The sequence below is a fragment of the Pseudomonas sp. 86_A genome (assembly GCF_017491705.1).
In the GTDB taxonomy this organism is placed as follows: Bacteria; Pseudomonadota; Gammaproteobacteria; order Pseudomonadales; family Pseudomonadaceae; genus Aquipseudomonas; species Aquipseudomonas koreensis.
Genome location: NZ_JAFGYS010000014.1, coordinates 1 through 57,671 on the forward strand (window position 1 = coordinate 1; position 57,671 = coordinate 57,671).

The window sequence follows — 57,671 nt, forward strand, 5'->3', positions numbered from 1 at the left end:
GTGGCGCTGATCAGCGCCACACGCGGGTCATCGACCAGCGCTTCACCAGCGTCACGGCCACCGATGATCACTTGGCACAGGTTTGCCGGGGCATCAGTGAAATTCTTCACCACGCGGTCGAACAGCGCCTGACAGGCCAGCGCCGTCAGCGGGGTTTTCTCCGACGGTTTCCATACCACCGGGTTGCCGCAGACCAATGCCAGCGTGGTGTTCCACGCCCACACGGCGACCGGGAAGTTGAAGGCACTGATCACGCCGACCACGCCCAGCGGATGCCAGGTTTCACGCATGTGGTGACCCGGGCGCTCGGAGGCGATGGTCAAACCGTACAACTGACGGGACAGGCCGACGGCGAAGTCGCAGATGTCGATCATCTCCTGCACTTCGCCCAAACCTTCCTGGGTGATCTTGCCCGCTTCCCACGACACCAGCTCGCCGAGGTCAGCCTTGTATTCGCGCAACACTTCGCCGAACTGGCGCACCAGCTCACCACGACGCGGGGCCGGCACCTTGCGCCATTGCTCGAACGCATGATCTGCGCGACTGATGTGCTGCTCGACTTCGGCCGGGCCTTCCCAGTTCACCGCGGCGATGCGGCTGCCATCGATGGGCGAATGCACCGGCACTTTGCCGTTCTGGTACAGGGCCGGGTTCACACCAAGACGATCAAGCAATGCGGCAACCATGGGTCACTCCTCAAGCGAAAAACTGAATGTGTGCGGCCGAATGTTCACGACCGGGCAGGCCTTTAGTTGTAGCGTCAGTAGGGCGAGGCAACAAACGACCTTTACGCGAGATATCATTCCGTTTATTCATGCTGCGCAGAGAAAGACAAGAAAAAGGGATCACCCATGCTGAATAAACGCCACCTGCCATCGATCACCGCGTTGCAGTGCTTCGAGGCCGTCACCCGGCACCTGAGTTTTACCCGGGCCGCCGAGGAACTGAACCTGACCCAGAGCGCTGTCAGCAAGCAAGTGGCGCAGCTTGAGGAATTGTTGCAGCACTTGTTGTTCCGCCGGGTGCGTCGACGCTTGCAGATGACCCCGGCCGGGGATTTGTACCTGGTGGAAGTCCGAAAAATTCTGACGCAGGTGGAAATGTCGACGCATTACCTGCGTTCCTACGGCGGCGAGACCGAGGTCCTGCGCGTTTCTACGCCCTCGACCTTCGGCGCCCGCTGGCTGGTGCCGCGCCTGAAGGGTTGGCGTCTGCGCCATCCATCGATCCATCTCGACTTGTGCAACGAGCAGGAGGCGGACGACTTGCTGCAAGGGCGCAGCGATCTGGCGTTCTATTTCGGCCAGGGTTCACGCCCTGGTACCGAATGCCTGAAGCTGTTCGGCGAAGAGCTGGTGCCGGTGTGCGCGCCGGGCAGCCTGCCGGATCAGCCATTCACCGACCCGACGCAACTGACCGATCTGGTGCTGCTGCAAAACGCCTCGCGCCCGCAGGCCTGGCACGACTGGTTCGACAGTCAGGGCTACCACACCGAACACAGCTACCACGGGCCGCGTTTCGAAACCTTTTATATGTGTATTCGTGCGGCACAAGTCGGCTGCGGCGTGGCGCTGCTGCCCCGGTTTCTGGTGGAAGAGGAATTGGCCGACGGCAAACTGGTCATTCCCTGGCAGCATGCAATGCCCAGTTCCGACGCTTATTACCTGGCCTACCCGGAACATGCGGCGGAAGTGCCGAAGGTCCGTGATTTTGTGAAATGGATGCTGGAGCAGATTGATAACCCTGCTGCGTAACCAAGGCACGGTTGTTATCTCTGTGGCGAGGGAGCTTGCTCCCGCCCGGCGGCGCAGCCGTCGTAAGGCCACAGACGCGTTGTAACTGCCATTACCCGGATATCGACATCGGGGCGTCTTCGCCACCCAGCGGGAGCAAGCACCCTCGCCACGGTTGCCTTCATTCAGCGCAAAAATCGCTGGCAATCCCCACCGCTGATATGCGCCACTAGCACCATTGTTTGATACCGCGCCGCGCGCGGTGCACCTGGAGACCCCGTTTATGAGCGAGAGTGTGTTTGCCGATCGCATCGTGCAGAACCTGCTCGACACCGACTTCTACAAACTGACGATGATGCAGGCGGTGCTGCACAACTACCCCAACGTCGAAGTCGAATGGGAGTTTCGTTGCCGTAACAGCGAGGATCTGCGGCCGTATCTGGCCGAGATCCGCTATCAGATCGAGCGCCTGGCCGAACTGAGCCTGAGCGCCGACCAGTTGAGTTTTCTCGAACGAATCAGTTTTCTGAAACCGGATTTCCTGCGCTTTCTCGGGCTGTTCCGCTTCAACCTGCGCTATCTGCACACCGGGATCGAAAACGGCGAGCTGTTCATCCGCCTGCGCGGTCCGTGGCTGCATGTGATTCTGTATGAAGTGCCGCTGCTGGCGATCGTCAGCGAAGTGCGCAACCGCTATCGCTGCCGGGAAATCGAGCTGGTCCAGGCGCGTGAACAGCTGTATCGCAAGTTCGACTGGCTCAGCGCCAATGCCTCGGCCGACGAACTGGCGCAGTTGCAGGTCGCCGATTTCGGCACCCGCCGGCGCTTCTCCTACCGCGTGCAGGAAGAAGTGGTGAACGTGCTCAAGCACGATTTCCCCGGGCGCTTCGTCGGCACCAGCAACGTGCACCTGTCCCGGGAACTGGACATGAAACCGCTGGGCACCATGGCCCACGAATGGATCATGGCCCACCAGCAACTCGGCCCACGGCTGATCGACAGCCAGATCGCCGCGCTCGATTGCTGGGTGCGCGAGTACCGCGGCTTGCTGGGGATCGCCCTCACCGACTGCATCACCACCGACGCGTTCCTCGGCGACTTCGATCTGTTCTTCGCCAAGCTCTTCGATGGTCTGCGCCACGACTCCGGGGATCCGGTGCAGTGGGGCGAAAAATGCATCGCCCACTATCACAAGCTCGGCATCGACCCGATGAGCAAGACCCTGGTGTTCTCCGACAGCCTGACCCTGCCCAAGTCGCTGGAGATCTTCCGCGCACTGCACGGGCGGATCAACGTCAGCTTTGGCATCGGCACCAACCTGACCTGTGACATTCCGGGTGTCGAACCGATGAGCATCGTGCTTAAAATGACCGCCTGCAACGGCCAGCCGGTGGCGAAGATCTCCGACGAGCCAGGCAAGACCCACTGCAAAGACCCGAATTTCGTCGCCTATTTGCGACACGTTTTCCAGGTTCCTGCCGATTCCAGTCTATCTAGCAAGGAGTGAATTCATGCAAGCCGTACAGCGTGAGATTGCTGAACAGCTCAAGGTCCAACCGCCGTTCGCTGACCACAAGGCTCTGCAAGCCGAAGTCGCCCGGCGCATTACCTTCATTCAGGATTGCCTGGTCAATTCCGGGCTCAAGACCCTGGTGCTGGGCATCAGCGGCGGCGTCGACTCGCTGACCGCCGGCCTGTTGGCCCAGCGCGCCATGCGTGAACTGCGCGAGCGTACCGGCGACGACAGCTACAAGTTCATCGCCGTACGCCTGCCGTACGAAACCCAGTTCGATGAGCACGACGCGCAGGCCTCGGTGGACTTCATCGCTCCGGACGAGCGCCACACCGTCAACATCGGCCCGGCGGTGAAGTCGCTGGCCAGTGAAGTCGCGGCGTTCGAAGGCAAGCACGCGGTGTCGGTGGATTTCGTACTGGGTAACACCAAGGCGCGGATGCGCATGGTCGCCCAGTACACCATCGCCGGCGCGGCCCACGGTCTGGTGATCGGCACCGACCACGCGGCGGAAGCGGTCATGGGTTTCTTCACCAAGTTTGGTGACGGCGCCTGCGACCTCGCCCCGCTCAGCGGTCTGGTGAAAAACCAGGTCCGGGCGATTGCCCGCAGCTTCGGCGCGCCGGAGTCGCTGGTGGAGAAAGTGCCAACGGCGGATCTGGAAGACCTCTCGCCGGGCAAACCGGACGAAGCGTCCCACGGCGTGACCTACGCCGAAATCGATGCCTTCCTGCACGGCGAACCGGTGCGTCAGGAAGCGTTCGACATCATCGTCAACACGTACAACAAGACCCATCACAAGCGCGTCATGCCGTTCGCGCCGTAAGTTGTGCTGGAACCTGTGGGAGCTGTCGAGTGAAACGAGGCTGCGCCTGCAGAAACGAAAAAAGCGTCCCGAGGGACGCTTTTTTTGTGCCTGAAACAATTACTTCACAGCAATGGTGCCTTTCATCATCGAGATGTGGCCCGGGAACGAGCAGAAGAAGCCGTAGTCAGTCCCGGCGGCCAGCTTCGATACGTCGATGGTCAGCGTGTCTTTCTCGCCGGCACCGATGATCTTGGTGTGAGCGATAACGCGCTCGTCGCCGTCTTTCAGGTAGTTCTTGTCGATGCCAGCGGCCAGGCCGTCAGTGGCGATCGGCTGCATGTCTGCGGTTTTGCTGACGACCAGGTTATGGCCCATGACGTTCTTCGGCAGGCTGCCGGAGTGGGTCAGCTCGACGGTGAAAGTCTTGCAGCTCTTGTCGATCACGATCTCCTTGGTGTTGAAGGACATCTGGTCGGTGGAATCAACGGTGGTTTTGCACTCGGCAGCCATCAATTGGCTGCTGGCCAGCGCCAGCAGGGATACCGCAACAACTTTGGAAAACATGGTGAATCTCCAAGGCAGGGTTAACAAAACACGAATGGTTGGAAGACTGCCTGAAATCTTCGCAAGTTCCTATGACTTGAGTCAAAAATTGTATACAACTTTCAGGCTATGACACTCATCGAAACAATCTACCGGCCAGATTCCACGGCCGGCCCTATGATCAGGCCATCTCACTGAACTGAAACGGAGTGCCTGTCATGATCTTTAACGGCCTGTTGTGCAGCTTGCTCGCCGCCTACGCCTGCGGTGCCAGCGGCACCTGCGAAACACCGAAACGCGAAGTCTAGCCCTTGGATCGAGGCCTGCCAGCCATTACCCTGTGACGGATTGACCCAGGAGGAAGGCATGTCTCTCAAATCCGTTTGTGTGTTTTGCGGCGCCAACGCCGGTACTGATCCGGCTTACACCGAAGCCGCCAAAGCCCTTGGCCGCGCCTTGGCCGAGCGCCAGTTGACCCTGGTCTACGGCGGTGGCGCCGTGGGTTTGATGGGGCTGGTCGCCGACGCCGCACTGGCCGCCGGCGGTGAAGTGATCGGGATCATTCCCCAAAGCCTGATGGACAAGGAAATCGGCCACAAAAGCCTGACCCGCCTCGAAGTGGTCGACGGCATGCACGCCCGCAAGGCGCGCATGGCCGAATTGAGCGACGCGTTCATCGCATTGCCCGGTGGCCTCGGTACGCTGGAAGAGTTGTTCGAAGTCTGGACCTGGGGCCAGCTCGGCTACCACGGCAAGCCGCTGGGCCTGCTGGAAGTGAACGGTTTTTACAACAAACTCACCGCTTTTCTCGACCATATCGTCGGCGAAGGCTTCGTTCGCGCGCCACACCGTGACATGCTGCAAGTGAGCGAATCGCCACAAACCCTGCTCGACGCCCTCGATCAGTGGAAGCCGACCGTCACCCCCAAGTGGGTCGACCAAAAACCCGGTTAACCCCCGGGCACCGATACAGGGCAGAATACGCGCCGCTCAACCTCACCTTCGACCCCAGAGGATCGCCCATGGCCAAACCCAATTACTCCTTCGCCAAACGTCAACGAGACCTGGAAAAGGAAAAGAAGAAAGAGGAAAAGCTTCAGCGCAAGAAACAGATGGCTGAAGAAGCGGCACTGAACCCTGACGGTGAAGTGGCGACTGACAACGATGATGATGTTGAAGCACCGAAAGATCAGGCGCCCGACGCCTGAGCTGATTGCTGATTCGCTCCCTGAGGGAGCGATCTGTGGCGAGGGAGCTTGCTCCCGCTGGGTTGCGCAGCGACCCCAAATAGTTTTGCGACTGCTTCGCAGCCGAGCGGGAGCAAGCTCCCTCGCCACAAAAGCTCCTCACGCTCGAGTTGTCTTCAGTCCAGTGGCATGACGGTGACCCGTACTTCCGGATCGTGAGAACCGCCCCCCAGAATCACCCCCCGCAACGGCGACACATCGGAAAAGTCCCGGCCCCAGGCCAGGGTGATGTGCTCCAGTGCCGGCTGCACATTGTTCGTCGGATCAAAATCCACCCAGCCCAATACCGGGCAAAACACCGAAACCCAGGCATGCGACGCATCGGCGCCGATCAACCGTGGCTGTCCCGGCGGTGGCTGGGTCAGCAGATAGCCGCTGACATAGCGCGCCGCCAGTCCCCGCGAACGTACGCAGGCGAGCATCAGGTGGGCGAAGTCCTGACACACACCGCGCCGGCGCTCCAGCACTTCCACCAGTGGCGTCGCCACCTGCGTGGCCTCGGCATCGAAGGTGAACTCGCTGAAAATCTTCTGCATCAGCGCTTGCACGCCGAGCATCAGCGGCTGCCCTGGCGGGAAGCAGCTTTCCGAGAACTCGACGAAGCTGCGTTTCAGATGCACGTAGGGTGACTGAAAGCGATATCGACAGGCTTCGAGCATCTGGGCAGTCAACGGCTGGCTGCTGTAAGTCAGCGCATTGCGCGTCTGCTCCCACGCCGGGGACAGATTGAAGTCAGCCAGCGGTCGCGCCAGCACCTCAACCGTGAGCCGGGCGTTGACCTGCAACTCGTCGTGCGGTCGCTCGAAGGCCAGGCGAGTCAGCGGGTTGCCGAAGACATCGAGTTCATCACGCCGGCTCGTCGGCTCCGGACTGATCAGCAATTGCTGTTCGGTGCAGCGCTGCCATATGCACTCACGAGGCCACAGGTGCGCCAATTGCTGCGCCAGCGACACCGGACTGTCGTAGTGATAACAGGTGTCGTGGAAAATCTGGTAATGCGCGCTCATCAGACGGACACCGTACGCTGGCTGAAATCATCGACATGGGCAAAGTGGCGCAGCGCCAGGCGATCCGAGACTTGCCCGCTGGCCTCGGCAATCTCTTGCAGCAAGTCAGCCAAACCATCGAGTGCCGCACGCACGCTGGATTCGCCGAACAGCGAGTTTTCCAGACAGCCCAGATCAAAACGTGCCAGACGCTCGACCAGTTGCTGCAGTCCGGCCTCGCGGGGCACGCCGAAATCATCGTTCAGGCGCTTCAGCGTGCGGGTCACCAGTTTCAGCTGGAACAACACCGCATGCGGGTTCTGTTCGTCGAGCAGCAGCAAGTCGAGCACCGGAATCAACTGCGCCACCGCCAGATAACGCGACCGGTAAGTGATGCTGCTGTTGCCCAGCTCCAGCAGCCACTCCAGCCCCGCCTGATCGAACGCGGCGCTACCGCGCAGGAACGCGGCGAGGCTGCTGCTGAGAAACTGCAGACGCTCGATGCGCCGGCCAATCATCAAGAAGCGCCAGCCTTCGTCGCGCGTCATGTCATCCAGGGCGAACCCGGACAGCGCCGCCAGCGACATCACCAGACGGTTGAGAAAATCCAGCAGCTCGCCGAAGTCCGGCGCGTCGGTGTCCAGCTCCATGGCTTCGCGCTGTAACTCGACCAAGGCCTGCCAGTTCTCCCGCGAGAGTTTGCCGCGCACCTGCGAAGCGGCCCACTGCAAGCGCTGCAGGTTGGAACGCAGGCTGAACGACCAGTCCTCGCCGAGCAGCGCCGCCAGCAGACGCTCCGGCAGCTCGCCCTCCTCCGGCAGCAGCATCAGGCGTTCGCCCAGCTCGACCGCCGCCTGCAAGGCTTGCGGATCGTCACCGTCGACATAACGCGCAAGCATGATTCGCAGCAATCGCGCACTGTCGTCGCAACGCTCGCAATAACGACCGAACCAGAACAGGTTCTCCACTACCCGCGACGGCAAGTAGGGATCACGACGCACCAGATCGTGCACGCCGACGTTGCGCTGAGTCTTCCACTGTTCGCCGCTGGGCGGACGATCCCCCAGCACCCAAGTGTCTTTGCTCGCTCCGCCACGTTGCATCGACACCACTTCGGCATCGGCATCGGCGGCGACCCGGGTCAGGCCACCGGGCAGCACGCGATAACCCTCCCGGCTCGCCACGGCGTACACGCGCATGCCGATGGCCCGCGGTTGCAACTGGCCGTCCTCGGCCTGCCAGATCGGCGCCTGAGACAGCTGCGCCAGTTCCTGCGCCACGTAGGCATAGGGCCGGGCCTGCATACGCTCGGCGAGCGCCTGACGCTGTTGTTCGCTCAGATCCCGGCCGAACACCGGGGCAAAACTTTGTGAGGGGAACGCCGGCTTGATCAGCAGCTCCGGCAACTTCTCCAGCGCCTGCGCCAGCACCGGCGCCTCGCCGCACCACCAGGTGGCGATGGACGGCAGGATCAGCTCTTCGCCGAACAGGTATTGATTGATCTTTGGCAGGAACCCGAGCAATCCGGGCGACTCCAGCACGCCGCTGCCCAGGGCGTTGGCCACCAGCACCCGGCCCTGCCGCACCGCCTCCAGCAAGCCGGGCACACCAAGTGCCGAATCGGTGCGCAGCTCCAGCGGATCGCAGAAGTCATCGTCGAGCCGGCGCATGATCGCGTGCACCCGGCGCAGGCCGCTGAGGGTTTTCAGGTACACCGTGGCATCGCGCACCGTCAGGTCGCCGCCCTCCACCAGTGGATAACCGAGCTGACGCGCCAGATACAGGTGTTCGAAATAGCTTTCGTTGAAACGCCCTGGCGTGAGCAGCACCACCAGCGGCGCGTCGTCATCACAGGGTGCTTGGCGCGCGAGGGTTTCCTGCAGGGTGCGGAAGAATCCGGCCAGATGCTGCACCTTCAGATCACGGTACAACTCGGGAAACGCCCGCGAAACAATGGTGCGGTTTTCCAGCGCATAACCCGCGCCCGACGGCGCCTGAGTACGATCCGCCGTGACCCACCAGCGCCCGTCCGGGGTGCGTGCCAGATCCACGGCGTACAGATGCAGAAAGGCCCCTTCAGGCGGTGCAATGCCCTGACAGGGCCAGAGAAAATTGTTGTGGCCGAACACCAGTTCCGCCGGCAACAGCCCTTCGCTGATCAACCGCTGCGGGCCGTACAGATCCGCCAGCACCGCATTGAGCAGGCGTGCACGCTGGGCGATCCCGGCTGACAACTGCTGCCACTCATCGGCGGCAATCACATGCGGCAGCAGATCCAGCTCCCACGGCCGGTCAGCGCCCTTGGGGTCGGCATAGACGTTATAGGTGACGCCGTTTTCCTGAATCTGCCGCGCCAGCAATGCCTGACGCTGCACCAGTTGCGTCGGGCTGCTGCGCTGTAACTGATCGAACAGTCGCCGCCAGTGCGCGCGCACTTCCCCACTGTCATCCAGCAGTTCGTGATAAGTGCCCGCGGTGCGCGGGTAGCGGTCTAGCAGGTCAGGCATGGAAAGCTCGGCAGACAGCAAGGAACGGTCAGACTAACGCAGGCACATGACGTGCGGATATACGAAAAATCCGCATGTCGTGCAGGACTTAGAAACGTCGCAAATCGAGCGTCATCGGCAGCTCGTCGGAGATTGTCAGGTCAGGTATCGGAAGTTTCCCCGGCGTGTGTCCGATGCGGAAAAACCGCGCCATGCGCCGGCTCTCCGCTTCGTTGGCATTGACCGGCAACGTCTCGTAGTTGCGCCCGCCCGGGTGCGCCACGTGGTACTGACAGCCGCCCAGGGAGCGCTGCATCCAGGTGTCGAGCAGGTCAAACACCAGCGGCGCGTGCACCGGGATGGTCGGTTGCAGGCAGTTGGCCGGTTGCCAGGCCCGAAAGCGCACGCCGGCCACAAACTCGCCGATGCGCCCGGTCGGCTGCAGCGGCACCGGAATGCCGTTGCAAGTCAGCAGATAACGCTGCGGCGGCAGCCCACTGAGCTTGATCTGCAGCCGTTCCAGCGACGAATCGACATAACGCACCGTGCCACCCGCCGTACCCTCCTCGCCCAACACATGCCAAGGCTCCAGCGCCTGACGCAGTTCCAGCTCGATGCCGTTGACCGCGTAATCGCCGACCTTGGGAAAGCGGAATTCCAGATGCGCGGCGAACCACTCGGCGCGCACTGGATAACCGGCATTGTTGAGTTCGACGATGACGTCGGCGAAGTCCTGCTCGATGAAATGCGGCAGCATGAAGCGGTCGTGCAGTTCAGTCCCCCAGCGCGCCAGTTTCGGCGGCGCATACGGCTCGCGCCAGAATCGCGCAACCAGTGCGCGCAGCAACAGCTGCTGGGCCAGACTCATGCGCGCGTGGGGCGGCATTTCAAAGGCGCGCAGCTCGAGCAGACCAAGGCGCCCGGTGGGGCCGTCCGGCGAATACAGTTTGTCGATGCAGAATTCGGCGCGGTGAGTGTTACCGGTGACGTCGATCAGCAGATTGCGCAGCAGTCGATCCACCAGCCACGGCGGGCATTCTTCGCCCGCGTCCGGCATCTGCGCGAAAGCGATTTCCAGTTCGTACAAGGCGTCGTTGCGCGCTTCGTCGACCCGTGGCGCCTGCGAGGTCGGGCCGATGAACAAGCCGGAAAACAGATAGGACAACGACGGATGGTTGTGCCAGTAGCTGATCAGGCTGCGCAGCAGATCCGGGCGGCGCAGGAACGGCGAATCCGCCGGGGTCGCGCCGCCGAGGACGAAATGGTTGCCGCCGCCGGTGCCAGTGTGGCGCCCGTCGATCATGAATTTTTCCGTGGTCAGGCGGGTTTGCCGCGCCTCTTCATAGAGAAACTCGGTGCGCTCGACCAATTCGTCCCAAGTTGCCGATGGCTGCACGTTGACCTCGATCACGCCCGGATCCGGGGTGATGCGGAAGTTGCTCAGGCGCGGATCACTCGGCGGTTCATAACCTTCCAGCAGCACCGGGCAATGCAGTTCTTCGGCAGTGGCTTCGATGGCGGCCACCAGTTCCAGATAATCCTCGACCCGCTCCAGCGGTGGCATGAACAGATACAGACGCCCCTCGCGCGCCTCGGCGCAGAACGCGGTGCGGGTCAGCCAGTCGGCGGACTCGTCGATTTTCGGTGGGCGTTCGTCGGCAGATGCTGACTGGCCATGGCTGTTGAGCTGCGTCGCGTCCGGCAGCGGCGGGAACTCCTGATTCGGATCGTTGGGATGAATGAACGGGTACTCGGCGGCCTTCACCCACGGTTGTGAACCGAGCGGCAAGCGATAGCCCAGCGGCGAATCCCCCGGCACCAGCCGGCAATGCTCGTCGCGTAGATACCAGCGCCCGCTCTGCCACTGATCGCCCTTGGCGGTGCGCGCCAGCGGCAGCACCTGACCAATCATTTTATCCAGGCCCTGACTGAAGACTTTGCGCAGACGCGCGCGCTCCAGCGGCTCCTCCAGCCGGGAGTCTTCGGCGCTGACGTTGCTCGGCAGCGCCCCCTCACGCCAGAGGTAGTAGAAATTGTCTTCGTAGGCCGGAAACACAAAGCGCGCAGGCACTTTCAGCCGCTCGGCGACACTCGCCAGAAAGCGCCCGGCCAGCGCACCGTCGGCGCCGTAATCCTGCTGTTCGTCGGCGATCAACGCGTTGTTGTGCCAGATCGGCACGCCGTCGCGACGCCAATAGCAGTTGAGCGACCAGCGCGGCAACTGCTCGCCCGGGTACCACTTGCCCTGACCGAAATGCACCAGGCCTTTCGGCGCGTAGTGTTTGCGCATGCGCTGGAACAGTTCGGCAGACAGCCGGCGTTTGTCCGGGCCCAGCGCCGCCGTGTTCCACTCGGCGCCGTCCGGGTCGTCGATGGAGACGAAAGTCGGCTCGCCGCCCATGGTCAGGCGCACATCGTCTTTCAGCAGATCGGCGTCGATCTGCCGGCCCAGCGCTTGAATCGCCAGCCACTGCTCGTCGGTGTAGGGCTTGGTAACCCGTGGCGCTTCCCAGATCCGTTCCACCGACATTTCGTGGCTGAACTGGCACTCGCACGGTTCGACCAAGCCACTGATCGGTGCTGCCGAGGACGGATCGGGGCTGCAGGCCAGCGGGATATGCCCTTCACCGGCGAACAAGCCGGAGGTGGCGTCCAGGCCGATCCAGCCTGCGCCGGGCAAGTACACCTCGCACCAGGCATGCAGGTCGGTGAAATCGACGTCAGTGCCGGACGGGCCGTCGAGGCTTTTCACGTCGGCAGTGAGTTGAATCAGGTAACCGGAAACAAACCGCGCGGCCAGCCCGAGGTTACGCAGCAGCTGCACCAGCAGCCATGCCGAGTCGCGGCAGGAACCGCACGCGTGCTCGAGGGTGTGCTCCGGGGTTTGCACGCCCGGCTCCATGCGGATCAGGTAGCGGATGTCTTCACTGAGACGCTGGTTGAGCATCACCAGGAAATCCACTGCCGGCAGCGGCGTGCGGTCGATGGCGTCCAGATAAGCTTTGAAGACCGGCGTCAGCGGCAGGGTTTCGAGGTACGGCGCCAGCTCCTTGCGCTCATCGGCGGCGTAGGCGAAGGGGATTTTTTCGGCGTAGGGCTCGAGGAAGAAGTCGAACGGGTTGAACACGGCCATCTCGGCCAGCAGATCGACCTCGATGCGCAACTCGTCGGTCTTCTCGGGGAACACCAGCCGCGCAAGGTAGTTACCCTGGGGATCCTGCTGCCAGTTGATGAAATGCTGCTCGGGCGAGACCTTCAGCGCATACGAGAGAATCCGCGTGCGGCTGTGGGCGGCCGGGCGCAGGCGAACGATCTGCGGGCCGAGTTCGACAGCGCGGTCGTAGCGGTAATGCGTGACGTGATGCAATGCGACATGAATCGACACGGCGTGCCTCCTGCGAGCCTAAGCGTATTCGAAAGCGCGCAAGACTTATGCCATGCAGAGGCTTGGGCGCTTTCCCCGAATGCTCAGGGCAGTACAGCACCAAAATCGGGCGTTGCGGGGAAATGAATTGAGGAAGTTGCGCCTAAATGTGGCGAAGGAATTCTTGTGTGGCGAGGGAGCTTGCTCCCGCTGGGGCGCAAAGCGGTCCTGAAATCACCAACCGGATGTTTCAGGAGGATCGAGGGAGCCGACTTTACGACGGCTTCGCCGCCGAGCGGGAGCAAGCTCCCTCGCCACATGAATTTCAGCGATTTTGAAATGCAAAACGCCAACCCGAAGGTTGGCGTTCTGTTGGGCTAAACGCTCCTTAGCGTGGCACCACCGGCTTGCGAGCCGGCTTCGGCCCCTTGCCCTTGGCCGCTTCCTTGCGCTCCTTGGCCGCCTGCTGGTTGCGGGCGAATGCCGCCGCCTTGGCCTGTTCACGCTTGTCCCAAGGATTGCCACCGTCGCTGGCACGCGGCGGCAGGCCGGTGTGCTGGGTGAGGATCTTGGTGGTCTTCTCTTTGCCTTCTTTCGCCACTTTATGGCTGCCGGCCGGCGTCGAGTTCTTGCGACGGGCGCTCTGGTAGCTGTCGGTGGCCGGCTGGTGCAGCGGGATCAGTTGGTTCTTGCCCGGACCGATCAGGTCGGCGCGGCCCATGCGGGTCAGCGCTTCACGCAGCATCGGCCAGCCTTTCGGGTCGTGATAACGCAAGAACGCCTTGTGCAGACGACGCTGCTCCTCGCTCTTGACGATGGTCACGCCGTCGCTCTTGTAGGTCACCTTGCGCAGCGGGTTCTTGCCCGAGTGGTACATCGCGGTGGCGGTGGCCATCGGCGACGGGTAGAACGCCTGCACCTGGTCGGCACGGAAACCGTTGCCCTTGAGCCACAGCGCCAGGTTCATCATGTCTTCGTCGGTGGTGCCCGGGTGCGCGGCGATGAAGTACGGTATCAGGTACTGCTCTTTGCCGGCTTCCTTGGTGTACTTCTCGAACATGCGCTTGAAGCGGTCGTAAGTCCCGATTCCCGGTTTCATCATCTGGTTGAGCGGACCTTCCTCGGTGTGTTCCGGGGCGATCTTCAGGTAGCCACCGACGTGGTGGGTCACCAGCTCCTTCACGTACTCCGGCGACTCGACCGCGAGGTCGTAACGCAGGCCGGAGGCGATCAGAATCTTCTTCACACCCGGCAAGGCACGGGCGCTGCGGTACAGCTGAATCAACGACGAGTGGTCGGTGTTCAGGTTCGGGCAGATCCCCGGGAACACGCACGACGGCTTGCGGCACGCGGATTCGATTTCCGGGCTCTTGCAGGCAATGCGGTACATGTTCGCGGTCGGGCCGCCGAGGTCGGAAATGACGCCGGTGAAACCTGGCACCTTGTCGCGGATCTCTTCGATTTCGCGAATGATCGACTCTTCGGAACGGTTCTGGATGATCCGGCCTTCGTGCTCGGTGATCGAGCAGAAGGTACAGCCGCCGAAGCAGCCACGCATGATGTTCACCGAGAAACGGATCATGTCGTAGGCCGGGATCTTCTCCTTGCCGTACGCCGGGTGCGGAACCCGTGCGTAAGGCATGCCGAACACGTAGTCCATTTCTTCAGTGGTCATCGGAATCGGTGGCGGGTTGAACCACACGTCGATCTCGCCGTGCTTCTGCACCAGCGCGCGGGCGTTGCCCGGGTTGGTTTCCAGGTGCAGCACGCGGTTGGCGTGGGCGTACAGGACCGGGTCGTTACGCACCTTTTCCATCGACGGCAGGCGGATCACGGTCTTGTCGCGAGTCATCCTCGGGCTGGCCAGGATCTGTACGACCTTGGCTTCTTCGGGATCGTCCACCGGGCCCTTTTCTTGCTCGATGGCGCAGGCCTGAGTGTCCTGGGTGTTGACGTACGGGTTGATGATCTTGTCGATCTTGCCCGGACGGTCGATGCGCGTGGAGTCGACTTCGTACCAGCCTTGCGGCGTGTCACGACGGATGAACGCGGTGCCGCGCACGTCGGTGATGTCTTCGATCTTGTGCCCGTAGGACAGACGCTGGGCCACTTCGACAATGGCGCGCTCGGCGTTGCCGTACAGCAGGATGTCGGCGCTGGCGTCGATCAGGATCGAGTTGCGCACGCGATCCTGCCAGTAGTCGTAGTGCGCGATGCGACGCAGCGAGGCTTCGATGCCGCCGAGTACGATCGGCACGTGCTTGTATGCTTCCTTGCAGCGCTGGCTGTAGACCAGGCTCGCGCGATCCGGACGTTTGCCGGCCATGCCACCCGGGGTATAGGCGTCGTCGGAACGGATTTTCTTGTCCGCGGTGTAGCGGTTGATCATCGAGTCCATGTTGCCGGCCGCGACGCCGAAGAACAGGTTCGGCTCGCCGAGCTTCATGAAGTCGTCTTTGGACTGCCAGTTCGGCTGGGCAATGATCCCGACGCGGAAGCCCTGGGACTCCAGCAGCCGGCCGATGATCGCCATGCCGAACGACGGGTGATCGACGTAGGCATCACCGGTGACGATGATGATGTCGCAGGAGTCCCAGCCGAGCTGATCCATCTCCTCCCTGCTCATGGGCAGGAATGGCGCTGGCCCGAAGCATTCGGCCCAGTACTTTGGATAGTCAAATAACGGCTTGGCTGCTTGCATGTCGATAACCGGTGTTGGCTTTCATTGAATTTCGCGGGCGCGGAATATAGCACAAATTTTGACCAATTCCGACGGCTGTGGTCGGAAATTGTGCTTTACCTGTGGCGAGGGAGCTTGTTCCCGCTCGGCTGCGCAGCAGTCGAATTTTGGGGGCTGCTGCGCAACCCAGCGGGAGCAAGCTCCCTCGCCACAAGTGCTCGACGTTATTCGTCGTCGTCGAAGTTGTAACTGCCCGGCGCCAGGTTTTCGAAGCGGGTGTATTTGCCGATAAAGGCCAGGCGAATAAAGCCGATCGGGCCGTTCCGCTGTTTGCCGATAATGATTTCGGCGATGCCTTTGTGCTCGGTTTCCGGGTGATACACCTCGTCCCGGTACACGAACATGATGACGTCGGCGTCCTGCTCGATCGCTCCGGATTCCCGCAAGTCGGAGTTCACCGGGCGCTTGTTGGGACGTTGTTCCAGGGAACGGTTGAGCTGCGACAACGCCACTACCGGGCAGTTGAATTCCTTGGCCAGGGCTTTGAGGGAACGCGAAATTTCGGAAATCTCGTTAGTCCGGTTGTCACCGCTGGAGCCCGGGATCTGCATCAGCTGCAGGTAGTCGATCATGATCAGGCCGACGTCGCCGTGCTCGCGCACCAGACGCCGGGTCCGCGCACGCATTTCCGACGGGCTGATGCCGGCGGTGTCATCGATGAACAGCTTGCGGTCGTTGAGCAGATTGACCGCCGAGGTCAGGCGCGGCCAATCGTCGTCTTCCAGTTGGCCGGAACGCACCTTGGTCTGGTCGATCCGCCCCAGGGACGACAGCATACGCATGATCAGCGATTCGCCTGGCATCTCGAGGGAGTACACCAGCACCGCCTTGTCGCTGCGCAGTACGGCGTTTTCCACCAGGTTCATCGCGAAGGTGGTCTTACCCATCGACGGACGGCCGGCGACGATGATCAGGTCGGACGGCTGCAGGCCGCTGGTCTTCTCGTCGAGGTCGGTGTAACCGGTGGACAGGCCAGTGATCGCGTCGGCGGTGTTGAACAGGGTGTCGATGCGGTCGATGGCCTTGGTCAACAGTTCGTTGACGCCCACCGGGCCGCCAGTCTTCGGCCGTGCTTCGGCGATCTGAAAGATCTGCCGTTCGGCTTCGTCGAGGATCTCTTCGGCGGTACGGCCTTCAGGGTTGAACGCGGCGTCGGCGATTTCGGTGCTGATGCCGATCAACTGGCGCAACGTCGCCCGCTGGCGAACGATCTGCGCATAGGCCTTGATGTTGGCGACAGATGGCGTGTTTTTCGCCAGCTCGCCGAGGTAACCGAGGCCGCCAACCTGGGACGTCTGACCTTCCTTGTCCAGTTGCTCGGCAAGGGTCACGACGTCGATCGGCATGTTCTGATCGGCCAGCTTGGCGATCGCACGGAAGATCAAACGGTGGTCATGCCGGTAGAAATCGCCGTCGGAGACTTGATCGAGCACGCGCTCCCAGGCGTTGTTGTCCAGCATCAGACCACCGAGTACAGCCTGTTCGGCCTCGATGGAATGCGGCGGCACTTTCAGCGCGGCGGTTTGCAGATCGTATTGCTCGGGAGCGGAGATTTCGTTCATGGCCACTTGGAGTCAGGGTTGAAAACGGGAGTACCAGAAAGACAAAGGGCACGACCTGTAAACAGGATCGTGCCCGATGTTACCGGCAAGCACCCGAGGGTGCCAGCCGACAAGTGTTGCTTAAGCTGCTACCACGACAACGCGTACGGTGGCTTCAACTTCGGCGTGCAGGTGCACAGCCACGTCGAATTCACCCACGTTGCGGATGGTGCCGTTCGGCAGACGAACTTCGCTTTTCGCAACTTCAACGCCGGAAGCGGTCAGTGCGTCAGCGATGTCGTGAGTACCGATCGAACCGAACAGCTTGCCTTCGTCGCCAGCGGTGGCAGTGATGGTCACTTCCAGCTCGGCCAGTTGGGCAGCACGGCTTTCAGCCGATGCTTTACGGTCTGCGGCGGCTTTTTCCAGCTCAGCGCGACGCTCTTCGAACGCAGCCAGGTTGGCAGCGGTCGCAGCGGTAGCTTTGCCGAAAGGCAGCAGGTAGTTACGACCGTAACCGGCCTTAACGTTTACTTTGTCGCCCAGGTTGCCCAGGTTGGCGATTTTTTCCAGAAGGATCAGTTGCATGTGGAAATCCTCTTAACTTTTAACCTTCACCGTTCGCGTTATCGGTGTCTTTCGACACGTGACGACCGCGAAAATCAATCAGGCTGTCGACAATGGCCAGAACCACGAGCAACGGATAGATCAGCTGCATGAACAACAGCAGCGTGACGTACAACCCCACCAGCCAGAAACCGGCCAGTCGCTTCTGCCCGACCAGCCCGTGAATCAGGGCGAGTCCGGCGAACACCAGCGGTACACTGCACAACGGCGTCAACATGGCCATCTGTGCACCGAGATTCGGGCCCAGAAGCATCAACGCCAGCAGCAACATCGCCGGCCCCAGCGGGATCCGGATGGCGCGAAACTCGCGACCAAAACCACCCGGGTTGTACAACAACGCCTGCCAATGCCGCCCGACAATCAGGCTCAGCACGCTGACGATCTGCAACAACGCCGCAATCAGTCCGGTCAGGACCGGTGCAATCAGGGACGCGAACCGCGCTTGCTCATCCACCGACAATTGCTTGTAGGTATCACCAAGAAGCGCCGGCATGACCTTTATCAAGGCCTGCGCGAGCATCTCGATCTGGGCTGCAAACGCCGCCCCGAGCACCACTGAAAACACCACTCCAATCACTACGCTGACCAGCAGCGTGCGAACCCAGGACTCGCTTGCGCGCAAAACCAACGCAAGCCCCGAAGATCCCAGCAGCACCAGAAGTGCCCGTGGATCATCGGCATACAGCCACCAGATCAATGCTGGCAGCAGCCCCAGAGACAGAACACCCAGGGCGTCCGTCAGTCCGCGCCGCAGCAGCACAAGGCTCCCGGCGGCAGCGCCCAACCAATACAACAACGGCAATGTTGCACATCCGGCCACCACGAGAGTGGCCTGCATACGGCCTCGCATGATGAACTCAGCTAAGGCACGCATGCATTCAATCCTTTGCTACTTGTCGACTGCCCGGTCTCAGCGGCCGTGGCTGTCGGTGTAGGCCAGCAGGGCCAGGAAGCGGGCGCGCTTGATAGCGGTGGCCAGCTGACGCTGATAACGAGCTTTGGTACCGGTGATGCGGCTTGGAACGATTTTGCCGGTCTCGGATACGTAGGCTTTCAGAGTGTTGAGATCTTTGTAATCGATCTCTTTCACGTCTTCAGCGGTGAAGCGGCAGAATTTACGACGACGGAAGAAACGTGCCATTTGATAGGCTCCTTAAAAGGTCCGTGGATTACTCGTCAGCGTTATCGCTGTTGTCGCTGTCATCACTATCAGCGCTATCAGCGCCTTCGTGCTCAGGACGGTCGCGACGCTCACGGCGCTCACTGCGGTTTTCTTCAGCCTTGAGCATCTCGGACTGGCCGGTAACGGCTTCGTCGCGACGGATGACCAGGTTACGGATCACAGCATCGTTGTAGCGGAAGTTGTCTTCCAGCTCGGCCAGGGCCTTGCCAGTGCACTCAACGTTCAGCATCACGTAGTGAGCCTTGTGAACATTGTTGATTGCGTAGGCCAGTTGACGACGGCCCCAATCTTCCAGACGGTGGATTTTGCCGCCGTCTTCTTCGATCAGCTTGGTGTAACGCTCAACCATGCCGCCGACTTGCTCGCTCTGGTCAGGGTGGACCAGAAAGATGATTTCGTAATGACGCATGAATGCTCCTTACGGGTTGTAGCCTGCCGCTCAAAAACGGTCAGACAAGGAGTGAATGACACTTATGGACTTGCTGGCGCGGGGCACATGCGTGCCTGCCGTCACAGCAAGGGGCGCAATTGTAGAGAAGGGACAGAGGAGGTGCAAGGCAATTGGTGATTATTTGAACAATCACCGACAGACAACTGTAGGCGCTGCCGAAGGCTGCGATTTTTTGACTTTGTTTTTTTCAAAACAAGATCAAAAGATCGCAGCCTCGTTTCACCCGGCAGCTCCTACAGTTTCTGCAAAGGCTTATTTCTTGGCAGCAGCCTTGGCTTTTGCACCGCGCTGACGCTGCGCTTCGAACAGGCACACACCGGTCGCCACGGACACGTTGAGGCTGCTGACGCTACCGGCCATTGGCAGGTTGACCAGATAGTCGCAGTGCTCGCGCGTCAGGCGACGCATGCCTTTGCCTTCGGCGCCCATGATCAGGATGGTCGGGCCGGTCAGGTCCTGGTCATAAATGCTGACCTCGGCCTCACCCGCCGTACCGACAACCCACAGACCGCGCTGCTGAAGTTTTTCCAGGGTGCGCGCCAGGTTGGTCACCGCCACCAGCGGAATCACTTCCGCTGCGCCGCAGGCGACTTTACGCACCACCGGCGTCAGGGTTGCCGACTTGTCCTTGGGCACGATCACCGCCAGCGCGCCGGCAGCATCGGCCGAACGCAGGCAGGCGCCGAGGTTGTGCGGATCGGTCACGCCATCGAGTACCAACAACAGCGGTGCGCCTTCGGTGCGATCGAGCAGTTCGTCGAGCATCGCCTCGCCCCAGACCTGGCTCGGACTCACGTCCGCAACCACGCCCTGGTGCACGCCTTCAACCCAGGCGTCCATTTCGCGGCGCTCAGCCTGACCGACCTGCACACGATTTTCGCTGGCCAGTTCGATCAGGGTCTGCACGCGCGGATCGTTGCGGCTTTCAGCCAGCCAGATCTGCTTGACGCGTTTGGGGTGGTGACGCAGCAACGCTTCTACCGCGTGAACGCCGTAGATTTTTTCCAACTGACTCATGACTTCGCCTTCGGTTTACGCGCCCCGCCACTTTTGGCTGGAGCCGAACCCGCTTTTGGCGGGCCTTTACGGTGTTTGCTCGGTTTGGCTGGCTTGCCGCCGGCAGCCTTGTCAGGCGCCGACCGTCCGGTCTTTCCCCCAGACGCCGCTTTACCACCGCTTTTGGCTTCGGCCAGCAAGGCCTTCTTCAGTTCACGGCTTTTGCGCAGCTCGGCGTTTTTCGCCACGGCATCGCTCGGGCGATAGGCCTCGGGGGCTTTTTCCTTGGCCGGACGACGGCTGGCGGTTTTTGCCGGGGCCTTGTCTTCCACAACCTTGGCCGCAGGTGCTGCGGTGTCGGTGCCACGCTTCTTGCGACCAATCGGCGCACTGATGGTTTTTTCTGCCATCTCGAAGTCGATCTTGCGTTCGTCGAGATCGACGCGCATGACACGCACTTCAACGGTGTCACCGAGACGGAAGCTGCGACCGGTGCGCTCGCCCGCCAGACGGTGATGCACAGGATCGAAGTGGTAGTAGTCGCCCGGCAGCGCGGTGACGTGCACCAGACCTTCGACGTAAATGTCGGTCAGCTCGACGAACAGACCGAAACCGGTCACAGCGGTGATCACGCCCGGGAACGATTCGCCCACGCGATCCTTCATGAACTCGCACTTGAGCCAGTTCACCACGTCGCGGGTCGCTTCGTCGGCGCGGCGTTCGCTCATCGAGCACTGCTCGCCGAGTTGCTCCAGCGCCGCTTCGTCGTACGGATAGATACGCGCCTTCGGAATGGTCATCGCCCCGGCACGGCGAACGTGCGGAGTGTCCTGTTTCGAATGGATCACACTGCGGATGGCGCGGTGTGTGAGCAGGTCCGGGTAACGCCGGATCGGCGAGGTGAAGTGGGTATAGGCTTCGTAGTTCAGACCGAAGTGGCCATCGTTTTCAGCGCTGTACACCGCCTGACTCAACGAACGCAGCATCACGGTCTGGATCAGATGGAAGTCCGGACGATCCTTGATGCTCGCCAGCAGGGCCTGATAATCCTTCGGCGACGGACCATCCTTGCCTTTGTGCAGGGACAGGCCGAGCTCGCCAAGGAAGGCGCGCAGTTTTTCCAGACGCTCCGGCGGCGGCCCCGCGTGAACGCGATACAACGCAGGGATTTCGTGCTTCTTGAGGAACTCGGCAGTGGCCACGTTGGCCGCCAGCATGCATTCCTCGATCAGCTTGTGCGCATCGTTACGGACGGTCGGGCGGATTTCGGCAATCTTGCGCTCGGAACCGAAGATGATCCGGGTTTCCTGCGTTTCGAAATCGATCGCACCACGCACGTGACGAGCGGCCAGCAGCACTTTGTACAGCGAATAAAGCTGCTTGAGATGCGGCACGACGTCGGTGTACTCGCCACGCAATTTGCGTGCTTCGGCGACCTTCGGCGTTTCCAGCATCGCACTGACCTTGTTGTAGGTCAGACGGGCATGGGAATGGATCACCGCTTCGTAGAAGCAGTAGTCGGTCATTTCGCCGGACTTGGAGATGGTCATCTCGCAAACCATGGCCAGACGATCGACGTGCGGGTTCAGCGAGCACAGGCCGTTGGACAACTGCTCAGGCAGCATCGGCACCACGCGCTCGGGGAAGTACACCGAGTTGCCGCGCACCTGGGCTTCGTTGTCCAGCGCCGAACCGATCTTTACGTAGCTGGAAACGTCGGCAATCGCCACGTACAACTTCCAGCCGCCGGAGAACAGGCGCAGCTTGCCCGGTTTGGCTTCGCAGTAGACCGCGTCGTCGAAGTCGCGGGCATCTTCGCCGTCGATGGTGACGAACGGCAGATGGCGCAGGTCGACACGCTTCTCTTTGTCTTTGTCTTCGACTTCAGGCTTGAGCTTGGCGGCTTCTTTGAGCACCGCTTCAGGCCAGACGTGAGGGATATCGTAGGTACGCAGCGCGACATCGATTTCCATGCCCGGCGCCATGTAGTTGCCGACGACTTCGATCACATCACCTTGCGGCTGGAAGCGCGGAGTCGGCCAGTGGGTGATTTTCACCTCGACGAACTGACCGATCTGGGCGTTGGCGTTGCGGCCCGGGGTGACCAGCACTTCCTGCTGGATCTTCGGGTTGTCGGCAACGACGAAACCGATGCCGCCTTCTTCGAAGTAACGACCGACGATGCTCTCGTGAGCTCGGGATACCACTTCGACGATCACGCCTTCGCGGCGACCGCGACGGTCGAGACCGGAAACGCGCGCCAGAGCACGGTCACCGTCGAACACCAGACGCATTTGCGCCGGGCTCATGAACAGGTCATCGCTGCCATCGTCCGGCACCAGGAAGCCGAAACCGTCACGGTGACCGCTGATGCGGCCGAGGATCAGGTCGAGCTTGTCCACCGGCGCATAGGTGCCACGGCGGGTGTAGATCAATTGAGCATCGCGCTCCATGGCGCGCAGGCGGCGGCGCAGGGCTTCGATCTGGTCTTCTGTGGTCAGACCAAACTCTTCGACCAGTTGCTCGCGGGCAGCGGGCGAACCCCGATCAGCAAGGTGCTGAAGGATCAGTTCGCGGCTGGGAATAGGGTTATCATATTTTTCCGCTTCACGAGCGGCCTCGGGATCGAGGGACTGCCAATCGGCCATTAGAGAGTTTTCACCTTGTCTATATACGGGTTAGTTTGGCATAGGCGCCATCAAACGGGAAATTTCCCACTCCATAAGGCTGTTCTAAAGCCTTGTATCGACGCCTGAACACCCTTTTGAACACCGCCGGTAAAAAAAATCATTTTTTTTGCTGGCAGGGGTTTACAGTTAAAAAGGCGCTCCGTATAGTGCGCGCCATCGACGACGTACACACGTTGACGAGATGCCCAGGTGGTGAAATTGGTAGACACGCCAGCTTCAGGTGCTGGTGACCTTACGGTCGTGGAAGTTCGAGTCTTCTCCTGGGCACCAATTTCGAGTTTGAGACTAGATCAGTTTCAAGACTCACACAAAACCCGCGAAAGCGGGTTTTTTGCATTCTAAGGAACGGATTTGTTAAAACCGATTAATTAAAATTAAATCAGGGGTTTACAGATCAAAAAGCGCTCCGTATAGTGCGCCACATCAACAGCGGCAACGCTTGCGATGAATGCCCAGATGGTGAAATTGGTAGACACGCCAGCTTCAGGTGCTGGTGACCTTACGGTCGTGGAAGTTCGAGTCTTCTTCTGGGCACCAATTCAAATTCAAGGTTACGACCTTGAGTTTCCCAAAAACCCGCGAAAGCGGGTTTTTGCGTTTCTGCCCTTTGGAAAACCACCAAACCTTTTGTGGCGAGGGAGCTTGCTCCCGATGGGATGCGAAGCAGCCCTCGCTTTCATTCAATTAATCCTCTCTCACAAATCTAACGACTGCTGTGCAGCCGAGCGGGAGCAAGCTCCCTCGCCACAATGGTTTTTCCAGCCATCTAGCAAACTCGCCTCTCCATCGCAAGGCGCACTTGAGAAACAATATCGTTTATCATTGTTGCAAGTTTTTGCAATGCGACAGTGAGGAACCCTGCGAATGATGTTTCGAAATACCCTGCGCCGCGGCTTGACCTTCACCCTGCTCGGCCTGGCACTCGCCACTCCCCTCACCCAGGCAGCCGACGCGGTTTCCCTGACGCTCTACAACGGTCAACACAAGGAAGTCGGCGATGCCATCGCCAAAGCCTTCGAGGCCAAGACCGGGATTCACGTCAATGTGCGCAAAGGCAGCAGCAACCAGCTCGCCAGCCAGGTCATCGAAGAAGGCGACCGCTCTCCCGCCGATGTGATCTACACCGAAGAATCCCCACCGCTGAACAATCTTGGCGAACAGGGTCTGCTGGCCAAAACCGATGACGCCACGCTGGCCGTGCTGCCGAAAGAATATGTCGCCGGCAACGGCACCTGGATCGGCGTCACCGCGCGGGTTCGCGTGGTTGCCTATAACCCGAAGCTGATCGACGAAAAGGATCTGCCGAAATCGGTACTCGGCTTCTCCGATCCGAAATGGCAAGGCAAGGTCGGTTTCGTGCCAACCAGCGGCGCGTTCCAGGAACAGGCCGTAGCAATCATCAAGCTGCACGGTCGCGACGCCGCCGAAGAATGGCTGACCGGCCTGCGCGCCTTCGGCAAGACCTACAGCAACAACATGGTCGCGCTCAAAGCCGTGGAAAACGGTGAAGTCGCCACCGTGCTGGTGAACAACTACTACTGGTTCGCCCTGCAGCGCGAGAAAGGCAAACTCGACTCGAAACTGCATTACTTCACCGGCGGCGACGTCGGCGGGCTGATCACCGTGTCCAGCGCGGCAGTCCTGAAATCCAGCAAACACCCGAAAGAAGCCCAGCAATTCCTGGCCTACATGGCCAGCGAAGAAGGTCAGCGCGTGATCACTCAGACCACCGCCGAATACCCGCTGCACAAAGGCATGGAGTCGGATCGCGGCCTCAAGCCATTCAGCGAGCTGCAAGCGCCGAATGTCACCCCGGCCGACCTGGGCAACGCCGAAGAAGCGCTGGAACTGGAACGTGAAGTTGGCCTGAACTGATGGCCGCATCGTTATCCGCCCCCGCCGCGCGCGGGGGTTACGTGCCACGGCGCAAGCGGCCATCGATCTGGCTGGTACTGCCGGTTTTATTACTGGTGGTGCTGAGCCTGTTGCCGCTGGCCTACGTCGGCCTGAAGGCCTGGCAGGCCGGCTGGGCCGAGGCGCTGCACTTGCTGTGGCGCCCTTACGTGTTCGGCCTGCTGCGCAACACTTTGGCGCTGATGGTCGGCGTGACGCTCACCTGCGGCGTGATCGGCCTGACACTGGCGTGGCTGCTGGAGCGCAGCAATCTGCCGGGGCGGCGCCTGTGGGGCGTGATCTTGTGTCTGCCATTCGCCGTGCCGGCGTTTGTCAGCAGCTTCACCTGGGTCTCGTTAAGCGCACAGTTCGAAGGCCTCGGCGGGGCGATCCTGGTGATGAGCCTGTCGAAATACCCGCTGATCTTCCTGCCGGTCGCGGCCACCCTGCGCAATCTCGATCCATCCCTTGAAGAGTCAGCCCGCACCCTGGGGCAGAATCGCTGGGGCGTGTTTTTCCGCGTCACCCTGCCGCTGCTCTGGCCGTCGCTGCTGGCCGGCTCGCTGCTGATTGCCCTGCACATGCTGGTGGAGTTCGGCGCCCTGTCGATCATCGGCCTGCAAACCTTCACCACGGCGATCTATCAGCAATTCGAACTGGAGTTCAGCAACGCCAACGCGGCGATGCTCTCCGCGGTATTGCTCGCATTATGTCTGGCACTGCTGTGGCTGGAGTTGCGCGTACGCGGCAAGGGCCGGCATGTGCGCACAGGCCAAGGCGCGGCGCGTCAGGCCGAACAGGTGCGTCTCGGTCCATGGGCCATCGTCGGTCAGCTGTATTGTCTACTGCTGGCGATTGTCGGCAGCGGGATTCCGCTGGGCATGCTCGCGTATTGGCTGGCGGTCGGTTCGTCGGCAGCCTTCCCGGTCGCAGCGATCACGCAAGCGCTGCTGTCGTCGTTGGCGTTGTCGCTGGGCGGCGCGGCGTTGTGCCTGCTGCTGGCAGTGCCGGTCGGGCTGCTGGTGGTTCGTTACAAAGGCCAACTGGCGATCTGGGCCGAGCGCCTGCCGTATCTGCTGCACGCGCTGCCGGGTCTGGTGATTGCGCTGACGCTGGTGTATTTCGCCCTGCATTACGTGCCGGCGCTGTATCAGACGTCGGCGTTGCTGCTGATTGCCTATGCACTCCTGTTTTTGCCACTGGCGCAGGCGCCGATCCGTACGGCATTGAACAAGGCCGCACCGCAACTGGAAGAGGCTGCGCGTACGTTGGGCGCATCTTCGTTCACGGCATTTTGCCGGGTGACCCTGCCGATCATCTTCCCGGCATTGGGCGCGGCGTTTGCGCTGGTGTTTCTGGATGCGATGAAGGAATTGACGGCGACGCTGTTGCTCAGTCCGACCGGGCTCAACACGCTGGCGACCGAGGTCTGGGCACACACGGCGAATGTCGAGTTTGCGGCGGCAGCGCCTTATGCGGCGTTGTTGATTTTGGTCTCGGGGTTGCCGGTGTATCTGCTGACGACGCGGATGTATCTGAGCCGCTGAAAAATAAAAAGATCGCAGCCTGCGGCAGCGCCTACAGGGGAATTTGCGTTTCCTGTAGGCGCTGTCGCAGTCTGCGATCTTTTGATTTAAGCCCTGAACTGCCCCAGACTCGCCTTCAACTGCGCCGCCAGGCCATCCAGTACCTTGCCACTCGCCGTGGTCTCCACCACCGCCTGCGCTGCTTTCTCGGCCTGGGCATGAATCGTTTCCACCCGCCCGCGCACCGCTTGCGCGCCCTGCGCCTGATGCGCCGCTGCCTGCGTCGCCAGCCCGATCGCCGCGTGCACCTGCTCGACCGAGGCCTGAACCGACTGCTGCAGCCGCGCACTGTCGCGCAACACCAGCAAACCTTCGCTGGCCTGACGCCCGGCCTGACCGATCGCTTCTACCGCCTCACGCGCACCTTGCTGCAAGGCGACGATGTGCGCCTGAATGTCGCCGGTCGAGCTTTGCGTCTTGCTGGCCAGCGCACGCACTTCGTCCGCCACCACCGCAAAACCACGCCCGGTCTCGCCGGCCCGTGCTGCTTCGATGGCCGCGTTGAGCGCCAGCAGGTTGGTCTGTTCTGCGATCCCGTGGATCACCGTCAGCACCACTTCAATCTGTTCGCTCTGCTGCGCCAGTCGCTCAATGACTTTTGCCCCGGTGTCGACCTGCCCGGCCAGCGCCTCGATCAGGCTGCCGACTTTGGCTGAAGTGCGGGTGTTTTCGTCAGTGGCTTGGCGAATATCCACCACCTGCTTCAACGCCGCCTGCATCGCATGGCTTTCCGATTGCGCCTCGTCAGCCATCTGCGACAGCGCCCGCAGGCTTTCCGCCACTTCATCACGCTGCATCCCGGCTGCCGCATCGGCGCCGGCATTGCGCAAGGTCATGGCACCGATTTCCACGCCGGTACGCTGGGCCACGTCGCCCGCCTCGCGCACGATCGGCTGCAACTTATCCACAAAGCGATTGACCGCCGACGCCATGTCGCCGATCTCGTCCTTGCTGTTGATCTGCACGCGCTTGGTCAGGTCGCCCTCGCCCGCCGCCAGATCGTCCATTGCCGCGTTGAGCATCTTCAAACGATTGACCACCCGATGCCCGAGCACCACCGCCAGCAACAACAGCACGCCACAGCCGACCAGCGCCAGGCCCAGGCCGATGCGCCAGCGCAAGGTCGCCGCGGCGTCCTGCACGGTGCTGGTGGTATTGGCTTTCATCTCGGCAGCGGTGGATTGCGCCGACTGCAAGCGCGCCTGCATGGCGGCAGCGCTGTCAGCGGCGGCGCCCTTGAGGCTGTCGCCGACCAGTTGATCGCTGCTGGCGATCAACGCCGAGAAGCGCTGGTCGAGGGCGGCCAGATCGGTTTCCACCGAGGCCGTCGAGACGCCCATCAGCACCTTGCCGATTTCCACGCCGTTGGGGTTGATCGAGGCTTCAAGGTAGTAGACCGACGGATCGTTTTTCGCTGCGTCCAGCACCTTGTCCAGCGCGCGCTCGCCCTGGCCTTTTTCCAGCAGGGCCTTGTTGATCGGGTTTTCGCGGTTGAGGTAGCGGGTCAGGTGCTGGCCGGTGGCGTCGTCGTAGACCACGAACAACACGTTGGGATTGCGCTGGGCCCGGCGGGCGAATTCGGAAAGGGTCGGCACGTCGCTGTCCCACATGGCGCGCGGAGCCACCGAGGCGAGCAACTGGGCCATGTCATTGGCCGAATCCTTCAAGTCTTTTTCCAGGGTCGTACGCAGTTGCGCCTGTTCGTCCTTCAGACGAGAAGACAGGCCGGCGGTCAAACGCTGGCGGGTACTTGAGGACAGGTTATCGAGACTCGACGTGACTTCACGCCCGGCCTGCTCCAGCTCGCCCGAGAGCTTCTGGCTGTCAGCGCCCAGGCGAACGCCAAGGTCGGCTTCCAGCGCCGTGACCGTGCTTCGTGTGAGGGCGACGGCCACCAGCACTTGCACCAAAAGGGCGATACCAAGGGTAACGAACACGGGCCGCAACAAACGGCTTTGTAACAGTGAGAGAACGGCCGACACTGTGAATCCCTCTACTTCTGACGCCATTAATTTGATGGCACTCTTGTAGACAGATTTACAGCAAAGGTCATGCCGTCCAACCGGCATAAACGACAAAGGCCCCGATTAAGGGGCCTTTGTTTTTTACATCAACGACTTATCAAGCAAACGGATGACGCAGAACGATGGTTTCGTTGCGATCCGGGCCCGTCGAAATAATGTCGATCGGCGCGCCGATCAATTCTTCAACGCGCTTGATGTAAGCACGAGCGTTGGCCGGCAGCTCTTCCAGGGTCTTGGCGCCCACGGTCGATTCGGTCCAGCCCGGCACTTCTTCGTACACAGGCTGAAGGCCCACGTAGCTGTCAGCGTCAGTCGGCGCAACGGCGTTGCCTTGCGCATCTTTGTAGCCGGTGCAGATGTTGATGGTTTCCAGGCCGTCGAGTACGTCCAGCTTGGTCAGGCAGATGCCCGAGATGCTGTTCACATCGATAGCGCGACGCAGGATAACGGCGTCGAACCAACCGCAACGACGGGCACGGCCGGTGGTAGCGCCGAACTCGTGACCTTGCTTGGCCAGGTGCGCACCCACTTCGTCGAACAGCTCAGTCGGGAATGGACCCGAACCGACGCGAGTGGTGTAAGCCTTGGTGATGCCCAGGATGTAGTCCAGGAACATCGGGCCAACGCCCGAACCGGTCGCCACGCCACCGGCGGTGGTGTTGGAGCTGGTCACATACGGGTAGGTACCGTGGTCGATGTCGAGCAACGAACCCTGGGCGCCTTCGAACATGATGTCTTTACCGGCGCGACGCAGGTCGTGCAGCTCAGCCGTCACGTCCAGCATCAGCGGCTTGAGCAGCTCAGCGTATTCCTTGCACTCGGCCAGGGTTTTTTCGAACTCGATGGCCGGCTCTTTGTAGTAACCGACCAGCATGAAGTTGTGGTAATCCACCAGTTCACGCAGCTTGTCTTCGAAGCGCGGCATGTTGAGCAGGTCGCCAACGCGCAGACCGCGACGAGCAACCTTGTCTTCGTACGCCGGGCCGATGCCGCGACCGGTGGTACCGATCTTCAGCTCGCCACGGGCCTTTTCACGGGCCTGGTCCAGCGCCACGTGGAAGGACAGGATCAGCGGGCAGGACGGGCTGATACGCAGGCGCTCGCGCACCGGTACGCCTTTCTCTTCCAGCTTGGTGATCTCGCGTAGCAAGGCGTCAGGTGCAACCACCACGCCGTTGCCGATCAGGCACTGCACGCCTTCGCGCAGCACGCCCGACGGGATCAGGTGCAAGACGGTTTTTTCGCCGTCGATCACCAGGGTGTGGCCAGCGTTGTGGCCACCTTGGTAGCGCACTACGGCGGCAGCATGTTCGGTCAGCAGATCAACGATCTTGCCTTTGCCCTCATCACCCCATTGGGTGCCCAGGACTACGACATTCTTACCCATAACACTTGTCCTCATTCGCGCAAACTTGGTGCCGGCGTTGGCCGGCAGGAAAACTCAAGAAGCCAGTGGCGATACTTGCCAAAGCCCGTTCTGCTGAATCAATTGCCGGTCGCAGTCCGCTTCACGGGCGGCGGCCAAAGGTTGTCCAGGCAACGCCTGAACGACACGCTGACCCTCACTGCGCAACTGGCAAACCTGCTGCCAGAGTGCCGCATCCGTACTGTCAGGCATCCAGATACCGCCAGACGGTAGCTCGATCTCAGCACGCCCCAGGGTCACCAGGGTTTTCAAATCGGTAGAGAAGCCGGTCGCCGGACGGGCACGACCGAAGTCGGCACCGATGTCATCGTAACGACCGCCCTGAGCGATGGACTGACCCACGCCCGGTACAAACACCGCGAACACCACACCGGTGTGGTAGTGGTAGCCACGCAACTCGCCCAGATCGAAGTACAGCGGCAGATCCGGGAAACGCACCGACAGACGCTCGGCGATCGCCAGCAAGTCTTCCAGCGCGGCCAATACCGGCGCCGGCGCATTGGCCAGACGCTCACGGGCGGCGGCCAGCACTTCACGTCCGCCACACAGGTCGACCAGCGCCCGCAGCATGCCGGACAGATCGGCCGGCAAGCCTTCGGTCAAGGTAATGACCTCGTCGATGGCCTTGCGTTGCAGCGCATCGAACAACTGCTGCTCGACCTCACCGGACAGACCGGCGGCGCGCGCCAGACCACGGTAGATGCCGACATGACCGAGGTCCATGTGCACATCCGGCACATCGGCCAGTTGCAGCATGGCCAGCATCAGGCTGATCACTTCAACGTCACTGCTCGGGCTGGCATCGCCGTACAACTCGGCGCCCAACTGGATCGGGCTGCGCGAGGAAGACAGTGCACGCGGCTGGGCATGCAGCACGCTGCCGGCGTAGCACAGGCGGCTCGGACCTTCACGACGCAGGGTATGCGCATCAATGCGCGCCACTTGCGGCGTGATGTCGGCACGGAACCCCATCTGCCGGCCCGACTGCGGGTCGATGACCTTGAAGGTACGCAGATCCAGGTCCTGGCCCGCACCGGTCAGCAGGGATTCCAGGTACTCGATATGGGGAGTCACGACAAACTCGTAACCCCAGCTCTGGAACAGATCCAACACCTGACGACGCGCGACTTCAATGCGCGCCGCTTCCGGTGGCAGTACTTCTTCGATGCCATCTGGCAGCAGCCAGCGGTCTACCGTTGCCATTACGCCATTCCCCTTTGATCCGGGCGGCCAGCCTGCGGGCGAGCCTTGAGTGAAGCAGAAAATGACCGATCCGTTCAAAACGCACGCGCATGAACGACGCGGCGAAAGGCCTGTTACCGGCTTCGCCCATCACTTTCCTCGAAAAACGCTCGGGCCATTCAACCCGATGCCTGCAACAAAAAACAGCAATCAAACGTGCAGACGCAAAAAAGCCGGGAATTTCCCGGCTGCCGCATCATACACACGTTTTCCCAAAGGATCACCCCGCCCGAGGTTTTAGCCGCCGGGCGGAGCGATTCAGGTCAACGTCGTATCAAGGCTTGGACTTTTCCAGGTAACGGAAGAAGTCGCTGCTTGGGTCGAGAACCATGACGTCGGATTTGTTCGCGAAGCTTTCACGGTAGGCGCGCAGGCTGCGGTAGAAACCGTAGAACTCCTGATCCTGACCGTAGGCCTTGGAGTAGATCGCAGCGGCCTGGGCGTCACCGTCACCGCGAACCTCTTCGGATTCACGATAGGCTTCAGCCAGCAGTACGCGGCGCTGACGATCGGCGTCGGCACGGATGCCTTCGGCCAGCTCGTTACCCTTGGCGCGGTGCTCGCGAGCTTCACGCTCACGCTCGGTGCTCATACGTTCGAACACGCTGCGGTTCACTTCTTTCGGCAGATCGATGGCCTTGACCCGGACATCGACCACTTCGATACCCAGCTCTTTTTCCGCCATCGAGTTCAGCGATGCAGTGATGTCAGCCATCAGCGCATCACGCTCACCCGACACCACTTCGTGCAGGGTGCGCTTACCGAACTGGTCACGCAGGCCCGACTCCAGACGACGGGAAAGACGCTCGTCGGCAATCTGCTTGAGGCCGGAAGTCGCGGTGTAGAAGCGCTCGGCATCTTTCACGCGCCACTTGGCGTAGGCATCGACCATCACGGCTTTCTTTTCCAGGGTCAGGAAGCGTTGCGTCGGCGCATCCAGCGTCATCAGACGTGCGTCAAATTTACGCACCTGGTTAACGTAAGGCACCTTCACATGCAGACCCGGCTGGACATCAGCCTGAACCACACGACCGAACTGCAGCAGCACCGCACGCTCGGTCTGAGCCACGATGTAGAAGCAGTTCCAGCCAACCAGAACCACAACGACGCCAACAATCAGGGCGATCAGCGATTTATTGCTCATCAGCGGGTCTCCCTTGTGCGTGTCTGCGGCAGGTCAGTGACATGCGGCGCGACGTCCGTGTTGTTGCTGGCAGCGGCCGAACCGGTCACCGGTGCATTGCTGCCACCCGAGCTGTTCTGAATCATCTTGTCCAACGGCAGGTAAAGCAGGTTGCTCTGGCCGTTCTTGTTACCGGTCACGAGTACCTTGCTGGTATTGCTGAAGACTTCCTGCATGGTGTCCAGGTACAGACGCTGGCGGGTGACTTCAGGTGCCTTGCGATACTCGGCGACCAGTTTGGTGAAGCGGTCGGCCTCACCCTTGGCGCGCGAGATCGTTTCGTCACGGTAACCATTGGCATCTTCGAGGATGCGCTGGGCCTGACCACGGGCTTCCGGCACGACGCCGTTGGCGTAGGTTTCAGCCTGGTTGCGCGAACGCTGCTCGTCTTCACGGGCACGGATCACGTCGTCGAAGGCTTCCTGCACTTCACGCGGGGCTGCCGCGTTCTGTACGTTGACCTGGGTGACGGTGATACCGGTGCGATAGGTATCGAGGAAGCGTTGCAGACGCTCCTTGATTTCGCTGGCCATCAACTCACGACCTTCGGTCAGCACCTGGTCCATGGCGGTGGAACCCACCACGTGGCGCAGGGCACTGTCGGTCGCATGCTGCAGGCTGATTTCCGGCTGATCGACGTTCAGCACGAAATCCTGCAGGTTGGTGATCTTGTACTGCACGGTCAGCGGCACTTCGACGATGTTCTCGTCTTCGGTCAGCATCTGGCCCTGCTTGGTGTACGCACGCTCACGCGTGACGTTTTCCATGTACTTTTTATCGATCGGCGGGAAGTAGATGTTCAGGCCCGGGCCGACAGTCTCGTAGTACTTGCCGAAGCGCAGCACCACGGCTTGCTCCTGCTCGTCGACCACATAGACCGCGCTGTACAGCCAGACAGCCGCCAGCACCACGAGGCCGATGCCGAGCAGACCGCCGAAGCCGCCACCACTCCTGCCCGAACCACCGCCGTCATCACCACCGCGTTTCTTACCACCACCGAACAACCCGTTCAGGCTTTCCTGCAGCTTTCGGAAGGCCTCGTCGAGATCCGGTGGCCCCTTGCGGTCGCCGTTATTGCGGCGCTTGCCACCCCAAGGATCCTGATTATTCGAGTTGCCACCCGGCTCATTCCAAGCCATAGCGCTCTCCATCTGATAAAGCAAAGACGCACCCACGGCGCGCCGACCAATGCTACAGAATGCCTGCCGTTGCGGCACAACCGCTTTGCCAGGCTTTTATTGCAAAGTGTGTTGCTCGATGAATTCCATCGGCTGCAATCCTTCGCGGCTTACCAGTCGATTCAACTCGACCCGGGGCAAACGAACGGCCAGCAGGCAGATGCCTTCTTCGTCGTGCTCTTCTTTCTGCACCGCACCGAGTTCGAAGAACTGCGCACGCAGTCGAGCGAACCGTTGCGGCAAGCGCAATGTCCCCACGAACAAATCACTGCCCAGCAACTCGGCAATGGCTTGTTCAAGCAATTCCAGACCCGTGCCATCACGCGCCGACAACCACACCCGTTGCGGCTTGCCATCGGCATCGCGCTGGATCTGTGGCTCAACGCCTTCAAGCAAATCGAGTTTGTTGTATACCTCCAGGATCGGCAAGTCCTGGGCCCCGATCTCGCCCAGCACCACCATCACCTGCTCGATCTGCAACATGCGATCCGGTTCGGCCGCATCGATCACGTGCAACAGCAGGTCGGAGTTGCTCGACTCTTCGAGCGTAGACCGAAATGCCTCGACCAGCTTGTGCGGCAAGTGGCGAATGAACCCTACCGTGTCCGCGAGAACAATCGGCCCCAGGTCATTCAGCTCCAGACGGCGCAAGGTCGGATCGAGCGTGGCGAACAGCTGGTCAGCCGCGTACACCTCGGACTTCGTCACGTTATTGAACAGCGTGGACTTGCCTGCGTTGGTATAGCCCACCAGGGAAACGGTAGGGATATCCGCGCGGGAACGGCCGCGTCGCGATTGCTCGCGCTGGCTGCGTACTTTTTCCAGACGGCCCTTGATCTGGCGCAGGCGCACCCGCAGCAGACGGCGGTCGGTTTCGAGCTGGGTTTCACCCGGGCCACGCATGCCGATGCCGCCACCCTGACGCTCAAGGTGAGTCCAGCCGCGCACCAGGCGAGTGCTCATGTGGTCAAGCTGGGCCAGTTCGACCTGGAGCTTGCCTTCATGGGTACGCGCGCGCTGGGCGAAAATATCGAGAATCAGACCGGTACGGTCAATCACGCGACACTCGAAAACACGTTCGAGGTTACGTTCCTGACTGGGCGTGAGAATGTGATTGAAAATCACCAGATCGGCTTCTTCAGCCTTGACCAGGTCGCGCAGCTCTTCGACCTTGCCGCTGCCGATCAGGAATTTGGCGGTTGGCCGATGACGCGGTACGTTAAAAAACGCAACGGTCTCGGCGCCCGCCGAATTAGCCAATTCCTGAAACTCCTGCGGATCTTCGCGCGCCTCAGGGTCCTGACCATCCAAGTGAACGAGGATGACTCGCTCACCACCACCGTGGCGCTCAAAGAACAAAGGAGACTCCTATCAGGCGTTACCTGGCTCAGCGTCACCTGCATCGGATTCGGTTGCGCTAGGCAGACGAATTGGACGTACTGGCACGACTGTAGAGATAGCGTGTTTGTAAACCATCTGGCTCACGGTGTTTTTCAGCAGGATAACGAACTGGTCGAACGACTCGATCGTGCCCTGCAGTTTGATACCGTTGACCAGGTAGATGGAAACCCCAACTTTCTCTTTACGTAAAGTATTCAAGTAAGGGTCTTGTAGCGAATGCCCTTTTGACATGTGCCGCACTCCTTTAAGGATTCAATAATAAAAAATAGGTAATTCAGATGGCTTTGGCCGCCACACCCCCAAGGATAGACGGCAATTGCAAGGACTCAGCTCAATATGGAGATGGTCCCAAGGTATTTCAAGGCGCGTGGCAGATTGTCGCAATCAAGACTGTCCAGCCAGTGCAGATCATCCCAGCTGCGCAGCCAGGTGAACTGGCGCTTGGCCAATTGACGCGTGGCAATGATGCCGCGTTCCTGCATTTCGGCTAACGACAGCTTGCCATCCAGGTAGTCCCAGACTTGGCGGTAGCCTACCGCACGTATAGACGGCAACCCGGAATGCAGGTCACTTCTATTACGCAGGGCTACGACCTCGTCGATGAACCCCTGTTCCAGCATATTTGTGAATCTTTGTTTAATGCGCTCGTGCAGTACCTGACGATTTGCCGGGGCAATGGTCAAGTTCGCGACAGTATAGGGCAATTGTTGCCGTCCCGAAGCGGCTGCTTCAGTACTTTGCGCAGATTGTTGCTGACGCAGGGCCGTCATGCTCTGACCGCTGACCCGATAAACCTCCAGCGCCCGACTCAGGCGCTGCGGATCATTGGGATGAATGCGCGCCGCTGACTCCGGGTCGATCACCGCCAATTGCTCGTGCAGAGCTTGCCAGCCAAGGCGTGCAGCCTCTTCTTCGATCTGCGCGCGGACCTCGGGATCCGCCGCTGGCATGTCCGCCAGACCTTCGACCAAGGCCTTGTAATAGAGCATCGTCCCGCCCACCAGCAGCGGAATTTTCCCGCGTGCGGTGATTTCAGCCATGGCTTGCAAGGCATCGCGACGGAAATCGGCGGCGGAATAAGCCTGCGCCGGGTCAAGAATATCGATCAGCCGATGCGGAAACTCGGCCAGCAGCTCTTTCGACGGCTTGGCGGTGCCGATGTCCATGCCGCGATAGACCAGCGCCGAATCGACACTGATCAGCTCGCACGGCAGCACCTTGGTCAGCTCGATGGCCAGGTCGGTCTTGCCCGCAGCGGTCGGGCCCATCAGGAAAATCGCTGGAGGAAGCTGGCTCATCAACGACCGCGCAGGAATAGTTTGTCCAGATCGTCCAGGCCCAATTGGGTCCAGGTCGGTCGACCATGGTTGCATTGACCGCTGCGTTCGGTGTTTTCCATGTCACGCAGCAGGCCGTTCATTTCCGGCAGGGCCAGGCGCCGGTTGGCGCGGATCGCGCCGTGGCAGGCCATGGTCCCGAGCAGTTCGTTCAGATGCGCCTGAATCCGGTCGCTGGTGCCGTATTCCATCAGGTCCGACAGCACATCGCCCACCAGGCGGTTGGCCTCGGCCTGCTTGAGCAGTGCCGGGATCTGGCGGATCGCCAGGGTTTCCGGGCCCAGACGCTGCAGCTCGAAGCCCAGTTTCTGGAACCATGCTGCGTGTTCTTCGGCGCAATCGGCTTCACGCTGACTGACCGCCAGCGACTCCGGCACCAGCAATGGTTGGCCGCTCAAGCCTTCACTGGCCATGGCGATTTTCAGGCGTTCGTACATGATCCGCTCGTGGGCGGCGTGCATGTCCACCAGCACCAGCCCCTGGGCGTTCTCGGACAAAATGTAGATGCCCTTGAGCTGGGCCAGCGCGTAACCCAGCGGCGGAATATCTTCCTGGCCAGCCGGCAGCGCGTTGGCATTGGCCTCCGGCAACGGCGCAAAAAACTCGCGGTACGCGGCTTGCGCCTCGGCGGCTGGCGGCACCGCGGATTGTGGCCGTGGCGTGTACTGATACTGATAAGCGCCGCCCGCACTGGCTCCGGACGAGGTGTTGAACGCCGGTTGCGCCTGCGGCTGCTCCAGCAGCGCGTTGGCCGCCAGACGCATTTCGCCCTGCGGGCCGAACTCGCCGGCCTCGATGCCGGTTGGACGGACGACGGCGGTGGTGACAGAGCCGGCCAGCTGATCTTCCGGACGCACATCGCCCAGCGCGCGGTGCAGGGTGCCGTAAAGGAAGTCATGCACCATGCGCCCGTCGCGGAAACGCACTTCGTGTTTGGTCGGGTGCACGTTGACGTCGACCGCTGCCGGATCGACCTCGAAAAACAGCGCGAAGGTCGGATGACGACCGTTGAACAGCACGTCGCGATAAGCCTGGCGCACCGCGTGGGCCACCAGTTTGTCGCGCACCGCGCGGCCGTTCACAAAGAAATACTGCAGATCCGCCTGGCTGCGGTTGAACGTCGGCAAGCCGACCCAGCCCCACAGGTGCAGGCCATTGCGTTCGATCTCAATCGGCAGCGCCTGCTCAAGGAAGCCCGAGCCGCAGATGGCTGCCACACGCCGGGCGCGGGCCGCATCATCATGGGCCTCGTGCAGGCTGAGGATGGTCTTGCCGTTGTGGCGCAGGTGGAAAGCCACGTCGAAACGCGCCAGTGCCAGACGCTTGATCACTTCTTGCAGGTGATCGAATTCGGTTTTTTCGGTCTTGAGAAACTTGCGCCGCGCCGGGGTGTTGAAGAACAGGTCACGCACTTCCACCGACGTACCGACCGGATGCGCCGCCGGTTGCACGCGGGGCGCCATGTCGCGACCTTCGGTCTCCACCTGCCAGGCCTGATCGGCGTCGCGGGTGCGCGAGGTCAGGGTCAGGCGCGCCACCGAGCTGATCGACGCCAGTGCTTCACCGCGAAAACCGAGGCTCATCACCTGCTCGAGGTCTTCGAGGTTGCGGATCTTGCTGGTGGCGTGACGGGCCAGCGCCAGCGGCAGGTCGTCGGCGGAAATGCCGCTGCCATCGTCGCGCACCCGCAGCAGCTTGACACCGCCCTGCTCGACATCGACGTCGATGCGTTTGGCACCGGAGTCGAGGCTGTTTTCCAACAGTTCCTTGATCACCGAAGCCGGGCGCTCAACCACCTCACCGGCGGCGATCTGGTTCGCCAGCCGTGGGCTGAGCAGTTCGATGCGTGCGGCGCTCAACACCTGATTCATTCTTTGGACGCCAGTTCGGTGCCGGGAATGGTCAGGTGCTGACCGACTTTCAGCTCATCGCTGCTGAGGTTGTTGGCGCTGCGCAGAGTCGCAGGCGACACCTGATAACGCACCGCGATCATCGCCAGCGTCTCGCCCGGGCTCACGCGGTGATCGCGCGGGCCCTGGGCGATCTTGCCGGAGTCACGCAGCCAGGCAATGTAAGTGCCCGGTGGCGGGTTTTGCTGGAAGAACTGGCGCACACCGCTGCTGATCGAACGGGCCAGCGCCTGCTGGTGGCTCGATGCCGAGAGTTTGTTCGCTTCATTGGCGTTGGAGATAAACCCGGTTTCCACCAGGATCGACGGAATGTCCGGCGACTTCAGCACCATGAACCCGGCCTGTTCCACACGTTGTTTGTGCAGCGGCGTCACCCGGCCGATGTTGGTCAGGACTTTCTGGCCGACATTGAGGCTGGAGGTCAGCGACGCGGTCATCGACAGGTCGAGCAACACCCCGGCGAGCATGCGGTCCTTGTCGTCGAGGCTGACGTTGCCGGCACCGCCGATCAGGTCGGAACGGTTTTCGCTGTCGGCCAGCCAACGGGCGGTCTCCGACGTGGCGCCGCGATCGGACAAGGCAAATACCGAGGCACCGAAGGCAGCCGCCGACGGCGCGGCGTCAGCATGGATCGAGACGAACAGGTCGGCACCCTTCTTGCGGGCGATTTCGGTACGGCCACGCAGCGGAATGAAGTAGTCGCCGGTCCGGGTCAGCTCGGCGCGGAAGCCTTTCATGCCGTTGACCTGACGCTGCAGTTCGCGGGCGATCTGCAGCACCACGTCTTTCTCACGCTGGCCGCGCGAGCCGGACGCGCCCGGGTCTTCGCCACCGTGACCGGCGTCGATCACCACAATAATGTCGCGCTTGCCGGCCGGGGCTGGCGGCAACTTGATCGCCGGCTCTGCCGGGGTGACCGGCACCGCCGGCACTGTCGCCACTTGCGGCGTTGGCGCAGGCGGTGGCGCGGCATCGGCTGCATTGTCGAACAGGTCGACCACCAGACGGTTGCCATATTGCGCGTTGGGCGCCAGCGAGAAGCTTTTCGGGGTGACGGCTTTTTTCAGGTCGATGACCACCCGCAGGTCGGTCGGCGTGCGCTGGGCCGAGCGCATCGCGGTGATCGGCGTGTTGGCGGTCGACACTTTCAAGGGTGCACCCAGGGTGGCGCCATTGATGTCGATCACCAGCCGATCCGGTGCGGTCAGGGTGAAGACGCTGTGCTGCACCGGGCCGCTCAGGTCAAAGACCAGTCGCGTGTTGTCCGGCGCCCGCCACAGGCGCACGCTGTTGACCTTCGTGTCGGCCACAGCGTTTACGGCCACTGCCATCAACATCAACCCTGCGGCAGCCACCAACGCGCGAAAGCGCATACCTAACCCCATCATTTAATTGGATTCCAATGCCAAAGCGGCACACCAGGTCTCGCCACGCGAGCCCTGGGATAAAATTTTCAGCGAACGCCCGCTGTCTTGCGGGCTAATGGTAATGGTCAGGTCGGGCTTTGGCAAAAAGCCTGCACCTTTATCGGGCCACTCGATCAGGCACAGGGCATCGTCTTCGAAATAGTCGCGGATGCCCAGAAACTCCAGTTCCTCCGGATCGACCAGACGATACAGGTCGAAGTGAAAGGCGCGCATGTCACCGATCTCGTAGGGCTCGACCAGGGTAAAGGTCGGACTTTTCACCGCGCCGACATGCCCCAGCCCGCGAATGATGCCCCGCGACAGCGTAGTTTTGCCCATGCCCAGGTTGCCTTCGAGAAAAATCAGGCCATGGCCCTGGGTCACGCGGGCGATCCGTGCGCCAAAGTCGCTCATGGCCTGTTCATCGGCCAGGTACAGGGTTACTTCAGACACGGTGCATGCTCCTCCAACAACTGACGAATGACTGGAATCAGATCACTGGCCGCCAGCCCACGGCCGAATTTACCTTGTTGCGCACCGGCATTGGCATGCAGCCAGACCGCCAGGCACGCCGCATCGAAGCCGTTCATGCCTTGCGCCAGCAGCGCGCCGGTCAGACCGGCAAGTACATCGCCAAGGCCGGCAGTGGCCATGGCCGGATGGCCCTGATGACACAGCGCCAGACGTCCATCGGGATCGGCGATCAGGCTGCCAGCGCCTTTGAGCACGACGACGGCCGAATATTTCTTGCTCAGCGCCTGCGCTGCTGCCGGACGATCGGCCTGCACTTCGGCGGTACTGATCCCCAACAGACGCGCCGCCTCACCGGGGTGCGGGGTGATCACGCAATCCTTGGGCAGACTGACAACACCGCCCGCCAGCAGATTCAATGCATCGGCGTCCCACACCTGTGGCAGTGCCGCGTTCGCCGCAGCCGACAATAACGCCCGCCCCCAACTCGCCTGCCCCAGCCCCGGCCCGACAACCAGCACCGAGACTTTCTCGAGCAAGCCCATCAACTGATTGGCCGATGAAGCGCCCAGCGCCATGACTTCCGGCACCCGAGTCAGCGCCGCCGGGACATGTTCCGGGCGCGTCGCCAACGAGACCATGCCCGCGCCGCTGCGCAGGGCGGTTTCGGTGCTGAGCAGGATCGCCCCGCCAAACCCGTGGTCGCCACCGATCAGCAGCACATGACCGAAGCGGCCCTTGTGCGAGGTCGGTGCGCGCGCGGGCAGACGCGGCAGATTAGCCGCATTGAGCCGGCGAGCCGCAACCTGAATGTCAGCATAGGTTTCAGCGCTGGCCTGCAGATCGTTGAACACCCGTTCGCCGACACAATCTGCCGCATCGCCGGTGAACAGCCCCAGCTTCAGGCCAATGAAAGTGACCGTGAGGTCTGCACGCACCGCGACACCCAGCACTCGCCCGGTATCGGCCGACAACCCGGAAGGGATATCGACCGCCACCACCGGCAGGCTGCTGGTGTTGATCGCGGCAATGGCTGCGGCATAGGGTTCACGCACCTCGCCACTCAAGCCCGTGCCAAGCAGGGCATCGAGGACAATGCCGCGCAACTCGGCCTGGGCACTCCAGCCCAGCACCGCGACACCTTCGGCCACCGCCTCGGCATGGGCCAGCGCCGCGTCACCCTGCAAGCGCTGCGGCTCACCGACCGCCAGCACGCGCACCGTCCACCCGGCACGCTGCGCCAGCAGCGCCAGCAAATAGCCGTCGCCGGCATTGTTGCCACGCCCGGCCAGCACGGTCAGTTCAGTGGCTGAGGGCCAGCGCCGTACCAGCGCGCGCCAGCACGCATACGCGGCGCGCTGCATCAATTCGAAGCCCGGCGTACCGGCAGCGATCAGCCGCGCGTCGAGCTCGCGCACCTGGGCGGCGGCGTACAGCGCGTCGGGTAATTCATCTTTCGTGTGCGGCATGCGTCTTCGGGCTCCGATGTCTGGCAGAATTATACGCACCTCAGCTCCGGTTTCTCTCGCCTCATGTCCGCCATCACCACAGATCTGCCCGCCCTCGCCCAATCGATCAAGGATTGGGGCCGCGAGCTGGGCTTCCAGCAAGTCGGCATCAGCGGTCTGGACCTGGCCGAGCATGAGCAGCACCTGGAGCGCTGGCTTGCCGCCGGCTACCACGGCGAAATGGACTACATGGGCGCCCATGGCAGCAAACGCTCGCATCCCGAGGAGCTGGTGCCCGGCACGCTGCGCGTGGTTTCGCTGCGCATGGACTACCTGCCCGGCGACACGCAAATGGCGCAGATGCTCGCGCAACCGGAGAAAGCTTACGTCTCGCGCTATGCCTTGGGCCGCGATTACCACAAATTGATCCGTAAACGTGTGCAGCAATTGGCCGACAAGATTCAGGCCGAGATCGGCCCGTTCGGTTTCCGCGCATTCGTCGACAGCGCCCCGGTGCTGGAAAAAGCCATCGCCGAGCAGGCCGGACTGGGCTGGATCGGCAAAAACACGCTGGTGCTCAACCGCAAGGCCGGCAGCTATTTCTTCTTGAGCGAACTGTTTGTCGATCTGCCGCTACCGGTGGACGAACCACACAGCACCGAACACTGCGGACGCTGCACCGCGTGCCTGGACATTTGCCCGACCAACGCCTTCGTCGGTCCGTATGTGCTGGACGCGCGGCGCTGCATCTCTTACCTGACCATCGAACTGAAAAACGCGATTCCCGAAGACCTGCGCCCGTTGATCGGCAACCGGGTGTTCGGCTGCGATGACTGCCAGATCGTCTGCCCGTGGAACCGCTTCGCCCGGCCGTCCGGGGAAAGCGACTTCAAGCCGCGGCACAATCTGGACAACGCCGAACTGGCCGAACTGTTCCTGTGGGACGAGGACAAGTTTCTCAGCAGCACCGAAGGCTCGCCGCTGCGCCGCGCCGGTTACGAGCGCTGGTTGCGCAATCTGGCCGTGGGCCTGGGCAATGCGCCGTCGAGCATTCCGGTGCTGGAAGCCTTGAAGGCGCGCCGCGACTACCCGTCAGAGCTGGTGCGGGAACATGTCGAGTGGGCGCTGAAACAACACGGCCTCGCCTAATCACACAATGTAGAAGCTGCCGCAGGCTGCGATCTTTTGCTCTTGTCTTTTAAAAATCAAAGTCAAAAGATCGCAGCCTGCGGCAGCTCCTACAGGGAATTGCGTCAGGGCTGATCGTTATAGACGAACTTGGGCATTTCCCAGTGGAAACGGATCGCCAGCAGGCGTAGCAGGAAGCCGCCGAACAAGGTAATCAGGATCGCCTGCTCGCTCGGCACATTCAGGTACAGGCAGAGCATGTAACACCACGCCGCCGCGAACGAGACGCTGGCGTACAGTTCACGGCGAAAGATCAGCGGGATGTCGTTGCAGAAGATGTCGCGCAGGATGCCGCCGAATACGCCAGTGATCACGCCGCTGACCGAAGCCACCAGCATGCCGTGGCCCATTTCCAGAGCGGTCATGCAGCCGATCAGGGTGAACGCCACCAGGCCAACCGCATCAAGCACCAGAAACAGTGAACGCAGGTGGCGCATCCAGCGCGCAGTGAACACGGTGAGCATCGCGGCGGCCGAGGTCAGCACCAGGTATTCCGGGTGTTTGACCCAGGTCAGCGGGTAATGGCCAAGCAGCACGTCGCGTACCGAACCGCCGCCCAACGCCGTGACACAGGCAATCAGCACCACGCCAAACCAGTCCATGCCGCGCCGTCCGGCAGACAGCGCGCCGGTCATGGCTTCAGCGGTAATGGCGATCAGATAGAGCATCAGCAACATGGCGGCGGTCCTGGCAGGAAGGCGCGCAGTCTAGCCATTTCAGCGCCGCACCAGAAGGGGGCAATAGGCGCATTGCCGTTTGTGGCGAGGGAGCTTGCTGTGGCGAGGGGATTCATCCCCGATGGAGCGCGAAGCGATCCCCGCTCGACACAGCCTCACCGCGTACTCAGGTCTTGCGACTGCTACGCAGCCGAGCAGGACGGTGCGACCTTTCGACAAGCTCCCTCGCCACAAAGCCCCTCCACCGACACTTAGAACTTGATGAAATGCTTGCGGTAGTGCTGCAGCTCGGCGATCGATTCGCGGATGTCGTCCAGCGCCAGGTGGGTGCTGCCCTTCTTGAAGCTGTCACGCACGTCCGGCGCCCAGCGCGCGGCCAGCTCTTTGAGCGTCGACACGTCGAGGTTGCGGTAGTGGAAGTAGCTTTCCAGCGCCTTCATGTGGGTATAGAGGAAGCGCCGGTCCTGGCAGATGCTGTTGCCGCAGATCGGCGATTTGCCCTTCGGCACCCACTGTTCCAGGAACGCGATGGTTTCGGCTTCGGCTTCGGCCATGCTGATACGGCTGTCACGCACGCGCTGGGTCAGGCCGGAGTTGCCGTGGGTGCGGGTGTTCCACTCGTCCATGCGAGCGAGCACTTCGTCGCTGTGGTGGATGGCGATCACCGGACCTTCGGCCAGGGTGTTCAGGTCACTGTCGGTGACGATGGTGGCCATTTCGATGATGACGTCGTTTTCCGGATCCAGACCGGTCATTTCCAGGTCGATCCAGATCAGGTTCTGCGGGTTTTGCATATTCGGGCTCCTAGGCAATGCTGCGCAGTTTAGCCTAGGCCGATGCCCGGGCGTGCTAAACTCGCGGCCGTTTTACCTAATCGCTGCATTCTTCAGACGGAACACCCATGGCCAAACGCCAACTCAATCGTCGTCAAAACTGGCGCATCGAAAAGATTCAGGGCGAGCGCGCCGCGCGCGCCGCCAAACGCGAGTCCTCGGCGGTCGAAGCCCTCGAGGGCGGCGATCTGGGCCCAGAGCAACACGGCCTGGTGATCGCCCACTTCGGTGTGCAGGTCGAGGTCGAGGCCGTGGACGGCGAACTGGCCGGCCAGGTATCGCGCTGCCACCTGCGCGCCAACCTGCCAGCGCTGGTAACCGGCGATCGGGTCGTCTGGCGCGCCGGCAACCAGGGCATCGGGGTGATCGTCGCGCAACTGCCGCGCACAACCGAACTCTGCCGCCCGGACAGCCGTGGCCAGCTCAAGCCGGTAGCTGCCAACGTCGACATGATCGTCATCGTCTTCGCGCCGCTGCCCGAGCCGCATGCCAACCTGATCGACCGCTACCTGGTGGCCGCCGAACACGCCGGCATCCGCCCGTTGCTGCTGCTGAACAAATTCGACCTGATCGACGAGCAGAACGCCCCGGCGCTCAATGCGCTGCTGGCGGTGTACCGCACGCTGGGTTATCCGGTGCTGGAAGTCTCGGCGCACCACGGCAACGGCATGGAGCAGTTGCAGCAGCAGCTCGACGGGCGCATCAGCGTGTTCGTCGGCCAGTCCGGTGTCGGCAAGTCGTCGCTGGTCAACAGCCTGCTGCCTGAAGTCGACACCCGCGTCGGGCCGTTGTCCGAGTTGTCCGGCCAGGGCACTCACACCACGACCACCGCGCGCCTGTTCCACTTCCCAGGTGGCGGTGAACTGATCGACTCCCCGGGTATCCGTGAATTCGGTCTGGGCCACGTCAGCCGCGCCGACGTCGAAGCCGGTTTCATCGAGTTCAACGACCTGCTCGGCACCTGCCGCTTCCGCGACTGCAAGCATGATCGCGAACCCGGTTGTGCACTGCTCAAGGCCCTGGAAGATGGCCGCGTGCAGCAGCAACGCATGAACAGCTACCGCTCGATCATCGCCAGCCTGCCGGAAAACGGCTACTAAACATCCACAACGGCAGCACCTCGACCGAGGGCTGCCGGATGTCGGACCACGCCTGACAAATCCCCGATCTGGTTAAACGTCAGACCTTTCTGAAAGGCCCCCGCACGCCCGTTTGCAGGACATTTCTGTTTCACCGTCCAACCCTTGTAGGCGCTTTCCAGATGCCTACATTGAGTTCCTCCTTCGCACCTTCGCGACCTTCGAGGAACCCCATGCAGACCTACCACCTGTTCATCAGCCATTCGTGGAACTACGCCCACGCTCACGACAACCTGGTGCGCCTGCTCGGTGCGCAACCGGACTTCAGCTTCAAGAACTTTTCGGTGCCACCGCACAACCCCATCGTCGGGGCGCAGACCGATGCGCAGCTTGCCCAAGCCATCGAAAACAAGATCCGTCCCTGCTCGGCAGTGCTGATCATGGCCGGGATGTATTCGACCTACAGCACCTGGATCAACAAGGAAATCGAGATCGCCAAGCGCCTGGGCAAAGTGATCATTGCGATCAAGCCGTTCGGCGCCGAGCGCATTTCCAGCGTGGTGCGCAACGCGGCGCACGCCGAATGCGCCTGGAGCACCAAGAGCATCATCAGCGCCATCCGTCAGCAAACGGCGGTGTAACCATGCGCAAGGGACTGTTTATCGGCATCAACGACTACACCCATGTTTCGCGCCTGAGCGGTTGCAGCAATGACGCGATGGCCATGGCTTCGGTGCTGAAAACCGATGCCAATGGCGATCCGAATTTCAAGAACGTGGTGCTGACGTCGGCAGAGGACTACCTGAGTCGGGAGAAACTGGAAGACCAGATTCGCGAACTGTTTTCCGGCGACTGCAACGTCGCTCTGCTGTATTTCGCCGGCCACGGCAGCTTCGACGTCGACACTGATGAAGGCATGCTGATCCCGCAGGACTATCGCAACGCCAAGGACGGCATCCGCATCAGCGATGTTCTCAACTGGGCCACCAAGGCCACCCGCATCAAAAACAAAGTGATCATCCTCGATTGCTGCCAAGGCGGCTCGGCCGGTGAAGTACGCGCCTTGCGCAGTGAAAGCAGCGTGGTCGGTGAAGGCATGACCATCCTCACCGCCTGCAAAAAGGAAGAGCCGGCCATGGAAGGTGCGCAACACGGCGTGTTCACCGGTTTGTTGCTGCAGGCCCTGCACGGCGGCGCGGCGAATATCCTCGGCAAGATCACCCCCGGCAGCCTGTACTCCTTCGTCGACAACGCGCTCGATGCCTGGGAACAGCGCCCGGTGTTCAAGACCAACGTCTCGCAGTTCATTTCCCTGCGTGAGGTCTCGCCGCTGATCCCCAAGGAGATCCTGCGCAAACTGCCGGAATGGTTTGTCGAAGCCGAATCGACGTTCGCCCTTGATCCCAGCTACGAACCCACCGAAGCGGCGTTCGACCCGGAACACGGCGAGGTCTTTGCCCAACTGCAAAAGTGCAATCGCCACAGCCTGATCGAACCGGTCGACGCCGAACACATGTATTACGCCGCCATTCACTCCACCGGCTGCCGCCTCACCGCACTCGGCGCCTATTACCGCGAACTCGCCCTCAAAGGACACTTCTGATGCCGGTTTTCATCAGCTACCGCCACATGGATCGCCCGCAGGCCATGGCCATCAACAGTCGCCTGATGCAGGCCAATATCAAAACCTACCTCGACGTGCTCGACCCGGAATCGCAGACCACCGACGACATCACCGGGGTGATCACGCGCAACATCACTGAATGCACGCATTTGCTGGCAGTGGTGTCGGAGAAGACGGCGTTGTCGTGGTGGGTGCCGTTCGAAATCGGCGAGGCGACCATCAGCAACCGGCGCATCTGCTCGTTCAGGACCGGGCCGGCGCAATTGCCGCTGTACCTGGACAAGTGGCCGAAGTTGAGCACGGACAACGATCTGAATTTCTTCATCGATGCCTACCGTGAAGAACAATCGAGCCGGCGCTCGCTGACGCTGGACTCCAGCAACGAATCCTTCAGCGGCACCTACAAGCGCAATGCCGAGCTGTTCCATGAACAGCTGAAAAGCCGGATTCGTCGGGGGTTTTAACGCCAATCGACAGCCACAAAAAAGCCGACATCACTGTCGGCTTTTTTGTCGGTCACTGCTTCGGTGCGGGGGCCGGTGCAGTGGCTGGCGGAGCCGCAGCCCCCGGCTCGGCCGGTTTTGGTGCGGCGTCGTCGAACAGGTTCAAGCGTTCGCGCAACTCGTGCGCCGGCACCGGTTGCTGATCCGCCGGCAGCGCGTTCGGGTCGACCGGCGTCGCCGGAGCGGCGCCGTTCTGACCTTCGGCGGCAGGCTTGGCCGCGTCGGCACCTTGCGAGCCTTCGATGGCCGCTTGTGCCTTCTTGGTCAGCACCACGATGTCGATGCGGCGGTTGACCGGGTTGAACGGGTTTTCCTTGTCGAACAGCGCCGACGAGGCATAACCCACCACCCGCGCCACCTGCGAGTCCGGATAGCTGCCTGCCACCAGCGCACGCCGGGCGGCGTTGGCGCGGTTGGCCGAGAGCTCCCAGTTACCGAAATCGCCGGTGCCGGTGTACGGCTTGGCATCGGTGTGGCCGCTGATGCTGATCTTGTTCGGCACCGCTTTGATGGTGTCGGCCATGGCCAGCAGGATGTCTTCGAAGTACGGCTTCAGACGTGCCGAGCCCGAGTCGAACATCGGCCGGTTTTCGGCGTCCATGATCTGGATGCGCAAGCCGTTCGGGGTGATCTCGAACAGGATCTGATCCTTGAACTTCTGCAACTGCGGGTTCTCGTCGACCTTGTTCTGCAGCTCTTGCAGCAACAGTTCCAGACGCTCTTTCTCAACCTGCTCGGCCATGCCTTCGACCTGCTCGGTGTCGACCGTGACCTTGTCCGGTTGCGGCTGCGACTTCACCTCGGGGTTGAGGGTGTTTTCCGGCGCCAGGGTCGGCGTACCGCCCAGGTCGATGATGTACGGCGTGCCGCTTTCGGAGAAGCCGACCGGGTCCTTGAAGTAACCGGCGATGGCGATCTTCTGCTCCGGCGTGGCCGTGGACAGCAGCCATAACACCAGGAAGAACGCCATCATCGCCGTGGCGAAGTCGGCGAAGGCGATTTTCCATGCCCCGCCGTGATGCCCACCGGCTATGCGCTTGACGCGCTTGATGATTATCGGCTGATTATTTTCCATGGCTTAGCGACCGCGAACGGCTTGTTCCAGCTCGGCAAAGCTTGGACGGTGCGCCGGGTACAGAACCTTGCGCCCGAACTCCACGGCCAGCGATGGCGGCATGCCGGAAGCCGAAGCTACCAGGGAAGCCTTGATGGCCTCGTAGACGTTCAGCTCTTCCTTGGCATCGTGGGCCAGGGAGTGGGCCAGCGGACCGAAGAACCCGTAGGCTGCGAGAATACCGAAGAAGGTACCGACCAGTGCCGCACCCACGTGCAGACCGATGGATTTCTGGTCGCCTTCACCCAGCGAGGCCATGGTCACCACGATACCCAGTACCGCCGCGACGATACCGAAACCGGGCATGGCGTCGGCGATGCCGTTCACGGCGTGGGACGGGTGCTCGAGGTCTTCCTTGAGGCTGTACAGCTCCATGTCGAACAGGCCTTCCAGCTCGTGCGGCGCCATGTTGCCGGAGGACATGATGCGCAGGTAATCGCAGATGAACGCGGTCATGCGTTCGTCCTTGAGCACGGCCGGGTACTTGGCGAAGATCGGGCTCACGGCGGCGTCTTCGATGTCGCCTTCGATGGCCATCATGCCTTCGCGGCGGCTCTTGTTGAGGATCTCGTAGATCAGGCCCAGCACTTCCAGATAGAAGGTGTGGCTGAAACGCGAACTGAACATGCTCAGGGATTTCTTGAGCACGTGCATCGTCATGTAACCGGGGTTGGCCTGCAGGAATGCACCGAGGGCCGCACCACCGATGATCATCACCTCGAAGGGCTGGATCAGGGCGGCAATTTTGCCGTGGGAGAGCACGTATCCGCCGAGCACGCTCGCGAATACGACGATGATGCCGATAATTTTAGCCATAGGTAGAGAGTACTTACTTAAGTCGGGTTCAAGGTCATATTCGGAAGTTAAAAAATCTCTTCTTCTACTTATCGGCAAAACTGCGCCAGACTATAGCCAGTTCAGGCGAAAAGCCAATTTAGCCCATGCCGGGCGCGTCTACAGTCAGTGAAGATCTCGTCCAGACATGGCTAATGAAACGAACGTCCCACACGCAAAACCGACCACGCTGGAAGGCTGGGTAAAACTGCTCGATGGCGTGCGCCTGCCCGTGCCGCAAGAGGCTCACGACAAAGTGTGCCGTGCGATCCGTGACAACCGCAGTTCCCTGCGCGACATCGCCGACCTGATGCAGGACAGTCCGGCACTGGCCTTGAGCATCATCCGTGAGGCTAATCGTCACACCCTCGGCACCATGGCCGCACCCGCGGAAAATCTTGAGGTGGCGATCAACCGTCTGGGCCTGGCGCGCACCGAAGAACTGCTGGCGCGCCTGCCGGCCCAACCGCAGATGCAGATCCCCAAGGCCCTGCGCCAACTGCAAATGATCAGCCAGCACGCCACGCAACAGGCCAATGGTTTTTTCGCCAGTCGCCTGGCGCGACTGTGGCAGGACATCCATTGGGGCAGCCTGCTGTTTCTCTCGCCGTTATGGCCGCTGGCGCTGACGTTTCCCGAGTTGCTCGAAGAATGGGAATTGCGGGTGATCCACAAGGGCGAATCGGCCCCGGTGGTCGAGAAGCAACTGTTTGGCGTGCGCCTGCTGAAGATCGCCGAAGCGCTGGTGCAAGTCTGGCACCTGCCGATCTGGGTGCAGCAAGGTTATAAATTGCTGCTCAGCGAACAGCGCGAACTGGTCAAAGTGCTGCGCATCGCCCGCGACAGCGAACATCCGCTGCGCCAGCAGAATCGCCTCGATGACGATCCGACCCTGCGTCGCTGGCTCAACCAGCCGGCCAACACTGTGCTGCTGGCCAACGGTCTGGCGTTATCGGCGCAACAGGCCTGGGACAGTCCGCACAGCGAGCGCTGGCAGTACCTGACCAGCCTTTATCTGCAGATTTCGTTGGATGAAGTGCAGCAACAGTTGCACCAACAGGCCGCCAACAGTGCGCGCCAGCATGCCATGCCTGATCTGTGGCACCCGGCCGTCTCTTTATTATGGCCGTGGGGCACCCATCGGTTGCCGGCCGGGATGCTGCCGGCAGCCGCGCCGAGTGCCGAGGATCTGACCCAATGGCGCCGGCAATGCGCCGAACTGCTGGCCGAGCCGAGCCGCTTCACCAATGCCATGAGCCTGACCGTCGCCGCGCGCGATGCCCTGGTCGCCAGCGGCATGCGCCGGGTGATGATCCTGATGGCCGATCGCACACAGTCCAATCTGCGCGTGCACCAGACTTTCGGCTTGCCGAAAGACGCCGCCGCGCTGAATTTCGTCGTCAGCCAGAGCAAGGTGTTGCAACGCCTGCTGGCGCAGCAGGCACAGGTGCGGATCAACCCCGAGAACAACGCACAATTTTCCGCGTTGTTGCCGCCGGGCCTGCGTTCGCTGTTTCGCGGCGAACATTTGTTCCTGCGCTCACTGGTCAATAACGGCCGGGTGATCATGATCGTCGTGGCCGATCAGGGCGGCGGGCCGTTTGCCGACATCACCGTGCAGGCGTTCGGCAAAACCGCACAGTGCATCGAAAAAGCCCTGCACAGCTTTAGCAGCCGTGGTCGATGAGGCTGCGCTACAATCCCCCCCTTTGTGCTCTGGAGACCTCACATGTCTGACTTCTCTGGCTTGCCGCTCGTCATCGAGCCGAGCGACCTGCTCCCGCGTCTCGATTCCCCTGAACTGATTCTGGTGGATCTGACCAGCCCTGCCCGTTATGCCGAAGGTCACCTTCCCGGCGCACGCTTTGTCGATCCGAAACGCACCCAGCTCGGCCAGCCGCCGGCTCCGGGACTGCTGCCGGCCAAGGCCGACCTCGAAGCTCTGTTCGGAGAGCTGGGCCATCGCCAGGACGCGGTCTACGTGGTCTATGACGACGAGGGCGGCGGCTGGGCCGGGCGGTTCATCTGGCTGCTCGATGTGATCGGTCACGACAAGTACCACTACGTCGATGGCGGTCTGCCGGCGTGGCTGGCGGCGGGCATGCCGATGTCGATCCAGGTTCCGCCTGCGGTGGGCGGCCCGGTGGCGCTGACCCTGCACGAAGAGCCAACGGCAACCCGGGAATACCTGCAAAGCCGTCTTGGCGCCGCCGATCTGGCGATCTGGGATGCCCGTGGGCCACTGGAATACTCCGGCGAGAAAGTGCTGGCCGCCAAGGCCGGACACATTCCGGGCGCGGTGAACTTCGAGTGGACTGCCGGCATGGACAAGGCGCGCCAGTTGCGGATTCGCACCGACATGCCGCAGATCCTAGAAGATCTCGGAATCACCAAAGACAAAGAAATCATTACCCACTGCCAGACCCATCACCGGTCGGGCTTCACTTATCTGGTGGCCAAGTCCCTCGGTTATCCGCGGGTCAAGGGCTACGCCGGTTCATGGGGCGAATGGGGCAACCACCCTGATACGCCTGTCGAGATTCAAGGTTCTAAGGACAACTAATGAAAGAGCGTCTGTTTATCCTCAGCCAATACCTGCTGCCGCATCACCTGCTGTCGCGCCTGGCCGGCTGCGTTGCCGAGTGCCGCGTGCGCTGGTTCAAGAATGCCTTCACCCAGTGGTTCGCCAAGCGTTATCAGGTGGACATGTCGCAAGCGCTGGTCGAAGACCTGACCGCCTACGAGCACTTCAACGCCTTCTTCACCCGTGCCCTGAAAGACGGCGCGCGTCCACTGGACGAAACCCCGGGTGCGATCCTCAGCCCGGCCGACGGCGCGGTCAGCCAGCTCGGCCCGATCGAACACGGGCGGGTGTTCCAGGCCAAGGGCCACAGCTTCAGCGTGCTGGAGTTGCTCGGCGGTGACGCAGCGAATGCCGCACCGTTCATGGGCGGCGACTTCGCCACCATTTACCTGTCGCCGAAGGATTACCACCGCGTACACATGCCGCTGGCCGGTACCCTGCGCGAGATGGTCTACATCCCGGGCCGGATCTTCTCGGTCAACCAGACCACCGCGGAAAACGTCCCGGAACTGTTCGCCCGCAACGAACGCGTGGCGTGCATCTTCGACACCGAGCGTGGCCCGATGGCCGTCGTGCTGGTCGGCGCGATGATCGTCGCATCGATCGAAACCGTGTGGGCCGGTCTGGTCACCCCGCCGAAGCGTGAGCTGAAGACCTTCCGCTACGACGAAGCCGCTCGTGCGCCGATCCATCTGGAAAAAGGCGCCGAACTGGGCCGCTTCAAGCTTGGATCGACCGCGATCGTGCTGTTCGGGCCGGATCAGGTGAAATGGGTTGAAGAGCTGGCTGCCGGTTCGCCCGTGCAGATGGGCCAGGCGCTGGCACTGCCAACAGCCTGATTCATCCTCGGTGGGAGCAGCCTCGGCCGCTCTCACCGATTGCTGTAATTGCTGCTATGGTTTTTGGCATGAGCCAGACCATCTCCCCTCCGTTGCTAAGCGCCCCGATTCCAACGCAGTCACGCCTGTCGTTCTGCGAAGCAACCCCGCGCGACCTCAAGCGCTGGATCGCCGGCCTGCCCAAGGCCAACATCGGCGAAACCGCCCGCCAGTTGTATCAAGGCCTGGGCGAACTCAACCAATTGCTCACCCCCAGCGACAATCGCCTGCAACTGCTGGAGTTGCTGCGCCCCGAAGTGTATTTCGTCTGCCAGCATCTGGAGCGGCACTTCCTGCATCAGGCGATCATGCTCGACGATCGCTCGCGCAAGATCAGCAACCTGTGTCAGGCGCTACAAAGTCAGTTGGCCATCGGCTACAAACAGATCGTGCTGCGCATTGCCCCCAAGTACCACAAGGATCGCGCTGCGCTGGTCGGCCAGGCTTTGCAGCGGGCCGCGCATGCGCTCAAGGCACAACTGCTGCGGGCCGCGCAGCTGTATAGCCCGGCGCCGGAACAGCTGTGGTTCGAGCTGCATCAGTTGTATCGCTGCGCCAGCGGATTACAGTTGCAACAGCGGCGGGTGCACGACGACCTGGCGAGCCTGACCACCGAACTGAGCCTGGAGCAGACCTACATTGCCGCCCTGCTGCTGGGCAGCGCCCGCTGCAACCAACTGCGGCAAAACCAGATCGCCCGGCTGGCCGAAGTGCTGGAGCCATGGAGCGCCCTGCTCAAGCTGCATCCCGGCAGTCCGGACGACGGACTGTTCGCCATCAGCGCCGAGCTGGACACCGGCCCGCGTTACCGCAGCATGTTTCGCAAGGAGCAACAGGGCGCACTGCTCGGCTTCGATCCGCAGCCGCTGGTGAATGTCATCGAAGCGCATTTACAACATCAGGAGACCTCGACGCCGCTGCCCGTCCCGACAGGGCTGAGCTTCGACACCCTGCAACATGTGCACGCCGGTTGGGGCCAGGCCGCCGAGCGCAGCTTTCAGCGCACCGTTGGCCAAGGCAACCTGACCGTGTGCGTGGGCATGAGCGCCCTGCACTTCTATCTGGGCGGCGAGCGCACCTTCAGTGAGCTGCTCAAGCATCCCGGCGCCCGCGCGGCGAACTTCAGCCGCGCAGTGGTCCAGGGCGAAAAGGACAGCTGGAGCCAGGCCTTCGACGCCGCCCCGCACAGCCACGCGGATGAGTTTCTGCCCTACGAAGAAATCCAGTACGACCAACTCGGTGAAGACGAAAAGGCTGCTGACCACACCCCGCATTACCCGACCTACACGCTGCCGGTGATCAACCACAGCCCCGGCGGTTATTGCCTGGGCTGGCCAAGCGAAGTGCCCGCCGAGCTGCAGGCCGGGGAGATGGTCGGGATTCAGGACAGTTCGAATCAGGGCTGGAGCATTGCGGTGGTCCGCTGGATTCGTCAGGTACGCGGCGGCGGACCGCAAATGGGCATTGAGCTGGTGGCGCCACACGCCGAACCCTGCGGTTTGCAACTGGTGCGCTCGCGGGACGATCACAGCCACTACTTACGCGGCCTGCTGTTGCCCGAGATCAGTGCCATCGACTTGCCCGCGACCCTGCTGGCCCCGCGCTTGCCGTTTCAAGAGGGCAATAAAGTGCTGATCAACACCCACGGCGAAGAACACCGCGCCGGACTGGATCGACGGGTGGCGAGTACGCACAGTTTCAATCAGTTTGCCTATCGCTCGCTGGAGGCCGCGCAGAATGGCGGGGGCGAGGAGGATTTCGACTCGTTGTGGAAGTCGCTTTAGGGGCAATCCAGAAACCTGTGGCGAGGGAGCTTGCTCCCGCTGAGTTGCGAAGCGACTCCCTCTGTATCCAGCAAAAGAAGGGGCCTGCTGCGCAGTCCAGCGGGAGCAAGCTCCCTCGCCACAGAGGCCCGCACCAGGCTTAGAGCTGCCCGTCGCGGTCGCGGAAGCCCAGCAGATACAACACGCCATCCAGCCCCAGGGTGGAGATCGCCTGCTTCGCCGACTGCTTGACCAGCGGCTTGGCACGGAACGCCACGCCCAATCCGGCAATCGCCAGCATCGGCAGGTCATTCGCGCCGTCACCGACCGCGATGGTCTGCTCCAGACGCAAACCTTCCTTGTGCGCCAGCTCCTTCAGCAGGTCGGCCTTGCGCTGGGCATCGACAATCGGCTCGATTGCCACGCCGGTGCACTTGCCGTCGACCACTTCCAGTTCGTTGGCGAATACGTAGTCGATGCCGAGTTTGGCCTGCAACTGCTTGGCGAAATAAGTGAAGCCACCGGACAGGATTGCGGTCTTGTAGCCCAGGCGCTTGAGTTCGGCGAACAGGGTTTCCGCGCCTTCGGTCAGCCGCAGCGAGGCGCCGATCGAGTCCAGCACGCTGACGTCGAGGCCCTTGAGCAGTGCCAGACGTTCCTTGAAGCTGGCGCGGAAGTCCAGCTCGCCGGCCATGGCGCGCTCGGTGATGGCCGAGACTTGCTCCCCCACACCGGCGGCCTTGGCCAGTTCGTCGATGACTTCGGCTTCGATCAGCGTCGAGTCCATGTCGAACACCGCCAGACGACGGTTGCGACGGAACAGCGAGTCTTCCTGGAAAGCGATATCGACGTTCAGCTCTTGGGCGACGCTGAGGAATTCGGCACGCAGCGCCTGCGGATCAGCCGCCTCGCCACGCACGGAGAACTCTATGCAGCCCTTGCCCTTGTCGGCTGGCGTGTCCAGCGGCATGCGACCCGACAGACGGTCGATATGGTCGATGTTCAGGCCGTATTTGGCGGTGATCGAGCTGACTGCCTGCAATTGGCCGGCGGTCACTTTGCGGGTCAACAGGGTGACGATGTGGCGTTTCTTGCCCTGATTGCCCACCCACTGCTGGTAGTCCTCTTCGGACACCGGGGTGAAGCGCACCTGCTGGTCGAGCTCGTAGCCCTTGAACAGGATGTCCTTGAGCACCGCCTTGCCTTGCTCGGAATCGGGAATTTCAACCAGGATGCCAAACGACAGGGTGTCGTGGATCACCGCCTGACCGATGTCGAGAATGTTCACACCACCTTGTGCCAGAACGCCGGTAATGGCCGCAGTCAGACCTGGACGGTCGACTCCCGTGATGTTAATCAGGACGATTTCGCGCAACGCGCACCCCCGCAACTGGAAAAAAACCGCATTCTACCCACTTTCAGTGACCATCGGGCACCGTGAGCGCTTTGCCGGTCTAGGGCCTGTCGCTATACTGCGCGTCAACTTCACGGACAAAAGAGCCGAGCTCAGTGAACCGGCCAACGCCAGTTAAAACCGATAACTTCTTCCTGCTGATCTTCCGTGCACTGCGCCATCGCCGTGTACCGATTGCATTGCGCATTGCCAGCCATAACGTGATCCTGGTCGCTCTGGCCCTGGTGATCTATGCCGGGGTGATGGGTCTGCAATTCAAGCAGGCCATGCACGAGCAGGCCGATGCGCTGGGCGAAAGCCTGACCACGCAGACCGCCACCTCCGCCACTGAGCTGCTGGTGTCCAACGACATCCTCAGCCTCAACGTGCTGCTCAACAACCTGACCAAGAACAAACTGGTGGCCCACGCGGCTATCTATAGCGTGGACAACCGCATCCTCGCTGAATCCGGTCAGCGCCCCAAGCACAGCCTGTTGGGCGAAGCCGAAGGCATGTACGAGAGCAAGATCACCTTTCAGGACGTGACCGCCGGGCAACTGCGCATCAGCCTGGACATGGATCAGTTCCAGCAGCCGATGACCATCAGCCTGCAGAGCATGGGCATTCTCAGTGCGATCCTGTTGGCGCTTTCGCTGGCCTTGAGCCTGCGCATGGGCCGCTATTTGTCCACACCGCTGCTGCAATTGCGTGTCTGGCTGCGCCGGATTGACGAGCACACACCGGGCATCGAACGCCAGGATGAAATCGGCGATCTGGCCCGTCAACTGCACGCCAACTACGCGCCGGAGCCGGCGCCTGAGCCAGAACCTGAATTCGCAGACGAGGACGACGAGCCTGAATTCGAAGTGCGCAACCTGCGTGATCCGAGTTTTGACGAAACCCGTCCGATGGCCGCGCAAAAGCCTGCCCCGCGCCATGTGGTCAGCACCGTCGAAGACGATGATGACGATGACGCGTTCGCCGACCTGCGCGACGAATCGCTGAGTGAAACGGCGCAGCCTGCGGTTCGCCGCGCCACGCCAAGCGTGCCGCAACACACGGCCGTGCTGGCGGTGCAATTGGGTTCACAGGAGCAATTGCGGCGTCTGCCCCGTGCGCGTCTGGAAGAATTGCAGGAACGCTATCGCGATTGCCTCGACCAGGCCGCTTCGCTGTATCAGGGCGAAATCGAAACCCTGAACGACGGCAGCACGCTGATGCTGTTCCACACCGAAGACAGCGGTGACGACTACCTGACCAACGCCATCTGCTGCGGCGAGTTGCTGCGGGCACTGGGTCATCAGTTGCAGATCGAAGTCGCCGACAGCGGCATCACCCTGCAATTGCAGTTGGGCCTGACCCTGGGCGATGAGCTGTTCGGCCTGAGTCAGATCGACCTGCTGCTGACCGATTCGGCCCAGGATGCTCTGGCCCTGTCGCAGCACAGCCGCAACCTGCTGCTGGTCGAGCGCAAGATCGGTGACGATGCGCTGATTCGCCAGCGCGCGCGGATCCGCCCGATTGCCAGCCCTGAGGGGGCTTGCTGCGTAGAGCGATTGATGGAGCCATATCCATCGATGCTCGAACGGCAACTGGCGCGGATGCATGAGCGCCGGGCCTGAGGTCTTGCCCTTGATTTGAAGAAGCCCGCAGATGAGTGATTGTCTGCGGGCTTTTTTGTGTGTGATGGTTTCGTGATTGCGCCTAGCCTTGAAGAGCCCCTCACCCTAGCCCTCTCCCGGAGGGAGAGGGAACCGATTGGGGGATATTCGAACGATACACCGACTT

48 protein-coding genes and 2 tRNA genes are annotated in these 57,671 nt (G+C 61.6%); 20 read left to right on the forward strand and 30 right to left on the reverse strand.

Going from position 1 to position 57,671, the window contains the following annotated elements; all coding sequences use genetic code 11:
* On the reverse strand, window positions 1–686 hold a 686-nt coding region (locus tag J5M57_RS21050; RefSeq protein WP_207871995.1), incomplete at its 3' end, for an aldehyde dehydrogenase family protein.
* A 165-nt stretch (window positions 687–851) separates the two neighbouring features.
* Here J5M57_RS21050 and J5M57_RS21055 point away from each other — a divergent pair.
* From J5M57_RS21055 to nadE, 3 genes are all read left to right on the forward strand, one after another.
* Window positions 852–1,754, forward strand: a complete 903-nt coding sequence (locus tag J5M57_RS21055; protein WP_064585724.1) for a LysR family transcriptional regulator — start codon at window positions 852–854, stop codon at window positions 1,752–1,754.
* Window positions 1,755–2,016: 262 nt separating this feature from the next.
* Window positions 2,017–3,240 carry a nicotinate phosphoribosyltransferase gene (gene pncB, locus J5M57_RS21060; RefSeq protein WP_207849112.1) on the forward strand — a complete coding sequence of 408 codons (1,224 nt, stop codon included), beginning with the start codon at window positions 2,017–2,019 and terminating at the stop codon, window positions 3,238–3,240.
* Between the two features lie 4 nt (window positions 3,241–3,244).
* A complete protein-coding gene (gene nadE / locus J5M57_RS21065; RefSeq protein ID WP_207849113.1) occupies window positions 3,245–4,072 on the forward strand; it encodes an ammonia-dependent NAD(+) synthetase in 828 nt (275 codons plus the stop codon).
* A gap of 99 nt (window positions 4,073–4,171) precedes the next feature.
* Here the strand turns inward: nadE and azu are convergent, their stop codons facing one another.
* Window positions 4,172–4,618 (reverse strand): azurin, encoded by a 447-nt coding sequence (azu, locus tag J5M57_RS21070; RefSeq protein WP_025111837.1) that lies wholly within the window; start codon window positions 4,616–4,618, stop codon window positions 4,172–4,174.
* Window positions 4,619–4,963: 345 nt separating this feature from the next.
* Here azu and J5M57_RS21075 point away from each other — a divergent pair, with 345 nt between their 5' ends.
* Both J5M57_RS21075 and J5M57_RS21080 read left to right on the forward strand, forming a co-directional pair.
* Complete coding sequence (locus J5M57_RS21075; protein ID WP_064585721.1) at window positions 4,964–5,551, forward strand: TIGR00730 family Rossman fold protein; 588 nt, start codon at window positions 4,964–4,966, stop codon at window positions 5,549–5,551.
* Between the two features lie 68 nt (window positions 5,552–5,619).
* Entirely contained in the window at window positions 5,620–5,805 is a 186-nt protein-coding gene (locus tag J5M57_RS21080; protein WP_083367169.1) for a hypothetical protein, read from the forward strand.
* Window positions 5,806–5,960: 155 nt separating this feature from the next.
* Here J5M57_RS21080 and J5M57_RS21085 read toward each other — a convergent pair whose 3' ends face one another.
* The 9 genes from J5M57_RS21085 to rpsF form a co-directional block, all read right to left on the reverse strand.
* Window positions 5,961–6,851, reverse strand: a complete 891-nt coding sequence (locus tag J5M57_RS21085) for a transglutaminase family protein (protein WP_207849114.1) — start codon at window positions 6,849–6,851, stop codon at window positions 5,961–5,963.
* The gene (locus J5M57_RS21090; protein ID WP_207849115.1) at window positions 6,851–9,337 is read right to left on the reverse strand and encodes a circularly permuted type 2 ATP-grasp protein; all 2,487 of its coding nucleotides are present in this window, start codon (window positions 9,335–9,337) and stop codon (window positions 6,851–6,853) included. Before J5M57_RS21090 ends, J5M57_RS21085 begins: the two co-directional genes overlap by 1 nt.
* 88 nt (window positions 9,338–9,425) lie before the next feature.
* Entirely contained in the window at window positions 9,426–12,701 is a 3,276-nt protein-coding gene (locus J5M57_RS21095; protein ID WP_207849116.1) for a transglutaminase family protein, read from the reverse strand.
* Between the two features lie 367 nt (window positions 12,702–13,068).
* Entirely contained in the window at window positions 13,069–15,381 is a 2,313-nt protein-coding gene (locus J5M57_RS21100) for a YgiQ family radical SAM protein (protein WP_064585716.1), read from the reverse strand.
* A 203-nt stretch (window positions 15,382–15,584) separates the two neighbouring features.
* Window positions 15,585–16,982 (reverse strand): replicative DNA helicase, encoded by a 1,398-nt coding sequence (gene dnaB / locus J5M57_RS21105; RefSeq protein WP_064585715.1) that lies wholly within the window; start codon window positions 16,980–16,982, stop codon window positions 15,585–15,587.
* Between the two features lie 120 nt (window positions 16,983–17,102).
* Entirely contained in the window at window positions 17,103–17,549 is a 447-nt protein-coding gene (gene rplI, locus J5M57_RS21110; protein WP_003186385.1) for a 50S ribosomal protein L9, read from the reverse strand.
* A 19-nt stretch (window positions 17,550–17,568) separates the two neighbouring features.
* Window positions 17,569–18,462, reverse strand: a complete 894-nt coding sequence (locus J5M57_RS21115) for a hypothetical protein (RefSeq protein WP_064585714.1) — start codon at window positions 18,460–18,462, stop codon at window positions 17,569–17,571.
* A 36-nt stretch (window positions 18,463–18,498) separates the two neighbouring features.
* The gene (gene rpsR / locus J5M57_RS21120; protein WP_002551829.1) at window positions 18,499–18,729 is read right to left on the reverse strand and encodes a 30S ribosomal protein S18; all 231 of its coding nucleotides are present in this window, start codon (window positions 18,727–18,729) and stop codon (window positions 18,499–18,501) included.
* Between the two features lie 28 nt (window positions 18,730–18,757).
* Entirely contained in the window at window positions 18,758–19,180 is a 423-nt protein-coding gene (gene rpsF, locus J5M57_RS21125; RefSeq protein ID WP_038360383.1) for a 30S ribosomal protein S6, read from the reverse strand.
* A 64-nt stretch (window positions 19,181–19,244) separates the two neighbouring features.
* Between rpsF and J5M57_RS21130 the strand changes: the two genes are divergently transcribed.
* On the forward strand, window positions 19,245–19,514 hold the full coding sequence (locus J5M57_RS21130) for a hypothetical protein (protein WP_207849117.1): 270 nt from the start codon (window positions 19,245–19,247) through the stop codon (window positions 19,512–19,514).
* On the opposite strand, the gene rlmB is transcribed toward J5M57_RS21130, so the two are convergent.
* Both rlmB and rnr read right to left on the reverse strand, forming a co-directional pair.
* On the reverse strand, window positions 19,475–20,239 hold the full coding sequence (gene rlmB, locus J5M57_RS21135) for a 23S rRNA (guanosine(2251)-2'-O)-methyltransferase RlmB (protein WP_207849118.1): 765 nt from the start codon (window positions 20,237–20,239) through the stop codon (window positions 19,475–19,477). The genes J5M57_RS21130 and rlmB overlap by 40 nt on opposite strands.
* Entirely contained in the window at window positions 20,236–22,866 is a 2,631-nt protein-coding gene (rnr, locus tag J5M57_RS21140) for a ribonuclease R (protein ID WP_064585712.1), read from the reverse strand. Before rnr ends, rlmB begins: the two co-directional genes overlap by 4 nt.
* 225 nt (window positions 22,867–23,091) lie before the next feature.
* Between rnr and J5M57_RS21145 the strand changes: the two genes are divergently transcribed.
* From J5M57_RS21145 to J5M57_RS21160, 4 genes are all read left to right on the forward strand, one after another.
* Window positions 23,092–23,178: transfer RNA gene (locus J5M57_RS21145), tRNA-Leu, on the forward strand.
* Window positions 23,179–23,358: 180 nt separating this feature from the next.
* Window positions 23,359–23,445 (forward strand) — tRNA-Leu (locus J5M57_RS21150).
* Between the two features lie 327 nt (window positions 23,446–23,772).
* On the forward strand, window positions 23,773–24,783 hold the full coding sequence (locus J5M57_RS21155) for an extracellular solute-binding protein (RefSeq protein ID WP_064585711.1): 1,011 nt from the start codon (window positions 23,773–23,775) through the stop codon (window positions 24,781–24,783).
* Window positions 24,783–26,348 (forward strand): iron ABC transporter permease, encoded by a 1,566-nt coding sequence (locus tag J5M57_RS21160; RefSeq protein ID WP_064585710.1) that lies wholly within the window; start codon window positions 24,783–24,785, stop codon window positions 26,346–26,348. Before J5M57_RS21155 ends, J5M57_RS21160 begins: the two co-directional genes overlap by 1 nt.
* Window positions 26,349–26,434: 86 nt before the next feature.
* Here the strand turns inward: J5M57_RS21160 and J5M57_RS21165 are convergent, their stop codons facing one another.
* The 12 genes from J5M57_RS21165 to J5M57_RS21220 all read right to left on the reverse strand — a co-directional run bounded on the left by J5M57_RS21165 (window position 26,435) and on the right by J5M57_RS21220 (window position 41,434).
* The gene (locus tag J5M57_RS21165; RefSeq protein ID WP_064585709.1) at window positions 26,435–28,369 is read right to left on the reverse strand and encodes a methyl-accepting chemotaxis protein; all 1,935 of its coding nucleotides are present in this window, start codon (window positions 28,367–28,369) and stop codon (window positions 26,435–26,437) included.
* Window positions 28,370–28,508: 139 nt separating this feature from the next.
* The gene (locus J5M57_RS21170) at window positions 28,509–29,798 is read right to left on the reverse strand and encodes an adenylosuccinate synthase (RefSeq protein ID WP_085711159.1); all 1,290 of its coding nucleotides are present in this window, start codon (window positions 29,796–29,798) and stop codon (window positions 28,509–28,511) included.
* Between the two features lie 54 nt (window positions 29,799–29,852).
* Window positions 29,853–31,040 carry an ATP phosphoribosyltransferase regulatory subunit gene (locus J5M57_RS21175; protein ID WP_064585708.1) on the reverse strand — a complete coding sequence of 396 codons (1,188 nt, stop codon included), beginning with the start codon at window positions 31,038–31,040 and terminating at the stop codon, window positions 29,853–29,855.
* A 313-nt stretch (window positions 31,041–31,353) separates the two neighbouring features.
* Entirely contained in the window at window positions 31,354–32,223 is an 870-nt protein-coding gene (gene hflC, locus J5M57_RS21180) for a protease modulator HflC (RefSeq protein WP_025110148.1), read from the reverse strand.
* On the reverse strand, window positions 32,223–33,401 hold the full coding sequence (gene hflK, locus J5M57_RS21185) for an FtsH protease activity modulator HflK (RefSeq protein ID WP_064585707.1): 1,179 nt from the start codon (window positions 33,399–33,401) through the stop codon (window positions 32,223–32,225). The genes hflC and hflK overlap by 1 nt, the downstream gene beginning before the upstream one ends.
* Window positions 33,402–33,497: 96 nt before the next feature.
* Window positions 33,498–34,799, reverse strand: a complete 1,302-nt coding sequence (hflX, locus tag J5M57_RS21190) for a ribosome rescue GTPase HflX (protein ID WP_064585706.1) — start codon at window positions 34,797–34,799, stop codon at window positions 33,498–33,500.
* A gap of 12 nt (window positions 34,800–34,811) precedes the next feature.
* Entirely contained in the window at window positions 34,812–35,072 is a 261-nt protein-coding gene (gene hfq, locus J5M57_RS21195; RefSeq protein WP_003221112.1) for an RNA chaperone Hfq, read from the reverse strand.
* Window positions 35,073–35,167: 95 nt separating this feature from the next.
* Window positions 35,168–36,139, reverse strand: coding sequence for a tRNA (adenosine(37)-N6)-dimethylallyltransferase MiaA (gene miaA / locus J5M57_RS21200; RefSeq protein ID WP_207849119.1), 972 nt, complete (start codon window positions 36,137–36,139; stop codon window positions 35,168–35,170).
* Entirely contained in the window at window positions 36,139–38,040 is a 1,902-nt protein-coding gene (mutL, locus tag J5M57_RS21205) for a DNA mismatch repair endonuclease MutL (protein ID WP_207849203.1), read from the reverse strand. The genes miaA and mutL overlap by 1 nt, the downstream gene beginning before the upstream one ends.
* A 5-nt stretch (window positions 38,041–38,045) precedes the next feature.
* Window positions 38,046–39,476 (reverse strand): N-acetylmuramoyl-L-alanine amidase, encoded by a 1,431-nt coding sequence (locus J5M57_RS21210; RefSeq protein ID WP_064585703.1) that lies wholly within the window; start codon window positions 39,474–39,476, stop codon window positions 38,046–38,048.
* Window positions 39,477–39,947, reverse strand: coding sequence for a tRNA (adenosine(37)-N6)-threonylcarbamoyltransferase complex ATPase subunit type 1 TsaE (tsaE, locus tag J5M57_RS21215; protein WP_207849120.1), 471 nt, complete (start codon window positions 39,945–39,947; stop codon window positions 39,477–39,479).
* Window positions 39,935–41,434: an NAD(P)H-hydrate dehydratase gene (locus tag J5M57_RS21220; protein ID WP_207849121.1), complete on the reverse strand. Its 1,500-nt coding sequence runs from the start codon at window positions 41,432–41,434 to the stop codon at window positions 39,935–39,937. The genes tsaE and J5M57_RS21220 overlap by 13 nt, the downstream gene beginning before the upstream one ends.
* Window positions 41,435–41,497: 63 nt before the next feature.
* Here J5M57_RS21220 and queG point away from each other — a divergent pair, with 63 nt between their 5' ends.
* Window positions 41,498–42,562 (forward strand): tRNA epoxyqueuosine(34) reductase QueG, encoded by a 1,065-nt coding sequence (gene queG / locus J5M57_RS21225; RefSeq protein WP_083367178.1) that lies wholly within the window; start codon window positions 41,498–41,500, stop codon window positions 42,560–42,562.
* Between the two features lie 104 nt (window positions 42,563–42,666).
* On the opposite strand, the gene J5M57_RS21230 is transcribed toward queG, so the two are convergent.
* On the reverse strand, window positions 42,667–43,278 hold the full coding sequence (locus J5M57_RS21230; protein ID WP_064585699.1) for a trimeric intracellular cation channel family protein: 612 nt from the start codon (window positions 43,276–43,278) through the stop codon (window positions 42,667–42,669).
* A 251-nt stretch (window positions 43,279–43,529) separates the two neighbouring features.
* On the reverse strand, window positions 43,530–44,072 hold the full coding sequence (gene orn, locus J5M57_RS21235; RefSeq protein WP_064585698.1) for an oligoribonuclease: 543 nt from the start codon (window positions 44,070–44,072) through the stop codon (window positions 43,530–43,532).
* 107 nt (window positions 44,073–44,179) lie between these two features.
* Between orn and rsgA the strand changes: the two genes are divergently transcribed.
* The 4 genes from rsgA (at window position 44,180) to J5M57_RS21255 (ending at window position 47,278) form a co-directional block, all read left to right on the forward strand.
* On the forward strand, window positions 44,180–45,211 hold the full coding sequence (rsgA, locus tag J5M57_RS21240; protein WP_064585697.1) for a small ribosomal subunit biogenesis GTPase RsgA: 1,032 nt from the start codon (window positions 44,180–44,182) through the stop codon (window positions 45,209–45,211).
* 212 nt (window positions 45,212–45,423) lie between these two features.
* Window positions 45,424–45,831, forward strand: a complete 408-nt coding sequence (locus J5M57_RS21245; protein WP_207849122.1) for a TIR domain-containing protein — start codon at window positions 45,424–45,426, stop codon at window positions 45,829–45,831.
* Between the two features lie 2 nt (window positions 45,832–45,833).
* Window positions 45,834–46,793, forward strand: a complete 960-nt coding sequence (locus tag J5M57_RS21250; RefSeq protein ID WP_207849123.1) for a caspase family protein — start codon at window positions 45,834–45,836, stop codon at window positions 46,791–46,793.
* Complete coding sequence (locus J5M57_RS21255) at window positions 46,793–47,278, forward strand: toll/interleukin-1 receptor domain-containing protein (RefSeq protein ID WP_207849124.1); 486 nt, start codon at window positions 46,793–46,795, stop codon at window positions 47,276–47,278. The genes J5M57_RS21250 and J5M57_RS21255 overlap by 1 nt, the downstream gene beginning before the upstream one ends.
* A 52-nt stretch (window positions 47,279–47,330) precedes the next feature.
* On the opposite strand, the gene motB is transcribed toward J5M57_RS21255, so the two are convergent.
* Entirely contained in the window at window positions 47,331–48,392 is a 1,062-nt protein-coding gene (gene motB, locus J5M57_RS21260; protein ID WP_207849125.1) for a flagellar motor protein MotB, read from the reverse strand.
* Window positions 48,393–48,395: 3 nt separating this feature from the next.
* A complete protein-coding gene (gene motA, locus J5M57_RS21265; protein WP_207849126.1) occupies window positions 48,396–49,247 on the reverse strand; it encodes a flagellar motor stator protein MotA in 852 nt (283 codons plus the stop codon).
* A 166-nt stretch (window positions 49,248–49,413) separates the two neighbouring features.
* Here motA and J5M57_RS21270 point away from each other — a divergent pair, with 166 nt between their 5' ends.
* The 4 genes from J5M57_RS21270 to J5M57_RS21285 all read left to right on the forward strand — a co-directional run bounded on the left by J5M57_RS21270 (window position 49,414) and on the right by J5M57_RS21285 (window position 54,511).
* On the forward strand, window positions 49,414–50,952 hold the full coding sequence (locus tag J5M57_RS21270; RefSeq protein WP_064585692.1) for an HDOD domain-containing protein: 1,539 nt from the start codon (window positions 49,414–49,416) through the stop codon (window positions 50,950–50,952).
* Window positions 50,953–50,994: 42 nt separating this feature from the next.
* Window positions 50,995–51,828 (forward strand): thiosulfate sulfurtransferase, encoded by an 834-nt coding sequence (gene rhdA / locus J5M57_RS21275; RefSeq protein WP_169842540.1) that lies wholly within the window; start codon window positions 50,995–50,997, stop codon window positions 51,826–51,828.
* Window positions 51,828–52,688, forward strand: coding sequence for an archaetidylserine decarboxylase (gene asd / locus J5M57_RS21280; protein ID WP_083367184.1), 861 nt, complete (start codon window positions 51,828–51,830; stop codon window positions 52,686–52,688). The genes rhdA and asd overlap by 1 nt, the downstream gene beginning before the upstream one ends.
* A gap of 68 nt (window positions 52,689–52,756) precedes the next feature.
* Window positions 52,757–54,511 carry a molecular chaperone gene (locus J5M57_RS21285; protein ID WP_207849127.1) on the forward strand — a complete coding sequence of 585 codons (1,755 nt, stop codon included), beginning with the start codon at window positions 52,757–52,759 and terminating at the stop codon, window positions 54,509–54,511.
* 139 nt (window positions 54,512–54,650) lie between these two features.
* Here J5M57_RS21285 and serB read toward each other — a convergent pair whose 3' ends face one another.
* Window positions 54,651–55,865 carry a phosphoserine phosphatase SerB gene (gene serB, locus J5M57_RS21290; protein WP_007967407.1) on the reverse strand — a complete coding sequence of 405 codons (1,215 nt, stop codon included), beginning with the start codon at window positions 55,863–55,865 and terminating at the stop codon, window positions 54,651–54,653.
* A gap of 134 nt (window positions 55,866–55,999) precedes the next feature.
* On the opposite strand from serB, the gene J5M57_RS21295 reads away from it, so the two are divergent.
* Complete coding sequence (locus tag J5M57_RS21295) at window positions 56,000–57,505, forward strand: AhpA/YtjB family protein (protein ID WP_207849128.1); 1,506 nt, start codon at window positions 56,000–56,002, stop codon at window positions 57,503–57,505.
* Window positions 57,506–57,671: the final 166 nt, after the last annotated feature.

Coding starts and splice junctions, on each gene's coding strand:
- J5M57_RS21055 (WP_064585724.1), top strand. CDS start 852: ATGCTGAATAAACGCCACCTGCCATCGATCACCGCGTTGCAGTGCTTC.
- pncB (WP_207849112.1), top strand. CDS start 2,017: ATGAGCGAGAGTGTGTTTGCCGATCGCATCGTGCAGAACCTGCTCGAC.
- nadE (WP_207849113.1), top strand. CDS start 3,245: ATGCAAGCCGTACAGCGTGAGATTGCTGAACAGCTCAAGGTCCAACCG.
- azu (WP_025111837.1), bottom strand. CDS start 4,618: ATGTTTTCCAAAGTTGTTGCGGTATCCCTGCTGGCGCTGGCCAGCAGC.
- J5M57_RS21075 (WP_064585721.1), top strand. CDS start 4,964: ATGTCTCTCAAATCCGTTTGTGTGTTTTGCGGCGCCAACGCCGGTACT.
- J5M57_RS21080 (WP_083367169.1), top strand. CDS start 5,620: ATGGCCAAACCCAATTACTCCTTCGCCAAACGTCAACGAGACCTGGAA.
- J5M57_RS21085 (WP_207849114.1), bottom strand. CDS start 6,851: ATGAGCGCGCATTACCAGATTTTCCACGACACCTGTTATCACTACGAC.
- J5M57_RS21090 (WP_207849115.1), bottom strand. CDS start 9,337: ATGCCTGACCTGCTAGACCGCTACCCGCGCACCGCGGGCACTTATCAC.
- J5M57_RS21100 (WP_064585716.1), bottom strand. CDS start 15,381: ATGCAAGCAGCCAAGCCGTTATTTGACTATCCAAAGTACTGGGCCGAA.
- dnaB (WP_064585715.1), bottom strand. CDS start 16,982: ATGAACGAAATCTCCGCTCCCGAGCAATACGATCTGCAAACCGCCGCG.
- rplI (WP_003186385.1), bottom strand. CDS start 17,549: ATGCAACTGATCCTTCTGGAAAAAATCGCCAACCTGGGCAACCTGGGC.
- J5M57_RS21115 (WP_064585714.1), bottom strand. CDS start 18,462: ATGCGTGCCTTAGCTGAGTTCATCATGCGAGGCCGTATGCAGGCCACT.
- rpsR (WP_002551829.1), bottom strand. CDS start 18,729: ATGGCACGTTTCTTCCGTCGTCGTAAATTCTGCCGCTTCACCGCTGAA.
- rpsF (WP_038360383.1), bottom strand. CDS start 19,180: ATGCGTCATTACGAAATCATCTTTCTGGTCCACCCTGACCAGAGCGAG.
- J5M57_RS21130 (WP_207849117.1), top strand. CDS start 19,245: ATGGACTTGCTGGCGCGGGGCACATGCGTGCCTGCCGTCACAGCAAGG.
- rlmB (WP_207849118.1), bottom strand. CDS start 20,239: ATGAGTCAGTTGGAAAAAATCTACGGCGTTCACGCGGTAGAAGCGTTG.
- rnr (WP_064585712.1), bottom strand. CDS start 22,866: ATGGCCGATTGGCAGTCCCTCGATCCCGAGGCCGCTCGTGAAGCGGAA.
- J5M57_RS21155 (WP_064585711.1), top strand. CDS start 23,773: ATGATGTTTCGAAATACCCTGCGCCGCGGCTTGACCTTCACCCTGCTC.
- J5M57_RS21160 (WP_064585710.1), top strand. CDS start 24,783: ATGGCCGCATCGTTATCCGCCCCCGCCGCGCGCGGGGGTTACGTGCCA.
- J5M57_RS21170 (WP_085711159.1), bottom strand. CDS start 29,798: ATGGGTAAGAATGTCGTAGTCCTGGGCACCCAATGGGGTGATGAGGGC.
- J5M57_RS21175 (WP_064585708.1), bottom strand. CDS start 31,040: ATGGCAACGGTAGACCGCTGGCTGCTGCCAGATGGCATCGAAGAAGTA.
- hflC (WP_025110148.1), bottom strand. CDS start 32,223: ATGAGCAATAAATCGCTGATCGCCCTGATTGTTGGCGTCGTTGTGGTT.
- hflK (WP_064585707.1), bottom strand. CDS start 33,401: ATGGCTTGGAATGAGCCGGGTGGCAACTCGAATAATCAGGATCCTTGG.
- hfq (WP_003221112.1), bottom strand. CDS start 35,072: ATGTCAAAAGGGCATTCGCTACAAGACCCTTACTTGAATACTTTACGT.
- miaA (WP_207849119.1), bottom strand. CDS start 36,139: ATGAGCCAGCTTCCTCCAGCGATTTTCCTGATGGGCCCGACCGCTGCG.
- J5M57_RS21210 (WP_064585703.1), bottom strand. CDS start 39,476: ATGATGGGGTTAGGTATGCGCTTTCGCGCGTTGGTGGCTGCCGCAGGG.
- J5M57_RS21220 (WP_207849121.1), bottom strand. CDS start 41,434: ATGCCGCACACGAAAGATGAATTACCCGACGCGCTGTACGCCGCCGCC.
- queG (WP_083367178.1), top strand. CDS start 41,498: ATGTCCGCCATCACCACAGATCTGCCCGCCCTCGCCCAATCGATCAAG.
- J5M57_RS21230 (WP_064585699.1), bottom strand. CDS start 43,278: ATGTTGCTGATGCTCTATCTGATCGCCATTACCGCTGAAGCCATGACC.
- orn (WP_064585698.1), bottom strand. CDS start 44,072: ATGCAAAACCCGCAGAACCTGATCTGGATCGACCTGGAAATGACCGGT.
- rsgA (WP_064585697.1), top strand. CDS start 44,180: ATGGCCAAACGCCAACTCAATCGTCGTCAAAACTGGCGCATCGAAAAG.
- J5M57_RS21245 (WP_207849122.1), top strand. CDS start 45,424: ATGCAGACCTACCACCTGTTCATCAGCCATTCGTGGAACTACGCCCAC.
- J5M57_RS21250 (WP_207849123.1), top strand. CDS start 45,834: ATGCGCAAGGGACTGTTTATCGGCATCAACGACTACACCCATGTTTCG.
- J5M57_RS21255 (WP_207849124.1), top strand. CDS start 46,793: ATGCCGGTTTTCATCAGCTACCGCCACATGGATCGCCCGCAGGCCATG.
- motB (WP_207849125.1), bottom strand. CDS start 48,392: ATGGAAAATAATCAGCCGATAATCATCAAGCGCGTCAAGCGCATAGCC.
- motA (WP_207849126.1), bottom strand. CDS start 49,247: ATGGCTAAAATTATCGGCATCATCGTCGTATTCGCGAGCGTGCTCGGC.
- J5M57_RS21270 (WP_064585692.1), top strand. CDS start 49,414: ATGGCTAATGAAACGAACGTCCCACACGCAAAACCGACCACGCTGGAA.
- rhdA (WP_169842540.1), top strand. CDS start 50,995: ATGTCTGACTTCTCTGGCTTGCCGCTCGTCATCGAGCCGAGCGACCTG.
- asd (WP_083367184.1), top strand. CDS start 51,828: ATGAAAGAGCGTCTGTTTATCCTCAGCCAATACCTGCTGCCGCATCAC.
- J5M57_RS21285 (WP_207849127.1), top strand. CDS start 52,757: ATGAGCCAGACCATCTCCCCTCCGTTGCTAAGCGCCCCGATTCCAACG.